Consider the following 57,671-nt stretch of genomic DNA (forward strand, 5'->3'; position numbering starts at 1 on the left):
TTTTTTAAATTTTTCTATTCGGTAATGTATGCTTCTTTAAAATTCTATACCCTTCTTTTTTCACTAAAGCATCATCCTTCATATTCCATAAAGTATCACTTGCTCTTTTTCTAGTGGTATCTATATCAACTATTGGAAAAGGATAATCTTCTCCTAATACAAAATTGTTAAACTGTTGTTCCATAGGGGGCATTTTATACGGCTCATGAATATAAGCTATGGGAACATTCTTTAATTCTGGAACCCATTTTTTTATAAAAACCCCATCCGGGTCATGCTCTACACTATTTTTGACTGGATTATATATTCTAAGTGTATTAATTCCTGTTTCACCAGCTTGCATCTGCAATTGAGGAAAATGAATACCAGGTTCAAAATCCAAGAACATACTCGATAAATGTGCACTTGCATTTTGCCATGGTTGCCAAAGATTATGTGTAAAAAAAGAAACTACCAATGCACGCATTCTAAAATTAATGTATCCAGTTTCCTTCAAGCAGCGCATACAAGCATCAACCAAGGGATATCCAGTTTTTCCCTCCTTCCAAGCTAATTGATATGCATCAGAAATTTGTTTCTTTAATTTTCGATATCCTTTGTTAATACTCTCAAACTCCATAATATCCTCCATTTCAAATTTTTGAACAAAATGTACTTGCCATTGTAATCTAGATGTAAAAGCATCAATTTGCTTTTTATCTCCTAATAATTCTCTTTGATGAACAGCATATTGCCAAATCTGCCGAATAGAAAGATTCCCCCAAGCGATATAAGGAGACAATCTACTACAACCTCTGCGTGCTAATTCTGGTTTTGAAATATGAAAGCTATAATTTTTGTATCTACCTTTAAAAAAAGAGGTTAGATATTCATACCCTTTTGTGGTTCCACCTTGTTGAAAATTATTAGCTAAGGAAGTATCTAAACTAACCACATTAAAAATCTTCTCAAGCTCTAAAATCTTTTTAATAGGAATAAAACTAGTAGATTTTGGATCAAACTCAAACGGTTGTTGATTCATATAATGTTCACAATCCTCTCTCCAATTCTCTCTGTTTTTTAATCCTCTATGTATACCATTGTTTGTGTTTTCTTTCCAATCAATTAGGTTGTTTTTACAAAACCTCGAAAATGCCTTATCTCTTTCATAGGTTAATCGGATACCGGTCTCCTGATGCGAAAATACGTGGTCTATTTTCCAGAATTGTTGTAAAGTTCCAATCGCATGAATAACTTCTGAAGATACACATAACACTTTTGTATTATAAACTAACAACTGATTATTCAAATCTTGTAATGATTGCTTTATAAAATTCCAATGTCGTTCACTGTAGTGTTTATCTTCTTTAAGTGAATTTTCAAATACATATAATAATAATGTTGGACAATTGGTATTAATGGCATTATATATCGCCTCATTATCCTGCAATCTCAAATCACGCTTAAACCAAACTATATTGATATGTTCTTTATTAGTACTCATCCGGGTTTTCTATAATATGATTAGCTCTCTCCTTAAGCTTATTTAATTTTTCTCTATCCATTTTATGTAATAAATTAAGCATCATGGACATTCGCTGATTATTTTTAAAATACGCCTGTTTTTCATCTAAAAAATTCCAATAAAGAGAATTAAAAGGACAAGCATCATTTTCATGCTTTTTAGCTACTTTATAATGACAACCTTTACAGTAATTGCTCATTTTATTAATATAACTTCCACTAGAAACATATGGTTTAGTAGCTACCAATCCTCCATCTGCAAACTGACTCATTCCACGAGTATTAGTAATTTCTACCCACTCTATTGCATCAATGTAAACTCCCAAATACCATTGATCAACCTCATCAGGATTCGTCATTGTTAATAAAGCGTAATTACCTGTAATCATTAACCGTTGAATATGGTGTGCATAAGAATCATCGAGGCTTTGTTTAATTGCAGAGCGCATACAATTCATCTTAGTTTCTCCTGTCCAATAAAAAGACGGAAGTCTATTATGGTTATCTAATTTATTTAGATTTTTATAATTTGGCATTTTTGCCCAATACATTCCGCGCATATACTCTCTCCACCCCAGAATCTGACGAACAAACCCTTCTACTTGAGATATATCTATTTCATCTTTATTAACACGCCAATAATCAATTACCGTAGTAATAACTTCCATTGGATGAAGCATCTTGCTATTCATTGCAAATGAAAGTCTGCTATGAAACAAGTACTTTTCTTCTGGATGCATTGCATCTTGATAATCTCCAAAATACATGAGTAGATTTTCACAGAAATATGCTAGAAGAGACAAACAATCTTCTCTCGATGTAGGCCAGTTGAACTCCTTGACATTAATATTACCTATAGTTTTGACATTAGATTTATAAATACAGTCTACAACGTCACTAACGTCCTTATAAAAATCTTTTTTGCCTGGAATCTGAGGGTCTCCTCTCCACTTTTTCCTATTACTTTGGTCAAAATTCCATTTCCCTCCTTCAGGATCTTTTTTAGTAACCATCAAAATATCATACTTCTTTCGCATATTACGATAAAAGTATTCCATCGTATATTGCTTTTTACCCTTAAAAAAGTCTAATAAATCTGTTCTAGAGGTTAAAAAATGTTCTGTATCAAAAACTTCTGTTTCTATCGATAATTCTTTACAAAAGTTTTTCAATTGAATATCCAATCTATACTCATCAGGAAGCTGATATTCAAATTTTGTTATATTCTTCTCAGCAATTATTTGTTTTAAATTCTCTACTAGATTTTGTTGATTATCATTATGATTCAACTCGTAATAAACAACATTGCGTTTATTACTTTTTAGCCATAATTTAAAGTTTCTCATACTCTGAAAAAAACCAACAACTTTCTGAATATGATGTATTGTATAATCTGTTTCCTGCCGCATTTCTGCCATAAAATAGCACACATCATCTTGTTCATTCTTATACCAAGAGTGATTATAGTTTAGTTGATCGCCAAGTAATAAACGTAGTTTCATAGGCTAAAATAAAGTTGGTTGCAACCAAAGATTTTGAAATTTATTTTTGGGATCATAACGCTCCGATTGTAGTTTACTATTAAATTTTCGATCCCTAGGATCATTACCTACTCCAGCAACATATTGCCAATTACCATAATTGCTATGAACATCAAAATCAATCAATAAAGACTCAAAATATGCTGCTCCAATTCTCCAATCCAATCTTAGCTCTTTTGCAAAATAAGATGCTACATTTTGCCTACCCCTATTACTCATCCATCCAGTATGATATAGTTCGATCATATTAGCATTTACAAATGGTTCTTCCGTTTCTCCGTGAATCCACCGATTAACACTTTCTTTATTTTCAGACCAAGAGTACTCTTTATGAAGAATCCCATCTATTTTAAAAAGATCATTTCCATGCTTCAGCGAAATATATTTAAAAAAATCTCTCCAAATGAGTTCAAAAACAAGCCAATATGTACTCTGATTTTTTTCTACTTGTGCCTCATAATTCATCACTTGATGATAAATAGTACGAGGAGAAATAGATCCATTTGCAAGCCAAGCAGAAAGTTTTGAACTATATTCAGTTCCTACCAAACCGTTCCTTGTTTTTTTATAAAATGATATGTTTTTACTATTCCAGAAATAGTCCTCAATTCTTTGTAAAACTTGATTCTCGCCTCCAAGAAAAGGAAACGCTGTTCTAGAATCGACTTGAAAATCTTCAAAACCTAACATCTTTAACGAAGGAATCTCAGTTGAATCTTCTAATAAATTATCTAGTAATAAAGGTGTAATCGAAACTTCTGGTCTAACCGTAATAAGTTTTTCACATTGCTTTCTAAAAACAGTAAATACTTTTGGTATTTCCTGTATATCAAAAGGAATATCATCTGGATGAAAAAGAAATTGATCATAAGATTCGATCCAATCTACTTTTGATTCATTAAGTTCAATCCTTACCGATTCCGAAACTATCACCTCTTCCCTAGTCCATTCTTTTTGGAGGTACACAGTATCTATAAAATGATCTTTAATTATTTTTGGGATAATTTGTTCTGGACGACTACGATATATAAGCAACGTAATATTAAGTTTCGCTAAATTTTCTTTTAGCTCAATTATACTTTCTAAAAGAAATTTAGTTCGATATACCTCTGTTTTTCTAAAACCATATTGATTTAAATTAAATAGTCTGGGATCAAAACAAAATACAGCTATTACCTTATCATTAGTAGATACTGCTTTGTAAAGAGAAGAATTATCACTAACTCTTAAGTCATTTCTAAACCACACAAGTCCTGTCTTCATCATATCATCTCATTTCTAAGAAAGCGTCTTTAATCGATTCCTATTATTTCTGCATTTTTTACTACAATACTGAACCTCTTCCCATACTTTTTCCCATTTCTTTCTCCAAGTAAAAGGACGTGCACATACTTTACAAACTTTAGTAGGAAGGTCAGGTTTTTTCATAATTCTATTTTGTTTAATAAATTTACAAAAAGTTTAAACAAAATTATCATAACAATTAGATTTTAACAAGATTAAAACATACCGGAAGTATAAAACCAAAAAACTACGGAAGACTAAGAAAATCTAAAAAGAGTGTAGAAAGAAAACATTAATCATTAATAACACTTGATCAGTAAACATACGTAAACAAGCTTAACAAAAAGATCATTAGCCATAAAGTAGTACGCAACCAATTCATAACAATAAGCTTATTAATAAGCTCGGTATCCACCATATTTCTTGAAATAAGTGAATGCATTGGAACAAATTGGAAAAAAGTAGATACCCATACTCCAATTACCAAAAACAAATAAACAACATTATAAATCGAAGAAGAATTCTGAAAAACCTGAACAATACCTATAACCAATTGTCCAGTCATAAGAGGCATTACTATTCCACCAATACGCTTGGTATAACTAGAATGCCATTTTATTAAATCTTTAGTCTGAAAATACCTAAAACTCGGATAAATTATTAATTGTACTATTAAGATCAACACTAATAATGAAAAATCTAAAACTAAGCGCGCTATTCCAAAATCCATATTATTTAAAATCCGGCATTTCTGAAACTCTAGCATACGGGTACTCCTCTATTTTCTCTAAAGCATAATATGTATTAAGCCCTGATATTCCAACCGTGTTTGTCTGACTCAAATCTATATCTAAATGATCCGTAATAACCGCTTCAGGAATAATTAAATGTTGTATTTCTCCAATCATAAGAATAGTTCCATTAAGAGGGATTTTTATTTCCTCTACAAACTTTAACCCAATTTTAAGTTGACTTTCTTTGACAAAAGGAGCTTTAAAGTCAGAAATAAAATCTTCCGTTAATCCACATTTCACAAACTCCGAATCATTTTTATCCAATTTAGCTGATGTATAATGAGCGTTTCTCACAAATGATTGATGAATATGGTTTATTGTATACTGCCTATTCTGTAAAATATTTTCATAGGTGTGTCTAGGCACCTCTCCTATTGGTCTCATAATAAAACCCATCAATGCAGGATCACTCCCTAAATGAATCACGGAACTAAATATTGCTACATTTGTTTTTCCAGAATCATCAATTGTACCGATTAGATTTGCTGGTTTTATTCCAGAAACTGAGTTAATAATTTTCAAACGCTTTACGCGCTCCATATCTTCAATCTGTTGTTTTGTATAATGCATATGAAACTTAAAATCTTTTAGAAAGACAATTTATATTAAACAACTAGTCGTTAAGATAGTTCTGCAATTCTGCTATTTTATCAGATGCCCTAAAAACACCTCCATAATATGAAGTAACAGTGGCAGAAGTATCGTCTTTAACACCTCTAGAAGACACACAAAGATGCTTTGCATCAATAATTACAGCGACATCCTCTGTTCTTAAAATCTCTTTTAACTCCATAGCAATTTGATTGGTCAATCGTTCTTGCACCTGAGGTCTTTTAGCAAAATATTGAACTATCCTGTTTAGCTTAGACAAACCAATCACTTTACCAGAAGAAATGTAAGCAATATGCGCTTTTCCTATTATAGGAACGAAATGGTGCTCACAATTAGAATAAAACGTAATATTTTTTTCCACGAGCATCTGCTCATATTTATATTTATTGTCAAACAATGCCACCTTAGGCTTGTTTCTAGGATCTAACCCTGAAAAAATTTCTTCTATATACATTTTAGCAACACGATCAGGAGTACCTTTTAGAGAATCATCTGTGAGATCGAGCCCCATAACATCCATGATTTCTTTAAATAAATATGCGATCTTTTCCTTTTTTTCTTCATCTGATATATTAAACGCATCTTTTTTCATAGGAGTTTCCATCCCCGTACTTATATGATCATCTCCTATTTCATCAATCGAAAACCCGTTTAAATTATATCCGTTAGACTCAATTAATGTATCTATTCCTACTTTCATCTAGTTTACTATTATATTTTAAAATTTATTACGGTTTTTAAACCAAGCATCTCACTAGTATTCTTAGTCTAAGTGAAATTTTACAATACCAAAGCTACAAAATTGTTTAACTATTTAAACCATTAGTTAAACAAAAATTAACATATGTTTCAATTTTAGATAAGAATTACAACAATCAACCTACTGTTTTGACATAACATCTAATTTCCTTAGGTAATATTTGTCCAATTAAGAGTTTGTTGTATTTTTGAATTCTGTTTTAATCTAAACCGCGGTTTAAATTTATTTCGGAGCCCCATAAATATTTCGAACTTCCCTAATTGCTGTCGGTAATAAATTATTTTTATTTTTGCCGCTAATAAAAGCACGAATCTTTTAACCAAAAACCTTTTTAATGAAATCTTTTCGATTTTTTCTTTCTATTTTATTTCTATTTGTTATTCAACTAGGATATACTCAAGTGCGAAATGAATACCAAATTTCTTTTGAAAATGCTATGCATCATGAAGCTAAAATCAATGCGGTATTTACCAATTTAGAGAGTGGTACAATTTCTCTTAGAATGAGTAGAACTTCTCCAGGTAGATATGCATTGCACGAATTTGCAAAAAATGTGTATGATGTTAAGATTACAGACAGTAAAGGAAAAGATGTTACAGTAACAAGGCCAAACCCATATCAATGGGATGTTTCTGGTCATGATGGAACCTTAAATGTTTCTTATATTCTATTTGCTGATAGAGGTGATGGCACCTATTCACAAATTGACGAAACTCACGCTCACTTAAATATGCCAGCAACTTTTATGTATGTACCTACTTTAAAAGATCGTCCGGTACAAGTTACATATCAAGTAAGAGAAGATCTTAATTGGAAAGTTGCAACTCAATTGATTCCACTAGGAGGTAATGCTTTTTTAGCACCAAATCTTCAGTATTTCATGGATAGTCCGGCTCAAATCAGTAATCATACGGTAAAAGAATTTAAAGTAGCATCTGGAGGAACGGAATATACTATAAAATTAGCGCTTCTGCATCAAGGAACAGAAGAAGAAGCTGATCAGTATTTCGAACAAATAAAAAAGATTGTAGAGCAAGAAAAAGCAGTTTTTGGAGATTATCCAAATTTCGATTACGGAGAATATACATTCCTAGCTAGCTATATGCCTCAGGTTTCTGGTGACGGAATGGAGCATCGTAATTCTACTGTTCTAACAAGTACACTAAGCTTAGCTGATGGAGGAATGAAAAAAAATATCGGTACAGTTGCTCACGAATTTTTTCATGCTTGGAATGTAGAACGTATACGCCCAATATCCTTAGAACCTTTTGATTTCGAAAATGCAAATATGTCTGGTGAGTTGTGGTTTGCTGAAGGATTTACAAGCTACTATACAAATTTAATTTTATGTAGAGCAGGAATAATTACGCAAGATCAATACATAGCAGGATTAAGTAAAACATACAATTATGTTTGGAACTCTCCTGCCTTACAATATTTCAACCCGATTGAAATGAGCTACCAAGCTCCTTTTGTTGATGCAGCTAGCTCCATAGATCCGACTAATCGAGACAATACATTTATATCTTACTATTCTTATGGAAGTATGCTAGGACTTGCCTTAGATCTATCGTTAAGGGATAAAGACGATCTAAATTTAGATGATTATCTTAAGTTAGTATGGACAAAATATGGGAAAACAGAAATACCTTATACCATAGAAAACTTATTCTTTACCTTAAGAGAATATGCTGGCGAATCTTTTGCGGATGACTTTTTTGAAAAATACATTTTTGATAGTCAAACTCCGGATTTCAAAAAATTACTTGGTTCTGTTGCAATATACCCTAAAACAAACAGTAAAAAGGCATATTTAGGCGCAGATATCACATTTAACGATGATGACAATGCTGTTGTGTCTAAATATGTGAAAAAAGGAACTCCAGCCTATACTATTGGTTTAGCAAAAGGAGATGTAATTGTTGCTATTGATAATAAATCGTTTTCAGATATTGATCAGTTCAATGATGTTATCAGCAAATACAAGCCTGGTAAAAAAGCTACTTTAATATACAGAAGACTTGGAGTTGAGAAAAAAGCTTTAGTAAGGTTTGGTGTAGACCCAACAGTTGTTATCACACAGTTTTCTAAACCGAGTAAAAAAGCCTTACTAAAAAGAGAAAACTGGTTAAAGGCTAAATAATTTGTTTTTGACAAGTCAAAAAAAAGTCGACAATTAAATTGTCGACTTTTTTTTTATTTGATAACTAAAGAGCAGCTCTACAGCGATCAAGATCGCTTCTAGCTCTATCTAACTGTTCTCTAGCTTTCTCTAGAGCTGCTTTATATTCATCAAACTCTTGAAATTCCTTTTTCTGCTTAGCAAGCTGAGCTTTCAACTCTTTTATCTGCCTGTAAGAACTCACAACATTTACATACATCCTATATCGATATGTTGTATCATTAGGATCGATAGCTTCAGTAAGATCTCCAATTTCAGACTCCAGAGATCTATTTATATAATACAGATCTTCTTCTTTATCTGGCCTATCTAACGAATCAATTAGTTTTTCTATTTTAAACATTCCTTTAGAAAAATCTTTCTGAAATTTTGCGTCTTTTTCTACAATTGCTGTACGTTCTCGTAAGACTTCATTTTCTTTAAAAGGTATTCTATCAAAATCAAAAAAGAATGCAGTAACAATTAATGCGGCTGTAAATAAAAATAGTAAGGCAAATTTTAAAACACTATTTCTTCTTTCTTTACTGTTTTTTGGTTTCATTTTCCGAAAATTATATTTAATTACACATTAATCTAATAAGAAGCTTCGTCTATTCTTAACATCAGGTTTAGCGATTACCTCTTCTTTCACAAATATATTAGAATCTGATTTTTTTCCAATATAATCTAGCTCATTTAATTTCTTAAACAAAGAAAGCATCAATTTTGTAAAACTAGAGACATTATGTAAAGCCTTATTAATATCTGTATGCTGATATTCTAAATCCATCATTTCTATCAATACATTCTCAAAAGCTCCTTGATTTAAATCACACCAATCCGATAGATAATTTAGTAGTTCTTCTTTACCTGTTCCTACATACACATCCATATTATTTTTGATCACCCTTGCTAAAGACATTAGTTTAGTAATCATAGTAACCGGGGGCAAATGCCTATCATACAACCTAAATTCTGGCAACATTCCACCTAAATACTGTAATGTATTCTGAGTCAATGTTAAAACCATTGTAGCCAACTCATTAGACTGTTTCTTTTGATAGATCTTTTGTATAATGTTCATAGAATACTTTTCTATAGCATTAAAAAAAGTATGTATTTCAGTATAGATATAACGTAGATCTTGATGGCTCTGTATAGACACACAAGGCGGTATAAAATCCTCTGCTAAAGAAGCAACACCATCATTAAATTCGATTCGTCCTATAGTAATATGATGTCTACCGAACTCTTCTTCATTAGCCTCTGATAAATTGATTACATTAAGACTATATTCAGGTAATACAAAAGGATGCCTCGGAGGCTCTTCCTCTGGATCAGCATCTCCAACAGGAACTCTTCCATAAGGATCCACACTAAGTACTATATAACACTCTTCTTCTGCGCTATTAATCTTATATTCTGTATTAATGATACTCCCCTTTTGTTCTAATGCAGAAGATATTTCTGGTGTGATATTAATAATATAGCCTCCTTTGGTAATCGCCTTACATTTATTAAGCTGTACCTTTATAGTGTCTTGGCCATCCATAGAAAAAACCATATCCACTGCATCATCACCTGCTAAATCAGGTAACAAACCATAATTAATAGCATTAATATCCTTAGAACCTATTAATTGGGAGAAATTAGTAAATGCATTATCAGCCTCAATAAAATGATTCTTATTAATCTTCATTCCGTCAATCCAATTGACACGATGATGATTTTTATTTTTTAATTCCATCTTTTTAAAATATACTCGTTTTCCTGTAATCAATTACAATGTTCTTTATACAGTTATTATCTTCATGAGTTAAATCTAAGTCCTTTATAACGATACTCTTTCCTTTTATTTTTTCACAAAATTCAATAAAAGTAGTTCGCTTTTTCTTTACGATAATAGGAAGGTCTAAATTCCCACATAAATAATCCTTAAAATCTTTAGCCGTCAATTTTTTGGTTGATACTAAAATCAATTTAGACTTAAATGATTTTTCATTAATAAAAGGAGCTTTAAATTCATCCTTAGGATCATCTGCTATTGGATCATCTCCAATAGGATCATCTGGTATAACGGATACATCTCTTACCACTATATCATCTTTACGGATTTTTTCTTTTTTCTTTGGCAATACCTCTATAGTTTGTTTAGTAGAGTACTTAAGTTCTCCGTTAACAATTAAGGTAATCGTTTTCTTTCCTTCTGTAGTATATACATATTCAGGGCTTTCCTCTCTAGATGTTCCTCCTAAAGCATTCTCAAAGTTCCACTCCCAAGTTTCTGCGTTTAAGGTATTATCCTCAACTTTTAACTTTTCTCCAACTCTAATTCTAGGAGTTAAAATTTTAAACTTAGCTTTCTTAAGTGGGTCTAAAATTTCTTTTTTCTCTAAAACAGTAACCTTCCTAATTTTAGGGCATTTACCATTAACAATTAACGAAACATTATATTCACCAGGTTTTTTAAAAGTATGGTATGGTTTTCTTCTAGTATCTATAGCCGTACTATCACCAAAGTCCCATTTCCATTCTAATGCTCCTATTGTTTTATCTTCAAACTCAATAGATTCATCAACTCTTATTTCAGTTTCCTTAAAAGAAAATTCGATAATCTCACAAGGAACATAATTCACATACTTAAAGGCAAACACTGTTGCCGTTACTAATATTGTTATTAAAAAAAACAATATCACACTTTTATCCAAATGATAATTTGTTGTTTTATTTGATGTTTTCATTAGTATCTCTTTTCAATATATAATTAACTTACCACTGTTATTTTGTAAGGAAAAACGTTTAAAGATTGTTGCTCTAAAATCAATAAAATATTACTTTTTAAAGAATCCCATTCTACCGAAGAAGTATTCTCTTTCTTATTTTCCAAAAGTTTTACTTCAATACAAGGAATAAGACCTTTAGAAACATGAATATCTGTTTTAAAACCTTTTGACACCTTTACTTCCACTACCTTATTACTACACAATTCATAACAAAGCGCTTTTACATCTTCTCTAGTTACAATTCTGTTTCTAGAAAGCAATGCCCTTCTATAAGCATTTAGTCTTTCTTCCATCCCTAGGTTATTTTTACCTTGGAATGTAGAAGTAAGAAACATACTTCCTTTTTGCTTAAGATCACTACCTTGATAAATACTAAGACTATTACCTGACTTAATCTGATTCGCATCTTCTCCACTAGTCGTCCAATACTCTACAAGAAGTGTATCCTTCTTTTTGTAAGGTTTTACAGAAATATAATTAGTCTCCTCAGAAGACTTTTTCATATCAGAAACCTTTTTCTCTAAAAGAGAAATGTTTTGATTTAATTCATTAATATTAGATTGCAAAAAATCATTTCCAAAAAACGAAAAAGAAGCACTTTCATCTTTTAATAGTTCAATTAAGTGAATCAAATACTCTCTCGCTTTCCTATAATCTAATTTACTTACGTTATCTCTTCTAATAACATAAGTTCCTTTATCATCCGAAGCCGAATCATTTTCTCGCAATCTATAATCCTTCCCAGAGGTGTTAGAAATAGATTTTACATCCAAAAACAATTCTTGCGTACTTATTGGTACAATATCAATATAGTCCTTTAATTGATACGAAATACTCTCCCATTTTCTATTTAATGCCGGAAAAGCATTTACAGTACAGAAAACACTTTCCAAAATCGAGTTATCTACAATTCTAGGAAACTCTATCTTAATCCAATTAAAATCAGCCAAATCATCATGATCCTTCTGATCTATAAATTTAGAAAATTCTTCTGGTATATCCACCTTTGAACTCAACGAAATATCTGATTTTATAGAAATAAAATGTTTTCGATATAACTTCTTTACTTGCTCCTCTATATTACGTGTTTTATTAGGCTTATAATTAAATATGGACTCTAAATTAATTCGCCTAGAGACATCACTATTATAATAACCCGGAAAGGTTTTAAACTCTTGATCTACAAAACTAAAATTCGCGTTTTTAAGATGATGATAAAAAAGCTCATTTTCTTGCACATCTAATAGTTCAAAATAAAAAGAAACATCTTTTAATGAAATTTTATCCTGTTCAGTTTTTATACCTAAATACAAAGTTGATGGTGGCAAAGATCCACCGGACTTTAAAGACAAATCACTAGTTGTTTTTCTTTTTCCTTCTAGTTCAAAAATTTTATTCCCGCAAATCATACGACTAACAGTAGCATCTATCAATTGATTCTGTTGAATTGGAGAGAAATATATATTCTTTAATTCCGTACTCGCATTCTTAGTCTTTATCTTCTTTTTATAATACAATAAATGCTCAGGAGTTATTGTCGTCTTTTTTTCGATTGGTTCCGCATATACAATACCGTGGGCAGGCCGAGATCCATATAACGTTTCTGGCGTCATTAATTGAATCAACCGCTCCGTAATTCGTGTTTGCGAATTATCAATCTCTCCAGAAATTTTTTCTATCTCAGAAGCACAGGCACCAATTAGAAGAGATACCACAGGATCAAAAGAGCTCTCTATCTCATTGGGGGAAACTCCCCAAAGAGAAGCCGCCTTTTTGATCATTCTATTTTTAATCTGAACTTTATTTTCTGTACTCATAAACCCTATTAAAATGAAAGTGGAGCAATATAAAATCTTTCTAAACAAGCAAATTGTTCATTTGTTCTACTCACAACCCCATTTACTTTTATCTCTACTAGTTTCTTAATCCTATTTAAACTTCCTCTGTTTTTAAATTCTTCTTGTTGAATCGTTACATCGACCGTGACTTTCTTAAGTCTTCTTTCTTGAGAAACTATACTCTCCACTAAAGATTCGGAAATAGTGTTACGCAACTTATTTGTACTAGTAAGATTATCAAAATCCACATTCCAAATGGAACACCCAAAAGATTCATCAAAAGTACATTCTCCAAAATACGATGTAGTAATTAAATGAATATACCCAACAATAGATTGATTAAGATCACAACTCTCAATCTCTTTGTTTTTAACAATTCTAAACGTATCTAAAGGCAACTTATAATAAGAAGTATTCATACAGGATAATTTGTGTGCTTTAATTTACTTACAAAGCAAATGCAATTTAATAAAGATTTTATTTATCTACACTTCATAATTCAATAAACTAACTAAAAAAACAACAATCCAAGATTTTATGATTTTATTTTATTGTTATCAGTGGACTAAGAGTAGAAAATAAGCATAAGTTTTTTATATTTGTGTAAATTTTATTTTTCAAATGAATACACTTTTTAAAACACTATTTTTATTTATCATTATTGTTGGGGCAATGAGTTGTGGTGGATCTAAAAAAGCAGAACAAGAAGCTTTAGCCCAAGCAAGAAGAGATTCTATTGCACTAGCGAAACAAAATGCCATCCTTCCGATCCAGAAAAAATATGGAGCAATATTGGGGGTTCCTCCAAAGAAAATAGATAACGTACCTTTATTTGAGTTTATTGATGATTGGATGAACGCACCGTACAAATTAGGGGGAAATACCAAACAAGGAATTGATTGTTCTTATTTTACTCAATACATTTATCATGATATTTATGGTAATTTAATTGAACGCACAGCACAAAAACAATTTGATGCACCAGACACAAATAAGTTTAAGGGTTTACATAACCTAAAACAGGGAGATTTAATCTTTTTTAATAATAAAGGATCTGAATTTCGAGAAATCAGCCATGTTGGATTCTATCTTGGAAACAACAAATTTGTTCATTCTACTTCAAGAAGAGGAAATTCTGGAGGAAATGGAGTTCAAATTAGTGACCTATCAAAACAACCTTGGAAACGAATGTTTGTCGCTGCTGGAAAAAAACCTAAATTTAATAATAACACCAACACTGTAGAAAACTAGAGAAGAAGCTCGCATTCTTTACACCAACTAAACGAATGAAGAACAAAGAGATACAGGACATCTATCAAGAATTAACCACTACCTATCAAAATCTAAAAGCAGAAATTTTTGTTACTGAAATTTTAGAAAACTCTAGTGTTAATCTAACTGATATTGATGTTTTTAATAATAGTACTTTTTCTAGATCCTATAGAAGAGATGTAATTAATTTTAAATTAGACTCCTATTCTGGGAACACAGATAAGTTGCAATTTAATATTGCTAGAAATGGTCTTTATGACACTTTACCTGAAGGACTATTTCATGAACCTGTAAAAGCAAAAAGTAATATTTCTTTTACAGAATTACATCAAAAGCAGAAGAAACAAGAAAAAGATGCTCGATCTTTTTTCTCCCCTTTAGAAAACGAATTTTTCACTCAAAGAGTCAATATTGAAAAAAACGAACGTAAACTAATTAATGAGTTTGCGAACCTAAAGACAGATTTTCTTTTAAAATTTTGGAATTTAGACCCTGAGATTCCTTCTGATTATAGCATTAAACTTTTGCAATTATTACCTTATGTACACAAAATATCGGGTGAAATTGAACTAACTGCTTTAAGTTTAGAAAAAATTATAGGAGAAAAAGTAACTATTGAAAAAAAGTATAAAACTTTAGATGACAATATAAATGACACTTCTAAAGAACACCAACTAGGAGTTGATTTGGTTTTAGAACTAAAAGAAACTGTAATCTCCTATCCTTGTTGGGAAATAACCATAGGACCTGTTGACCAAAAAAATATTGATAAATATATAGTAAGTGGTGCTACTAAAAAATTTATTACTATCTTTTGTGACTATTTTATCCCTATGGAAATAGACACAAAAATTAACGTAACATATTCGAGTAAAGAAGAAACATTTGTATTAAATGAGACTAACGGTCCCAGGATGGGTCTAACAACTATGATATGAATTTGATATTACAATCTGCAGCATTAAGTGCTGATTTTTTTAAGGTAGGAATCTTACTATTGGCCGTTAGTGCTATTTTAATGGGAGTCGTTGCCGGGTTGAAGAAACTTTTTGTTAAAAACAAAAAGAAGTTTTTACTATACATGCTAGTAGTACTTTTATTATTTGCTGCGACAGCCCTATTAAGTAATGAAAAAGTACTTAATGACATACCTTTAAACAGCTTTATAGGTTTCCAAATAATATTTTTATGCTTGGGATCTTTACACGTGTTTGCCATGCGTAAATTTTTCCCAAACCTATCAGAAGAAGGTCCAACAAAATTCTGGCCAGAATTTTTATATACTATAGTAACAGTATTTGTTGGATTAATTACGTTTCTGTTCGTTGTTGGGATTTACAAACCTGACTACAAATATATTTTCACAGCATCATCAATTTGCTTTCTTATCCCTATAATGATTGTAAAACTTTATGAATTTGCAGTCTCCGTTCCTGTACCTATATATAAGAAATGGTTCTACCCTATTGATAAAAAGATGAAAGATCCCAAAGATGACGAATTGATTAACCCGTTGGTTATTTCTTTTGAATTTAATAAGGGGGAAAATATTGATGAGCTGAGCAACTTTAGATTAAAAGCACCAGAAAAAATGGAGTTTGGTAAGTTATTCTACTTTTTCATAAATGATTATAATGATAGACATCCTGAAGGTGAAATAGAGTTTTTAGATGATAAAAACAACCCTTACGGATGGATTTTCTATACAAAACCAAATTGGATGGGCATGCAAACACATGTTGATTTCACTCGAACAATAGAGGGAAATAATATCAAGGAAAATGATGTAATCATCTGCAAAAGAGCATAAAAATTTATTGTTAAAATTTTGTTAAAAAAAGATCTCGATTTACTCGTTGAGATCTTTTTTTTGTGGGATAAACTTCACGATAAAGTGCAAATTCCCTGAAAACCGTGTAGTCTTTTTCTTTCTTAATCCATTAATCCCTTTACACTTAACGACATAGTAACAACTTAAGTATGATATATTTTACTATCTTTACACCGTACAAGTTACGTTTATTATTTATTATTAATTATTATTATTAACTTAAAAATTATTTATTATGTCTTTTAAAGCAAAATTAAAAGTTGGTGGAAAAGAGTACAATGTATTAAACTGTAATTATGGTTTAGCTCAAGAAACTGACGCAACAGGACGTCCATCATCTGTAACTAGAGGTGGAATGATTACAATCGAAGTAGAGTCTACTTCAGACACTAGTCTTTCTGATTGGATGTTTAACAATTTCGAAATGAGAAGTGGATCAATCGTTTTCTTAAAGAGAGATACAGAAGCAACTTCTAAAGAATTAAATTTCGCTGACGCATACGCTGTTAAGTATATGGAGAATTTTGATGCTACAGGAAAAAATCCTATGGTAGAAAAAATTACTATTTCTGCAAGAGAAATTTCTATCGGAAACGGTGAGCACGTAAATGAGTGGGTATAATCCTCTGCATTTTATATAAGATTTAAATTAAGGGAGTGGTTTTTTCACTCCCTTTCTTATCTTACATCATCATTTCCTCTATATTACATTTTCTTGTAAACAATAATGGAACTGATAAAGTAGTTATTCACATTAAAATTATTACTTATGTCATTTTTAGCAAAATTAGATCTTGATGGGGAAGAGATAAACATTTTGGATTGCTCTTTCACCTTCAGACAAGATACCGATTACACAGGGAGACCTTGTGCAAAACCACAAGGAGGACAAGTTAGTTTATTAATAGAATCTACATCTAAAACTGATTTCTTGGACTGGACCATCTCTCCTACTATTACCAAAAGTTGTAAAATTACTTTTTTCAGAAGAGATAATATGTCTAGTCTAAAAAATGTAGATGTTAAGGACGCTTATTGTATCGAATACACGGAGCATTTTAATGCAGAAAGCACTAAGCCGCTACAGATACATTTAGTTTTATCCGCAAAAGAAATTTCAATTAAAGGAACTACGTTTACCAATAATTGGCCTTCTAAAGTATAATTCTTTTTTTATTATCAGTTGTGATTTTGAATATTTTCATAATTGAATAGAATATCAAAGAATTTTTATTCTAAGATAACAGTATTTCTGAAATTAAATAAACTTACTAAAAACTAATGATACCTATAAAGTGGTCGCTTTAATATTTATCATAAAGTTTTTAGTGTTTTAGAGGAATATTATTGGATAAAACCGTCTAAAAAGTGTCTCTTCTTAATTCTTGGTGTTTATTTGAGAAAGAACGGGAAAAGCTAAAAATGATTTTTGAAAACAAAAATCTCTTATCTTAGAATATATAATATAGATATGAGTTATCCTTATTATACCAGATAATACATAGTATTGTTTAAAAACATACTATTTGTTAATCTAAAAATGGTAACTTTATAAAAACCTGTGAAAACTATATTGACAACTTATCGGTTGTTAAATCACTAAAAAACAAAAGACATGGCGTTGCAATCTAACACTCAAATATTTATTGGAGGAACAGCAATAAATGCTTATAAACGATTAATGCTGCATCAAGAAATCGATGCGCATCATGTACTAGAATTAGTTTGTAGAATGGATGTTCTAGAAAATATAACTGGAGATATTGCTTCTCAAACCAAGGATTATCTAGGGCAAATAATTACGATACAAATTTCATCTATAGGAACCTTTACAGGGTATAAAGAATTTGAGTTTAAAGGGGTAGTAACCTCTGTCAATAGCACCAAGGGGTTCCATCAACAAAATGGAGATCTAGTGACTATAAAAGCTCATAGTTGTAGTATTATAGCTGATGATGGACCACATTACAATTCTTTTAATGACGTCGATCTTACCACCATTTTAGATGAAACATTTAAAGGTTATGATCAGTCAAAATTAAAAACTATCTTCAACCCATCTGGATCGGATAACATTCATTACAGTGTACAAAATAAAGAAAGCGCTTTTCAATATTCAAGTCGATTAGCTGCACAATATAGCCAATGGTTTTACTACGATGGAAGTGCTCTTATATTCGGTAGACCAGAAGACCAAGAGGAAGTTACTTTAACTTATGGACACGATCTTCAGGAATTTTCTTTGGATTTAAAACCTACATCCAATAGTTACAAATATTTTACTAACGACTACCTTACAGATGGACAGCATGAAAAAGCAACAAATGAAGTTAGTTCTGGTGTAAATGGATATAATGGTTTTACTAGTAATAAAGGAGATGAAATCTTTCCTAATGAAACTAATATTTATTTAAATTCTTACAACGATCCATCTCTAAAACAAAGATTAGATACACATGTAGAACAGCAGAAAAAAGCTGAAGAAATAAAGCAGGTGATTTTTAAAGGATCTAGCGACAATCCTGGAGTAAAAATTGGACAAGTAGTTACTATCAAAGGAGAAGGTGCTGACTATGGTAGTTTTAGAATTACTAAAGTAACTCACACGAATACAGAAAACGGAAGATATCAAAATAAATTCGAAGGAGTAACTGCTGATTTGGACGTATATCCAAATACGAACCTAATGGCGTTTCCTAAGAGTGAATCTCAGGTTGCAATTGTAAAAGAAAATAGTGATCCCGACGGAATAGGAAGAATACGAGTACAATTTCCTTGGCAAAGGGAAACAGGAGAATTAACTCCTTGGTTACGTATTGTCACTCCGCACGCTGGAGGAGAAAAAGGTTTTCATTTCATACCCGAGCTTGACGAAGAAGTATTGATTGGTTTTGAAGGGGGTAATGCAGAAAGACCTTATGTATTGGGAACTTTATATACAGGAGGAGCTAATCCTGCAAGTTGGAATACCCAAAGCAATGATGTAAAAGCGTTGCGCACGAGAAGTGGTCATACTGTAGAATTAAATGATGCCGATGGCGCAGAATTTATTACTATTACCGATAAGAATCAAAATATTATAAATATTGATACTGCCAATAATGATATCACCATTTCAGCTGGAGAAAATATGACATTGAATGCTAAAAACATGCAGATAAATGTAGATGAAAATTTAGATATTTCTGTTGGAAAAAATAAAAGTGAGACAATTACTGAAGATTATTTTATCAGTGCGACTAATGAAGATCGCCAGATAGGAGAAACAATCAAAGTAATTAGTAGTGAATATAAGCAGGAAGCTCAGGAAATAACTACCGATGCCAGTGGTGAAATAAAAACCAACGCAGGTGGTAAAATTACTATTGCTAGTGCCGAAACAGTGGAATATGGAGAATAATTCATTGTTTATAATCTGTAAAATCACACTTGAATAATTAAACATTATGGGAAGTATTGGATTAACAGCTACTTCATCAGGAGCACAAGAAACTACTAAGAATGTACTAAGCGGAGTTAATGTACAAACCGCGCCAGTACATGTAGGGAATGCAGAGTATGAAGAGTTAACACCAGATGATTCTGCTGATATAATAGTCGGTATTTTTTTTGATGGAACTTTAAATAATCGAGCCAATACTAGAGCAAGGCTTGAATATACTAATAAAACTAACCGTCAACCATATGATAAAAATTCTGCTGACGGATATACGAACTGGATTGGTATTAAAAGAACTGGAAGTTATGATAATGATTATTCGAATGTATCCAGAATGGAACCAGCTTATGAAAAAATAAATGAAGAAAAAAAACATCAACTTTCCATCTATATAGAAGGCATCGGAACAGAAGATCATGAAGGAGATAGTACCTGGGGAAAAAGCATGGGGAAAGGTGCGACAGGAGTAAAAGGTAAAGTAAAAAAAGGATGTGAGGAAATTGCTAAACTCATTAATGAGTTAGGAGTTGAGAAAATAAATAGTATCCAGATTGACGCTTATGGTTTTAGTCGAGGAGCTGCCGCCGCGAGAAATTTTGTTTTTGAAATTAATCAAAAAAAAGGAGATCAAAAAGAAATTTTAATGGATGGATTGTATCAATATACAGGACAACTATACCAAGAAGATGGAGGCGTGTTAGGAGAAAAACTAAAAGAACTTGGCCTTGAGATAAAGCTAAAACCCCAAGCTAGATTTGTAGGATTATATGATACTGTAGCTTCTTTTGGTGTATATCACCAAAATGATGTAGAGCAACTTAATTTGGATGCTATAAAAAAAGCACGTTTCACATTTCAATTAGCAGCAAATGATGAACATAGAAGTAATTTCATGTTAACTAAAATTGGAAGTGCAAGAGGAAAAGAAAAATACCTCCCAGGAGTACATTCAGATATCGGAGGGGGCTATACTGATAATTGTAATGAAGAAGTTACACTAGACTATGGAGGATATTTACCTAAACTAGAAGAAGAACGCACTAGACTTATTGAACAAGGATGGTATTTGGATAATACTAGTCAAATTTGGGTAGATGATTTTTGGGGAACTCTCAAAGCCAAACGAACAGGAATCTCTAACAAATACAGCTATATTCCCTTACATATCATGGTAGAATACTCCATAAAGAAAAAACTAGAATATGACATAAACTTAATCATCGAAGATTATCCCATTGTTGATGATTCTGAAAAAAGAGTAAAACTAACCGAAGTAAAAACACGTTTGGATGAATATGTAAACGATCAAAATGAAGAGCTTGCCTTTATGAATCCGGCGGATGAAGAAATGTTAAAAGCATTACGTAACGAATATTTCCACTTCTCTGCGCACTATAATGATCGTGTACTAGGAGTACTACCTCCTATGAAACCTAATAGAGAAAATGGTGTAAGAACAAGAGGGACACTTGAAGGAAATTTAAATGACTAAAAGATATTTTATACTTTTAATACTAATGATGATCTATCTGAATTCTTGTAAAAATTCAGAAAAAAATAATATATCAGAAACTGGATCTATAATGACAACTAATCAAAAAGATAAGAAATATGAATGGCTACCTACAGAATGTGCACCAGAAATATATCCTATTAGAATAAAAGAAGGATATTTCATTACGAAAGATGGAACCTCTATTGAGATACCTAGTGGAGGAAGAACTGTACATAATGGATGGGGACAAATAGGATCAACTTACATAGTTGGAGATGACCTCAAACCGATACCTCAAAAATTAAAAATCACTTGGATTTCTTATGCTGAAAACAAGTTTTATAGTGGTGATTTTGATTTACCATCAGAAAAAATTCAGCAATTCTTTGAAAAAGGTTTTCTAGATCGAAGAAATAAACAAGAAAACTATTCTAAGATCATAGTAGGTATGGCTCCTGGAGGAATTGTATCTATTTGGTTATTGGGAGCAGGTTCAACTGTGGAAATAGGTCAATATATAGCCCAAGAAATTGATATGGAAATTAAGGATTTATCACCAAACACAACTTTGGATAGAGCGACCTATGTTTCCAATAGAGTAAATAGTTTAAAAGAAGATAAGCTCAAAAAATTAAACGAAGTTGGTATTAGAACTGATATCTGGAAAACATACAGAAAACGTTTCTCTTGGAAACCAGTTTACACTTTTAATAACGAAGCAGAAGCTACAAAGACCCTTATTGACTTTTTTAATGGAGAAAGCATACATACTATTAGCAAAAATCCGTTATTAACATCTTTTCAAGATTTTGCGATTCCTAAATACACAAGATTCTATTGGGTAGATAAAAACAAAAATGAATTTGGAACCAAAATATATTTTGATGAACTTGAAATATTTGAAGCTTTCGATAAAATTTTTGCAAACCCAAAAACCAAACAAGCTATCATAAATTTTGAAATAGATAAATACAACAGTAACATAACGGTATTTATTGAAAGTGAAATCGAACGCATCGAAATGAAAAAATTAACAATTAAGATATATGAAGCTTCAAAATAATAGAATTTTATAAGAAATAATGCCACGAACCCTGCCCCATACAAATCAGATTATCAAACTCAACGGAGAACGGATTACACGAACCTATACTTCTGAAGTTGTAAATCGTATAGAACAAGGTAAAAATAAATCTTCTGCCGCTGTGGCAATTGAATTTGATCTAACTTTTTATGGGATCGATCAAGAAGGACTCCTAAATTATAGAATGGAAGTTAAAAAGAGATTCCTATTAAATGAAAAATTTAGTATTGTTCGTAAAGTAGATAAAGCACAAAAAATTGCACTAAAAGTTGCTTCAGTTAATGATATTTTAGAACTAAAAGTTGACAAGAGTTTTAAATTAAACAAAGTAAATAACACCAAAGAAATAAGGCAAAAATGGAAAGAAGTAAAAATTGATCTTTTAGAAGAATATCCAGATTTGCTTAAAATGACAAGTGATTTTGATTGGCAATTGCAAGAAGATAACATTCAACAGGTATATTTAGAAGATAATTTTTATCAATTCTTTTTTACTAATATTTTTTATCAAGAATTTGAAGATAAAAAGTTAGCACAACAAGCTAAAGTATCCGCCAATGCCCTTGGTAATATAAACATCCCAATTTTAGAACAAAAAAAGATTTCTAAACAAGATATCGGGTTCACGAAGGTTACTATTACTTCAGAAGCCGAAATGGATATCGATCATAAGAAATTCCCATTGGCTAAACTAAATGGTTTTTTAGGTAAATTACCAACATCTCCAGGCGAAAAACACACGTTAGATTTTGAGTATAAAGGTACTTATAAAGTAAAACCCCAATTTGGACTGGTAACCAAAGGAAAACTAAATTACTCCTTCGAAGTAAAGGATTTATATAAAAAAACAACTACCATAACCTTTAATTTAGAAAAAGATGAGTAGTAAAATATATGTATTAGATGGCGCATTACTAGAATGCAATCAGGGCTTTGTGCCCGCTAAGCTTTTAGTAACGCAAAATCAAAAAGTAAAAATCCAAGGCAAGTTTAAAGCTACGGATATGGATGTGCAGGTACCCGCTACTTTCGGACAATGTAAACTAAAACCAACTAGTGGTGGATATTTACCTTGTATGCCAGCATTGCAAAAATGGACTAAGACTACTAAAACCTCAACATTAGGAGGAAGTAAAAAGTTCTTATACGAAGATTCTGAATGTATGTGTGGTACTGGCGGTAAAGTTACCATTATGCAACCTATGCAAATCAATACTGGTGGTAATGCTAGTGAAAAATTCAAGGAAATTGCAATGACTATTCCTGGTGCGATGATGGGTAACGACAAAGCTCCCAAAGTGGTAGAAAGTTATTGGATGGACGCTGCTGGTAAAGAAAAGATTGATAAAATCAATTATGGAGAAAAAGCAACCATGTTTGTACAAACGGAAAACATGGAAGTTGGCGAAAAAGTAGAAGTACGAGTAAAAGCAAAAAACGGTAAGGAGATAAAAGAAGGAAAAAATGAGTTAATCTACTCAGGAAATGTAAAAGCCGATGGCACAGTAGCATTAGATCTAGTATGTATTGATGAACCTGAAAAAGAAGAAACAACTACTTCTAACTCTAACACCTCGTCAACGACTGCCGCAAATAATGAAACATCAAATGAAAACACTTCCGAAAAAGTAATTTTAGAAACTGGAGTTGTTAATAAGGGAAATCGTATTAACGAAAATGGAAAGATCATTATTGTTAATTCTAAGGGTAAGCGCGCATATGATTGGATCTATGCGGATGCTCCTAGTGAAAGTTTAATGAAAAAAAATGGAATGTCTGGATATGATGTTACAAACATTAATCTTACTAAGTCCTACCCTACTGCGATGCTTAAAACAGAAATGAAAGCAGTTTTATGGAGCTTCTCGGATATCGAAGATGGGTTTGGTAAAAACGGAAGGGATTTGGCCAATCACTTTTTTGATGGACATGGGAGTAACTTTATTTTTGACAACGAATCAAACCCAGTTAGAGAAATCAAAGATTCCAGCCAGTTCAAGGATGAGTTTATACCTAAACTTGAACAAGAATTGGTAGATCAATATAAGAAAAACAACTACGTAACCAAAAATCCACAAAAAGTATATAATTTTAGAACTAGCCTGCCCTACTACAGCGCTTTACAGGGAATGAATCCTAATGTAAACGAAATTGCAACTTTTGTTGGAGGTATTCAAGGTTGCTTAGCTAATTACGAAATTTATGATCAAAATGGTGAAATTGGTGCCACGATTACCAACCTTTCATTTTTTGACACTTTCGGAGCTGGATGGGAAGATGGAGGAGCTGATGGAATGGCTAAACAATGGATCCCTGGATTAGTATCTATGTTTTGTCTTCAACATTTTAAAAACGTAGAAGATAAAAATAAGTTTCAACCATTTGCAATTATGCTAAACATAGAATTATGATAAGATATAGTTATATATCCATATTGATTTGTACACTCCTGTTTTCTTGTAAATCACAAAAACAAGAAATGGAAATTCGTTATACATCCCTTAATGATTATGACGCTAATTATGTCTTTAATTTAAAAAACAACACTACTGGACTAAAAAAAACACATCAATTTACACTAGCAGAAATAGAGGCTCAGAAGCATTTTGTAGACTCTCTAAAAAACTCTAGTTATATGGATAGTTTACCACAAACCTATAAAGATCATCAATATGGCACTTCGTTATCGTTAACTGCCAGTGATGTATATTTATATACTCCTCCAAATGAATTTTCTTTTGATCAAGTAAGTGATGAAGATTTGGTTATGGTATATGAATTGAATGAGGAACAATTCACAATTAAAAATATAGTTATTGGCGAAAGATATAAAGAAAACACCATCTCTATAAAAGAGAAAATGAACACTAATTTTTGTGAATTAAAAGTAGATGATAATAATTTTAGATTAGAAACATTATATCAGGTATTTGAAAAAATACAAAAATTACAATATCATCTTCAAAAAGACCTCTTCACCTATCAAGTTTTTGATAGTAAAAATAACCATGTGCTGGATATTACTTACAAAGATAAAGGCACATCACTTTTGCTAAACTATATATAAAGGATGCTATGAGTAATAAGGAATTAGAAATAGTTATTGATACCATAACAGCGGCTGACCGGCGATTCACTTATAATGAAACGTTGACCTTAGAAAATGTCTTGGAACCTGAAGTTATTAGCGCTTATTTTGCAGAAAAAACAGTAAAAAAAGAATCCTTAAAAGATGGCACCTATCAATATACGTTTGATAAAGAAACGAGTACCGATAGCAAAACAAAACGATCCAATGTAGCCAAAGCTATCCATAAAAGTATAAATGATGAATTATCATCGCAACATAAGGAAGTAAAGCTAAAAGACATTACAAAAGTTATTAATGAAAAGGAAACAGGTAAAAAATGGCCTTTACAAAGTCACGCAAAAGATAGTACTTTAACCTTTGACCAATATAAAAACGAAACCAAGATATATTATAAAAAGATTCCTTCTGCGCCAATGGGATATCAAGTATACCTTATTACAGAGACCAAAAATCTTAAAGATAAAAAGGTAAAGATCAAGATTCACGAAAAGGAGGAAAAAGATAAAGATGACAAAAACAAAAGTGTTTTTAAAATCTTAAAAACCAAAGATGATACTTTACCAGTAAAGGTTTTTGCTAAAAAAGAAGACACTAGTACCGATACAGAAGTTAGTGATTGGATAGAGATAGAAGTTAAAGAAGAAAATGGAAACAAAGATGGGGATCATTTATTTTTGTATAAGGAAGAAAACGAAAATAAAATAGAAGTAGGTATCAAAAAAATACAGTTGCGCCCTAAAGAAGACAAAATCAAAACTGAAGGAGAAGACGCACATAAAAGTTTTGAGGGTTGGCAAGAAGCTTTATATATCCGAGAAGATGAAACTGAAGAAGGCAAAAAAGCTATAGAAGATGCTAAAGCTCGTAAAACAGCCAGAGATGCCGAAGGTGAAAATGCAACTATCATGGCATTTGACAAAGAAGCTGTAAAGAGAATTTATCCTTCTGGAAAAATTAATGCTCCTAAAACAGCAGTTATTGGGCAAGAAATAGAGTATATTCTAGATATAAAAAATACAGATACAGCTAAAGAAGAAGATAAAAATAATATTCGTTGGTCTTTTTATGTAAAAGGCGAATCAAAAACTGACAAAAAAAGTACGTATATCACATCAAAAAGTAAATCAGGGTTATATACATATGCCAAGACAGAAGTTGTAGATGGGAAAAATAAACTTACTATTGTTTTTGACGAAGCATTAAAAGGGAAAAAAGTGCAAATAGAGCCTTTTAGAGGAAGCCCAGAGCTTAGTAATTCTAAGTCTTTTGTAAGAACTACTACAGTTGAGGAAGCTCCTGAACCCAAAATTTCAAAGCGAGAAACAACTTCTCTTTGGCTTACCACACAATGTGAAAGCGTAAAAAGTCCTGGGACAATGATTGGTAAGGATTTTGAAAATTATCTTAAACTAGAAACTCCAGGATTGTTATTTCCTTTTAGAAGTGTTCCTCAAAATTATCCTGGACATTATAAAACTAAGCATTATAAAAAATACGATTACACTTTACACGAAAAAAATGCCGCTACCTTTGGGTTTCCAAGAGGAAGTGATAGAATTCACGCTGCTAGAGATTTATATTCCAAAGTTAATGAACATGTATATGCAATTGCCGATGGCGTTGTTAAAGCAAGTGAGAACTTTTATATGAATACAGATGTAATTGTGATCGAACACGATTATGAACACATTAAAGGACATAATATGATTGTCAGATATGGTGAAGTTGATAAGAGTACTATAGAAGTAAAAATTGGGGACAAAGTAAAACGAGGACAAAAAATTGCAGAAGTTGGACAATTAATTAGAGACGATGGAACAAATTTCCAGCAACCAACAGGAGAGAATAGAGGGATGTTACACATTGAATTTTATACTGGTGAAGAAAAAGGAAAGACTTTCAAACCAGGAAAGGTAAATACAAGTGAAATGTTACACGCTAAATCGGATAGTTTTTCTAGTGGAAGATCTTTTAAAAGAAGACGTGATTTATTTGATCCTTTAAAGATTTTAGATAAAATGCTTAAAAACTCACAAAAAGAGAATTTAATAAAATAAACTCATGAGAATAATACTTCCTTTATTACTATTTCTTTTAATTTCCTGTAAAGAAGTTTCGAAAAAAGCTCAATCTGAGGACTTATTGGATAACAAGTATTCTACAACTACTCAAAAAACTAACAATCCTAGTAGTATTTCCAATAATAAATTAGTTAAAAATAATGCGGACAGCATTTTTAATAATTTACTTAACAAAGAATTAATTGGTATATCTATAAAAAGTAAAGAGGAGAATGACATCTATAAAAAATATTGGATAGATTTCCACAGTAAATGCATGTGTGATTCTCCTTCAATATTCTTAGATCAAAAAAATAAGAAAATATACATATATAACTATTGTAGAAATTCTGTTCCTCCTAATGACAAAGAACCATTTTTTGAATATGATTTGATAAAAACATTGTTTTTAAAGCATAAAGCAGAAGTTTTCGGTAAGAATAACAAACAAGAAGAAATAATTTTGAAGTTTAACAAAATTGAAGATGATATTTATAAAATGAGCGTTGATGGTAAATTACCTTCTGATTTCGTTGGAGGTAGAGTAAATAACTTATTTACGTCAAACCCTCAAAGTTTCGAAAAAGAAGACTGTGGTGATTTTGATGGATAAAATAAATACTTTTTTTGAAACTTCCGTGAACTATTAAATGAAAACTATATTTCCCTTAGTAATACTCATTTTATCAATAAGTTCTTGTAAAGAAAGTAACAAAAAGTATTTAACATCTGAAAATATAGAGACTGTAGAAACAAATGCAGATACGATCTCAACACAAAAAACAGAAGTAAAAGAACAAAGTGAAATCTCTCACCCAATTGATTTTGTGAAAATCCAACCAGATTCTATAAAAACAAATTATAAAAAAGATTCTATCCAAGTAAATCAATCATTATGGTATAATAACATTCAATTAATTACAGGTACAATTGAAAATAACAAAAATGGATTTCATTTAATTGTTAAAGATAGTAAAGGAAAAATCTTATATAAATCAGAAGGTCAAATAGATAGTTGGAGGTATAACCCTACATTATTTAAATCTGAGCAAAGCAAGAGAATTATTATTGTCAATGAAATTGGTGCAGAAGAAAGTTGGGGTATCTATATACATGAATATAATAACAATGTTTACAGAGAAATTGGAGGATTGGATATTGTTGCTTTAAATGAGTATCAAGAAAGTCTAAATGTGGTTCCATTTATTAAAATACACGAAATAAAAGATTCCGTTTTACAATTTTCCTTTGATCAAAAATCTAAAATATTTGATTTAGAAGCAGAAAGTACTATTGATGGAAATAAATTATTATATCAATATAAGAATAATACATTAAAAAGAATAAAACCAATTAGATGATTTTTTTTGTATTTACATCCAAAATTGCTGAACGTGAAACAACATCCGTTTGGCTAACATAGCAATGTGAAAGCGTAAAAAATCCTGGAACAATGGTTGGTAAGGATTTTGAAAATTATTTTAAACTAAAATATAGTACCACTATATATATTTACCCTGATGGTAAAATCAGTAAAACTTATTTAAAGAATGGAGATAAAATGCGATATGTTTATGTTGAAGACAGTCGAGAAGAGTACGATTTAGGTTCTTTCAAATTAATTGAAGCTCAAAGATGGTTGGACGCAACAAGACATTATTCTAAAACTCAAAAAGGTGGTGAATGGAAAAAAGTTATTTCAGGTGGAAAAACAAGGTATTATAAAAAGGATGGAACTACAAAGACACTCTTGATGACTCCTTTTTCTGGTTCACCCAACAAAGTATTTAAATATAAAAAAGGAACATTAGATTTTGCTATTTACGAATCAACAGATAGAGAACACTTTAATCCGGAAGCTTTTGCTACGGTTATAGGTGCATTGGCTGAAGTTAACTATAAAGATATTGTTTCAAATGGTTCTGTGGATACAGATGGAACTGGTGCATATAGCGTGACCCATTTTAATGGCTTTAACATGGATTTCAAATTTTTAAGAAAGGATAAGAAAAAAGCTAAAATTGATAAGTACTCAAATGGGAATCTCGTAGAAGTCATTTTAAGTAATAATTCCAAATTAGATATTACTAGGCAGAATAAGTTTTTAGATGCGTTGTACAAATTTGGCTGGGGTAAAACGGAAAAAAACTATGCAAATATAACTTCAGAAAACAAAGATCTAAATCACTGCAAACCCGATGACCACCATTGGAATCATTTACACTTACAAGGTTTCAAAATAGACTACAAATAAATATGAAAACACTAATTTATATACTAGTTATACTATTAAGCTTAGGTTGTATTTCGAGAAATGAAAATTCTAACAAACTTACTGTTTTAAACAATGATTTAAAATTAAATAAACCAGAAAGTGTACAATTTACTGAATCAAAAGTAAGTCAAAATGAAATAGATTTATTTATAAAAAAACTGAAGACTCAACCAATACAATCCCTTCCTTTTGAAATGGATTCTTATTTACTTGAAAGTAATAATTTCAAAGGGGATTATTTTAATTGGTTAGAAAATTTAACAATTGAAGGTAGAATTAATAAGTTTCCTGACTTAAATAATGCAGCATTGACATTTAATAAAAGTATTGAAACAGATTATATAAATAAGATCACAGCACCTTACTTTGATTCTTATTACTATTTATTGATTAATGAATCAAATATTTCATCATTTCATTTTGATAGAAGATTAAAACCTATAAATGATAATATTGAAGTTTTTCTTAACAAAAGTATCATAACAAAAAGTGAGAATGAGGTTCGAGGTATGATTCTTAAATTAAATGTATTTGATATTAAAAAGAAAAAAATTCTAACTTCTTATATTTTAAGGATTTCAGGAATAGGATTGAACGATGAAAGTTATATTGAAGGCTTCTTAATTGATGAACATTATAATATCAATATAAAAAGTTATACAAGTGTTGAGGGGGAAGCAACTGAAATAGTAAAGAAAATTAAAGTTATCTCAAACGGTAATTTGAGTACAGAAACAATAAATGGTAAAATAACTTCTAAAGAGAAAGGAGAAGTTTTTATAGAAAAATTCTCCAAAGAAATTGATCATTGAAAAATATATGATAACAATAAAAATGATTCTAAGCTTCTAATGACAGAAGAATACTCTGATAAAGGGGTTCTACTTAAAAGAAAAATTATTGGAAATAAATGAAAAACATAATTATAATTTTACTTTTATTATTTCTTTCCTGTAAAAACAATACAAAAAATATTGACCTAAGTAAAAAGGATTCAATTGCTATTAATTACAATCTGAATAAGGCAACTCAGGATACCTTAAAGATAAAACTCCCAATAGGAAAAAAAGAGTTACTACTGAAAGATCTAGAAGGTAAAATTGCAAAAGATTCTTCTTTATTATTAGAAATTCTCAAATGTTATGATACCATCAATGGTATTGCAAGTATTCATTTTAAGACTATTGACGACGTAAATTTAAATTCTTTTTACAAACCTAATTTATCAGATTCCAAAGAGTTAAAAGATTCAGCTTTTCTAAAATCAGAAGAAGGTTATAACTTCTTTAAATTGGTTAAAAAATTATCTGTAATGAACGACAAAAAGCTATCAATTTTTGAAGGGAAATCTTCAAGTTTAGATTACGATGGTAATATGATTTTTACTAATAGAAAAGATTTAGTCATTCTTGATAATAAAAATAATATTGTAGATGCTCTTAATATTTATTATAGTTATAGTGATGGTATTTTTGCAAAGACCAAGTTGTTTTTTATTGATAAAGATTATTCCATTTCAATTAGATACTATATGGAAGATGAAGAAGGGAAAGTGAACTTTTCGGATATTGAAAAATTCAAAATAACTAATGAAGGTGAAATTTTATCCATTAAACCCTAATTAAGTATTCTTACACTTAATTTTTCTTGTTATTGACCATGCAAACTTAATATAAAATCTTGCAAATCAAAAAAACAAATTATTTACGGTATTAGGTTTTAAAAAAAAATGATTAACCTACTTTCGTTATAATATATACAAAAAACAATAAAAATATTGAAGTCCATATTTATATTGCTAATACTCTTCACTTCCCTGAATAGTTGTTATAAAAAAAATATCATAACAATAAAACAAGTGAAGTTACTTCGATTAGTAGTAATAATGCATCTAATCTCGATTCTTTTTCTATTTCTTTACCCGTAGGAAATAAACTAATACTTACTGATTTCCCAGAAGTTGTAAGTTTTGACAACAAAAAATTAAGTTCGACATTAGATTCTATATCAAATCATTTTGATAAAATCAGTTCTACAAAAGAATCAAAATGTTTAATCTCTAACATACCTATCGAATATCCATATTATGAAATAAAAGAACTATTAGAAGATTCCAAATCTGTTTCGTTTGAACATATTTTAAAACTTCCTCAAAAAAAGGGATTAGATATTTCTATTGAAAAAGTCTCTAAGAAATGTAATGATAATAGTAACTTGGAAATTCAATATTGTTTAGTGATAAAAAAACAAAACAAACTAATCAAACTTTATAATATTGGTTATACTTTATTTGGGGATTTAACAGAAACCTCTAAATATTGGTTTATCGACAATAACTATATCATTAACACAAGAACCATAAGTAGTGTCTCTGGAAATGATGAATATTATGTTCATATGTTAAATAAGTTTACCCTAAATGATGAAGGGACTTTAATCAATTATTTTGAGAAATCTGATGGATCATATGAAAACAAATATGAAAAAGGTTTAATAAAAGATCATTTAAAACATGGATCTTGGATAGAAAAAAAACCAAATTATGGTTATGTAAATTCAGAAACTTATGTTGAAGCCAAATATTCCAATGGAATTCCTGTTAAAAAATGGTATTATTATATGTTAGAAACTATTGAGGAGGTAAATGACGAAGGATACGTAATAAATACCATTACCAAAAAAACAGATAAACTTCTAATGACCGAAGAATATTCAGATAAAGGAGTTCTACTTAAAAGAGAAATTATTGGAAATAAGTAAATGAAAAACATATTACCTTTAATACTATGTATTTTATTTCTTAGTAGTTATACAACAAAGATAAGTTCTCAAGAAATTGATATAAGTATAATTAAAAAAGATAGTATTTCTTCAATTATAGAACAAGGTACTCTTTCGCATCAACAATCGGATATTGAGTATTTGTCAGAAATCATATTTATAAATAACAAATACCCATTACAAGGAGAAATAAATATTCTAAAACCTTTAATAAAAAAAGCTGATTCCATAAGGAAACAACAAGACGATTGTGGTTATGTTATAGAAGACTCCTATGAAATATGGAATTATCTAAATTGTGAAATTGAAGTATCAAAAACTGAATATACATTCAGAGAAATAGATTTAAAATCTTCTAATTTTACCATTAAACATAAGAATGTTATTTTTTCAAAAAAATATACGCTGCTAAATTTTAAAGAAGATTTCCCTGTATCTTTTAAGAAAAATAAGGATGACGAAAAAAACGGGATTACTACAATTCATATGATGACACATCCTTTATCTGATGATCTTTATATATTTACATTTCGAAACGCAAAACTAGTGGAGCTTCGTTATTTCTTTCCATGCTAATGTTTCATAACGAATCAGAAAGTATTATTCAAGGAGAAAAACGATTATATCAATTCGAAAACAATCATATAACAAGAGTTTATTGATCTTATGAAAAGACTTAAAACATTCATTTTGCTCATTTCTATCGTTAATGTAACCTTATCTTTTGGACAAGAGAAGTTTAATTATAAGTTTTTAAATGATTATTCTACAAAAGAAGTTCCACTAGAAGAAAAAACGAAATTAGATCAGAACGCACCGACGAATCACATTACATTAATTCAAAAAAAAGCACTTCATTTTGATAAAATCACAGAAGATTGGAAACAAGTAGATTGTGGAGTACTTTATAACCTCAAATTATCCGAAAACTATATTACTTGGGTCCTTTATTATTATTGGGGCGAAGAACTTCATACCACCCTTGTAAATTACGATTTAGAATATAACTTTATCGATTCAGAGCAACTTGCAATGGATGAAAACGCAGAAGGATGGACTTTATCAGAAAGTACTATTACCCGACACCGTATTCACAGAATGGATGCATTATATATCGAACCAGAACAAATAGAATACATAAATTTTATTTTTAAAGATACAGGTGAAATTGTTAGTGAAAAAGAATATTACAATGGAGACATCCCAGATACCTGTATTCATTATTTTGATCCATTAGCAGTAAAATATGTACAAGCATTAAATGGGCTTAATATCAGAGATGAAAACGGAAACAAAATTGGTAAATTACTGTATGGAGAAAAAGTAAATATTATAAAATATACCAATAAAGAATTATCTGTAAATGATAATGGAAAAATCATAAATGGCTCTATAGTAGAAATATGTAATTATGAATCTGGTTACAACAAAAGAAGATATGTTTTTGATGGATACCTTGTTGATGATACAGATTTAAAATTATATAATACTCAATTATGTTCTAATACACATATAGAGGATGATAAGGCTCCTTTTAATAGTGGAGAGAAGGTTTGTTTAGATGACACTTATTCCATTGTTTTAGATAAATCATACGATAGTATCCCAACTAGTTTTATCAATAAGAATACTGACGTAATAATAGAAAAAGGAGAAATAACTCTACCGTTAACAAATGGGAAGAAAAAAACATTCGTTAATAACACAAAATACCTAGAGAGTACGGAATCTTATGAATATATTGGATTTTTAGAATCATTCAATTACCACTTAATAGCAGGAAGTTATTTTGAAGAAGGAGATTTCTTTTTTGTTGATCAAAATAATGGAGAAATAAAAACTAGGTTCCCAAATTACCCACATATTTCGCCAGACAAAAAAACTATAATTTGTTTTTATTTTAATCCGTATAATCATCGTTCTGAGTTTTTCATTTATACAATAGACAATAAGAATCAAATTACTTTAAAACGTATAATAGAAATCGTTTATTGGGGACAAAATATGGAGAACACAGAAATTCTCTGGACTTCTAATCTCTCTTTTCTAGTAAAAGCAACTCCTATAGCCACGATGTGGAAAAGCTCAGGGAATTATAATAAATCCTATCAGAATATACATATTAGAATACATAAATAAAAAACTTAATATAACATTTTATTCCAATAATCTTAGAGGTTCTAGTCTGTCCAAAATAGAATACCCGCTTCCCTTCCATAAATTTCTATCACACACCTATAAAACATTTTCTAATGTATAGGGGTAACAATTACACTATAGATTGTATATAAAGTAGAACGTACAAAATAAAGGGGGAAAACAACCCATTTTTGTGTAAGAAAACGCAAATATAACGTTGCTAACTATAAGATTTTTAAAATTTTAAGTATTTTTATAAGAGAATAGTTAGGTACTATTTTTGATAGTTTTTACGCAATTCGAATATACATTCTTTCCCCAAATCGTTCGAACTGTTAACTATCACTATAAATCGTATACTAATAGTTGACTAAATAATGAATTTTTAGCATTAGGGCATTTTACAAAACTGGAAATAAGGAAAATCATGGCACTGCAATCAAACACACAAATTTTTATCGGAGGATCTCCTATAAAAGCCTATAAAAGACTAATGTTACATCAAGAAATTGATGCACATCATGCGTTAGAACTTTTATGTCGAATGGATGTATTAGAAACTATCGCAGGAGAAATTGCCTCGGAAAGCAAAAATTATCTTGGCGAAATTCTAACCGTAAAAGTATCCTCTTTAGATACTGTAAACGGATATAAAGAATTAGAGTTTAAAGGTATTGTTACCTCAGTAAGTAATACAAAAGGATTTCATCAACAAAGCGGTGATCTAGTTTCTATAAAAGCACATTCTTGCAGCATTATTACGGATGATGGTCCACATTATGACTCTCATAGTGATGTTGGACTTTCTGAAATATTGGATAAAACTTTTCAGGGATATGATAAGTCTAAACTTGATACTAATATTAGTCCTCAAAACTCAGAAAGTCTTCATTATAGCGTACAGCATAATGAGAGCGCTTTCAAATATGCTAGTAGATTAGCTGCCCAGTACAGCGAATGGTTTTTTTATGATGGTAGTAAACTAGTATTCGGAAAACCCGAAGATAAAGAAGCAACAGAACTAAATTACGGCCATGATTTACAAGAATTCTCTTTAAATCTCAATCCTACTCCTAATAATTTTAAATATTTTACGAATGATTACCTAACCGATGAGCAGCACGAAATGGCTACTGCCCAAATAAATTCTGGTGTCAATGGATTTAATGGTTTTACAAGTCAAAAAAGTGAGGCAATCTTTGCTAAAGAAACAAGCATCTACGTAAACTCATATTATGATCCGCAATTAAAAAAACGACTAGACAAACACGTAGAGCAACAAAAGAAAGCAACAGAAGTAAGACAAGTTGAAATACATGGAGTAAGTGATAATCCAGGTGTAAATCTTGGTCAAGTTGTAAAAATAAAAGGAGAAAACTCTGATTATGGAAGTTTTAGAATTATAAGTGTATCTCATAATTCTACGGAAAATGGAAAGTATCAAAATCGTTTTGTAGGAGTAACTGCTGATTTAGATGTCTATCCTAATACTAATATGATGGCATTTCCAAAGAGTGAATCACAAGTAGCTACCGTAATGGATAATGCCGATCCAGAAGGAATGAGTCGAATAAAAGTTCAGTTTCCTTGGCAAAAAGCAACCGGAGAAGAAACCCCATGGCTTCGTGTTTTAACTCCGCATGCAGGAGGTGGTAAAGGTTTTCAATTTACACCTGAAAAAGATGAAGAAGTTATCGTAGGTTTTGAAGGAGGTAATGCAGAAAGACCTTATGTAATGGGAGCTCTTTTTACAGGAAGTAGCAATGCAGGTGATTGGAAAACTGAAAAGAATGATATCAAAGCGATCAAAACTCGAGGTGGTCATACACTATCCTTCTCTGATGAAGACGGAAAAGAAACCATTACGATAACTGACAAAAATGGAAATTCTATCATCTTAGACACTTCCAAAAAAGAAATAAACATCAGTGCTCCAGAAAAAATTAATTTTTCGTCTAAAGAAATTAATATTAATGCATCGGAGACCGTAAATATTGACGGTACAAATAATGTAAATGTTAAGTCCAAAGAAATCCTTAATGATGGTAGTGCTAAAGTTACTATCAATAGTGGAGCTAAAGTTGAAGTCGGAGCACCTAGTACTTTGGTAGAAGGAAAAGCAGAACTAAAGCTTACTAGTAAAGGAATGACGGATATTGATGGTACTGCAATGACTAATGTAAAAGGAGGTTTGTTAAATCTAAATTGTGGGTAATATATCATGAATAATGAGCATAATCCCATAGCGCAATTAATTACCACAATTCAACAAAAATGGATTGATGAGGTAAGTCCGAACAATCATATTCAATTGGTACGATGGTTAATCAAACCTGATCAAGCTAGACTATATGAAGGTTTTCTAAGATTAGAATCTACTCCAAATGGAGGACTTCCCGATGTTCCAATTGTGCTGCTTACAGCTTTCGAAACAAAAGAAACTCACAGCAGAAAATTAATAGAAGATTGGATTGAAACTTTTAAAAAAGACGAAAAATTACAACAAGAACTAAAAGTTAGGAACTTAAAATTCAATTGGAATATTACAGACTATGAGGCAAAACTAGAAAATGAGAATACTGATTCTAATATTTTATTATTGGAAATGCTCAGTACTTTTCAAAAAGCAATGCCTAACCCTCAACTACATTTAACTTTATCGCTTTATCCCTACTCTATAGAAGACACTAAGGATTATGGTAAATGGATTGACAATCTTATACAATTAGGGATACCCGATAAAGTGAGACTTATGTTTTTTGATTATGTAGAAGAAAGGCATTTTGATCAACTTATAAAAACACATCAGGATGTTTCTAAATCTTTAGCTGTGCCCATTGATTTACAAGGTGCTATTAACAAAATAGCAGCAGCGGGGGATCCAAATGATCCAGAAGTTCAATTTAGACAATGCATGATAGAAATGTCCAAAAGTGTAACTAAAAAAAATCTCCCACGACTTCATAATTGGGGTAAAAAAGGATTAATGGTTACTCAGAAATCTGGAAGTAAATCTGCCTTTGCTACTGCTCATGTCATATATGCTGGAATGCTTTTCAATTTCAAGGAATATCAAATTATAGAAGAATTACTACAAAAAGGTATGGCTATTGCAAAACAAGGATTATCAGTAGGTGATGATACTTGTAAGCCAATTATTGTACAAAATTATGGGTATCAAGCAAGTTGTAAGCAATTACAAAAACAAAAAGACACAGCAGCAGATTTATTTTGTAAACAAGCAGAAATGTCTATTGAATATGGTTTTGGTCCACAAGCATTGACAGCATGGTGGTTGGGATATAATGTAATAAAAAAAAGAGACAAGAAACGCTATACAACTATTATTACTGAGGCATACCAATATGGAGTAACATTGCCAATAGAACTAATAAAATCGACGTGTATGGCATATATCGCAGCGGATTATTATAACAATTGCGAAAAAAACAGAAATACTGAAGAATGTGAATCTATTGATCTCTTCATGAGAGAAATTGAAGGAGAAGAATGGAGAGAACAAGTAGAAACACATCGTAAAGAAATGGAGAAAAAAAGTCTTTCAATTTTAAACTGGTTCTAGATATGTTATTAGCAAGTAAACACTTTACTCCTGTCATCGGAATTGATATACATATCATAATCGTTCCGCCTGGAGTTCCTATACCAATTCCTCATCCATACATAGGTATGGTTATTGATCCTATGGATTATGTTCCTATTATTGGATCTACCGTAAATGTAAACTGTGTTCCCAAAGGAAATAGTGGAACAGCAGGAATGATCGGAACAGTAGTTCATATACCTATGGGAGGTCCGTTTGCAATGGCTCCGATGATTGGTCACGATTCTATGAACTTTTTTGGAAGCACAAAAGTAAGCGTAGAAGATGCCTATTTTACTCCTGCAGGATATATGACAATGACATGTAATGACATCGGGATGCCGTTGTCATTGACTCCTGGAAAAAAGATGAAACCAATTCCTAGTTTGTATCTACCATCGTCAATGAGTGTTCCTTTACCAATGGGAAAACCTGTTAATGTTGGAGGACCCTACGCTCCAGATTTGATGGGAATGCTAATGGCTTTAGTGATGTCATACGGTTTTGGTGCTCTTATGAAAGGAGCTGGAAAAGGATTAACCAAATTAAATCATAAAGTATTAAAGAAATTTCCTGCCACACAAGGTCTTAGTAAAAAAATGTGTAAAATGGGATTCGAACCGGTTGACCTAATTACAGGTCGTATGGTATATGAAGGAGAAGATTTTAGCATTGCTGGACCAATACCTATTCGTTGGGAACGAAATTGGTATTCAGATTCTGGATATGAAGGAATGATGGGACATGGAATGCATTGCAATTATGATCTCTCATTACACGTTGATTTTGATGAGGATTCCATCGTAATGCGATTACCAGATGGAAGAATAACTTCTTTCCCAATGTTGCTTACAGAAAATGAAACTTCTTATAACAGAACGGAAAAACTAACACTTACCTTTATTGATGGTAGCACCTATGAAGTTATTGACAATGAATCACAACAAACATATACATTTAAGAAATATACGAATACATTATACAAACCGACAAATTTAAAAAATCCTGAAGGTTTTGAAATTCAATTCATTTATAACGCTGTTTATAAATTAGAACAAATCATCGATACTGCTGGCAGAAGAATTGATTTAGATCTAAATGAAGAAAACAAAATAACTAAAGTTTCCGCTACGCATCAGGGAGAAACCAGAACGCTAGTAAAATATTCTTATAATGAAGAAGGAGATTTAATTGAAATTATTGACGCATTAGATCAAAAAACGGTGATGGAATATGAAAATCACCTAATGATAAAGAAAACTGATCGTAATGGTCAGGCATTCTATTGGGAATATGACGGAAAAAAAACTGGTGCTAAATGTATTAGAACCTGGGGAGATGGAGGCATATTATCAGGAACAATTGAATATAACAAAGGGTATAATGTAATTACCAATTCACTAGATCAAGAGAGTATCTATTACTTTAACAATCAAAATCTTTGTACACAAGTTACCGATCCAATGGGAGATCATATTTTCCATGAATATACGCCATATATGGAACCGTATCGCGATATTGATGAAGAAGGAAATATAACAGGATATAGTTATGATGATAGAGGAAATTTAATTGGTTTACATCAACCTGATGGTTCCGTTATTGGATTTGTTTACGACGAAAAAGATAGATTGGTTCTTACTAAAGACCCAGCTGGAGGATCTGTAGTAAAAACTTTTGAAAATGACCGTCTACACGCTGTAATTGGATTAGATGGAGGCGTTACCTCTTTTGAATACAATAACCAAGGGTTAATTCAGGAAGTAAGAGATAATGCAGGGAATAGAACTTTTCTAAATTATGATGAAGATCATAACCTAAATAAATTAACACTACCTAATAATGCAGAATCTACTTGGGAATATGACCCTTGGGGAAGATGTTTACATACCAAAAATTCTGAAGACCATCAACAACAATTCTTTTATGATGAATTAGACCGTATTTATCAAATACGACAAGCAGATAATAATCTTATTAAATTAAAGTATAATGCCTATGATGAGATAATCCAGACCATAGATCAAAAGAAACGAGAAGTTAATTTTGACTACACTCCTATGGGAAGTCTCAAAATGAGAGAGGAAAATAGTAGAAAAGTTTACTTTAAATATGATACAGAAGAACAACTGAATACCATTACCAACGAGCACAATGAATATTATCGTTTTTCTAGAAATGAAAAAGGAGAAATTATTAGAGAAATTGGTTTTGATGGACTTACCCGAAAATATAATCGCGACCGAGCAGGAAAAGTATTAAAAGTAAATAGACCCGATGATAAATATACGGAGTACGAATATGATTTTAACGGTAGAATCACTAGAGCAGAACACAGCGATGGTACATGGGAAACCTATAGCTATGATCTTAACGGTAACCTGATTGAAGCTGTAAATGAAAATAGTCGTGTGCAACTCATACGAGATACTGCAGGACGCATAATCGCTGAAAATCAAGACGGACACCTGGTAGAAAGTGAATACGACTCTTTAAGCAATCGAACTAACATTACAAGTAGTCTTGGAGCCAATATTGCGTTGACAAGAAACAAACTTGGATTGGTAGAAAAAATAAATGCTAGCAATCTATCTCAAACTGAAGAATCAACGAAAGCTTGGAATGCACAATTTGCACACAATAGCTTAGGAATGGAAGTAGAAAGAATGCTTCCTGGTGGTATCATTAATCATATCGAATATGATCAAGCGGGCAGACCTATACAACACAAAGTAACGGCTGGCAATAGAGAAATGCGTCATCGTACCTATACCTGGAATGTAAATGACCGATTGACCAAAATGGTAGATCAATTAACCAATGGAACTGTAGCCTATGGTTATGACGAGTTCAATAATTTGGCAGGAGCACGATATGAAAACAAACAGTTTGACTATAAACTACCAGACGAAGTAGGTAATTTATACAGAACCGAGGGTAAAGGAGATCGAAAATATGGAACTGGAGGACAATTACTGGAAGCCAATAGAAATAAGTTTAAGTACGATGCCGAAGGAAATCTAATCACCAAAATCAGTGCCACTGGCACATTTGAATATTCTTGGTACGGCAACGGAATGCTACGATCCGTAACCGACCCTAAAAATAACACTACCCAGTTCGAATACGACGCATTAGGTCGTAGAACTGTAAAAATAAAACACACCAAAGGCTTCTCTCCTTCTCAAGGAGAGATGTCTACCACAGGTAGACAGAGAGGTTCCATCACACGCTTTGTCTGGGACGGCAACGTCCCTCTCCACGAATGGAGCTATGATCTCAAAGACAGACCCGAACTAGTAGTAGACGAGTTTGGAATGCTGGCAGAAAGTAAACCCGAACCTATAGAAAATCTGATTACTTGGGTATTTGATGAAGGTACATTTAAACCTGCTGCTAAAATTACACCAGAAGACTCCTACTCTATCATTACAGATTATCTGGGAACTCCCGTAGAAATGTACAATAGCAAAGGCGAAAAAACCTGGCAGGTAGAGTATGATATTTATGGAAAAGTACGTAAACTTGTAAAGGGTTCATTGAATGATTGTCCATTTAGATATCAAGGCCAGTATGAAGATGTAGAAACTGGATTGTATTACAACAGATTTAGATATTATACTCCTGATGAAGGAGTGTATATAACTAAGGATCCAATAGGTCTTGCAGGAAATAATCCTAATCTATACGCTTACGTATCCAATACAACAAAATATGTTGATATTTTTGGTTGTAATATGTTTAATCCTATAACTTGGACTGCTCCTAGTGCTTCGCAAGGAGGAACAGGTTATACTTATAAAATATTTCAACAAGATATTGATTGGGACTTGCCTGTAAATACTAGAAATGGTACTAAGACAAATTTAGAACTTGCTGAAATGGGTAGAAGTCCTTTTGTTGTGAAAGATGGTAAATATGAAATTATAAATTTACATCATTCTAACCAAAATGCTAAAGGTCCATTATTTGAGTTGTCAGCAGCTACTCACCAGCAAAATTATGGGACTAATGCTCTTCACCCGCATTTACCTGAAAAGCATCCGCATAATCCAACGGATCATAAAAAATTTGGTGTTGATAGAGAAGCGTATTGGAAAGAAAGGGCTTCAAAAGAAAGAGCTAATAGAGCTAAAACTAAAGTTAAATGTAACTAGACAATATATGTTATCTGAAAAAGTAATTGATCATTTAAAAAGTAATAACTGGTGGTATGATGACCCATCACAAGAATATGCTGATGCTTTCATGGATATGAATATTCCTTTAGAAAGTGATTTTTCAAAATTTTATCTTCATGCGGAAGATTCCCCTAATTTTAGTAATGAAAATTTAGAATTATATCAAGTTGGATGGTTTATTTTAAATTCAAGTTATTTAGATCAGACTAAAAACATACAAAAATCTCTCAATATTACTGAAAATTATATCCCTTTAAATTCTTTCGAAGCAAATCAGGGATACTTATACAATAAGAACGACGATTCAGTTATATATATTGAAGCAGGACAAAAGTTAAAGAATTTTCATGATGGAATAATTGATACAAAATGGAATAGCTTTAATGAATTTCTTGAATGGTATTTTGGACTTAATTGAAATTAATTAAACAAAAAATCGCTCCAGAAGAGGAGCGATTTTTTGTTTAATTCCATTCATTTTTAATAATCTTTCAAAATATAAATTCTTTTATCTTTTAAACTTACTGCTAACAATTTCATTTACGGAAGCATGTTCTGAAAACACTAATTAGTTCAAAAATAATTTTATTAGCAATTCTATATATTTAAATTATTTGTAGTAGCCAACCAGAAGAATATAATGAAAACAAAACTCCTCCTTTTTGTATTACTTATCTCGCAAATAGGCCTATCGCAGACTCTATCGGATTTAGAAAAAATGAAAGATAGTCTAGAATTAAAAAGAAGTAATTTAACCAGAGAAGCTACTGACATTATAAAAGTAATAGATTCTGTAGAAAGACTAATTTTATTTGCTAGAATACGCAATAAATCAGTAAAATCCATAGCTAAAAAAGATGCTTCTGTGTTTAAAGAACTTTATAACACTAAAGAAGTGATAGGTAAGATTAAACGCAAGGATACTATCTATGTTATAGAATACAAATCTTACTTCAATAGCTTCGAGATTCTTTATAACAATCAACTAGGATATATTAAAAAAAATAAAATTCGACTTAATAATAAGTTAGAAAAATTGATCTCAAATAAAAAAAGTAGTAGTAGTAGTAGTAGTAGTAGTAGTAGTAGTAGTAGTAGTAGTAGTAGTAGTAGTAGTAGTAGTAGTAGTAGTAGTAGTTACAGTTCTTTTTTAATCAATTCTAACAAAAGCAAAAAAACATATTCTAGAAAGAAAAATATATCAAGAAGTTATATTAGAGGTCCAAGAGGAGGATGCTATTATATAAACTCAAATGGGAATAAAACATACGTGTCGAGGAATTTATGCAATTAAACAACTTCTAAATATATCATTACAGATTATCTGGGAACTCTGTAGAAATGTACAATAGCAAAGGCGAAAAAACCTGGCAGGTAGAGTATGATATTTATGAGGACAGAGCGTAAAGAAAAGGTCTGGTAGACCTTTTTAGCGATCGCGCCAGACTGCCGCGCCGGATTTTTTCGTAAACTTGTAAAAGATTCATTGAATGATTGTCCATTTAGATATCAAGGACAGTATGAAGATGTAGAAACTGGTTTGTATTATAATCGAATGCGTTATTATGATTGTAATACTGGAACTTACATTAGCCAAGATCCTATTGGATTAGATGGGGGAATTTCAAATTTCTATAATTATTCCCTTAATAGTAATAATGGAGTTGATATATTTGGATTAAGTTCTAATTCAGCTTTATTAGGTAGAAATTTAGGTCCTTCTCCAGGAGCTAATCACGATGCCCACCATATTGTGATGACAGGAACTAAAGATCCCAAAATGAATTCATTAGTTGATCAAATGAAGGCACACGGTATTGACCCAGATGGTAAACAAAATGGAATTTGGTTAGCTAGAACAGATTCTGATAAAATCCCCGGAATTTCTCCTGTCACTTCACACAAAGAAGATGGATTACACGGTAAAGCATACAAAGAAGAATTGTTTGATAGATTAGATGGTAAGAATAAAAAAGAGTTCAAAAAAGAATTAAGTAAAATAAAGAAAGAACTAAAAGCAGGTAGAACTTGGGATACCCTTAAACCTAAAAAACTTGGAAAAGTCTGTAGATAATGAAAAATGAACATCAAAAAATTACTGATATTTTTGAGAAAAACTCAAAATCTTTTGTTAGTAGAAAAGAAAAAATGAACACTGTTTCATTTTCAAAAATAAATTGGAGTGATTCTTATTTAGATTTTATTCCATATAGTTCAGCAATAGATCAATTGGAACAACCTAAGGTTTATAATGAAGAAAAAACAGCTTCAATACAAAATCATTTTTTAGATGACAAACTAGTATACAGTTTCCGTAATGAAAATGAAAATTGGGGTACTATATTTATTGATTATGAAAATGATAATACGATTAAATGGTTTTTATTTTCTGAAAATTATGATGATGAAATGGTATTGCAACAACTTAAAATAGCTTATTATAATAATGATAGAGTAGAAAAAGTTTTATCATATTTGATGGATGAGGATGAAGATGAGGAAACATTTATGCTGGATTGCTACAATTACAGTGAAGAAGGTAAACTTGAAAATATAATCAGAAATGGTTTTTACGAGATGGAATCCAATATTTTACCTGAAAGAAAGTTATCTTTTGAATATAATGAAGAGAGAACAGTAAAAATTCATTCAGAACAAAAAACTGCTGGTGGGATCAAAAAAAATCTAATATATAGTGGTAAAACATTAGATTAAATATACTTGTTATTATGATGTAGAGTTAAGAGCATATTAGAATAGTAAAGCCATAGCAGAAATGTTGTGGTTTTCACTTATACGCTTGTTGTGTTTTATAATACCTAAGATAAGTACTGGCTATCTAGGAACTCCCGTAGAAATGTACAATAGCAAAGGCGAAAAAACCTGGCAAGTAGAGTATGATATTTATGAGGGCAAAGCGTAAAGAAAAGGTCTGGTAGACCTTTTTAGCGATCGCGCCAGACTGCCGCGCTGGATTTTTTCGTAAACTTGTAAAAGATTCATTGAATGATTGTCCGTTTAGATATCAAGGGCAGTATGAGGATAGTGAAACAAGGTTGTACTATAATAGGTTTAGATATTATTCGACTGATGAAGGAGTGTATTTAAGTCAAGATCCGATGGGTCTGAAAGGAGGCAATAAAAATCATTATTCATACGTAAGAGACACTAATTCTTGGATTGATATTTTTGGTTTGGCCGAGCAAGGTAGAGATGCTCAAGGAAAATTTTCACCAAAGAATCCTGGAGATTCTGTACCTGGTAGTGATGCAGCTGCTGATGTTGTAAAAGATTTTGAATCTGATCCAAAATATGATGTTCTTGGAGAAGAAATATCTTTCAAAGATCAAGATACAGGACAGCGCATAAGATATGATATCGTAGTTCAAGATGTAGATACTGGAGAAATAATTGGTGTTGAAGTCAAAAATTCGCAAACGGCATCATATGGAAAAGCTCAAAAAACTTTTGACGGAAAAGTTAATAGCGGGAATCACAATATAGTTCCAACTGGTAATAAAACAAAAGTAGCCGGAGTAGATGGAATCGATAAAGTAACAGTAATAAGATGTAATTAAGCATGAATGAACTTTTAGAAGCCGTAAAAGATAAAGTAGGCCTTTTTTTAATGGATAAAGGATATACAAAAAGAGGTAAAAACGATTTTATTAAGAAAGAAAAACTTCATAAAAGAGAAGAAGTGATTTCTTTTTCTTCCAGAAAAGGAAGAACTCCGCATACAGATCAAACATATATAGGTGTCACATCGGGTATTTATTATATGGAAGTGAATTCTTTAGACAAAAAGATAATTCAGGATTTTCTAAATTCGTATCCTATAATTACTGGATCTATCGGTCACTTTAAAGATACGGATAACAACTTTATTTCAATCCCTATTAATAATTCGGATCAAGTAGAAAGTGTTGCCAATGAAATTATTGAAAATATTAAAGATGGTGGTTTTAATTTATTCAACAAGTTTCCAACACTAGAAAGTATTTTAAAAGAAATTGACAACAAACATGAATGGCTTAATGATTACCATAAGTTTAAAAAAATAAGACGCCAAGTACGAATTTCTGCAATGCATCTTCTTGTTACTGATAAAAGTACTGCTATACAATGGTTTAAAGAAAACTCGTTAGATACTGAAAAATCAAAACCAGAAATCATAAAAAAAATGGAAGCTAGTTGGTAGTTTAAGACATGATAACCTACAAGAAAATTGAAAAAAAATATTTTCAGCTACAGCTAAAGGCAACAACATAAAAATTATACAAGATTAATAGTTTTTTTGAGATAAATATTCAGAAATAAAATATGCCAAAGCAAAAAAAATAAAATTAGAAAACGGTGATATTTTAAGTATTGATTTAGGTAATAATGAATATGCATTTGCAAGAGTATTATCTAAACTAAGCATAGGTCATTGCATAGAGATCTTTAATCATATTGGTGATAACCCGAATGAATATTTAAATATAAATTATGATTCTAGACTTCTTCAACCTCAAATTATTGATTCCCATTCTCTGTTTTGGCTTGGTAAAGAGGGCAATTGGGATGTAAAAGATAAAAATAAGAACTTCATACCTCCTGAAAATGAAACGACTAAATTTGAATATGGAGATCAAAGTAATCCTACTTTAATAGATATCTTTGGTAATAAAGAAGAAAAAGATAGTACCGATGATAATAGATATCCACCCTACATTCCAAAAGGTGATATTCAGATCAAAAAAATAATTAAGTTTTGAAGAGCAAAGAAAAGTTGATATCACTAGAACTATTATTTAGATTATATTTTTAATTTATTTAAATAAAAAAGACGTTTTACAAGTATCATTTCTTAATCCAATATCGATGTAGTATATTTAGAATTCTAATTGACCAACAATGAAAAATTTAAAAATCTATTACATCCATATTTTTTTTATTTGCTCTTCTTTTTCACTAATAGCTCAAGGTACTACTACAGAATATATTGAAACCGAGGCGGTAATCCAGGAAATTAATTTCAAAGTTAGATCTAGAAGATCTTCTGCAACTGCCAAAGTTGCTTATAAAACTTTAGAAGGTGATAGTCTCACAAGTACCGTAAAACTAATGCATATCCCGTTTATAGGTCCATTAGACAATGAAGGAGATACAATTAAAATTTTATATAATAAAGAAACACCACTCCTACTCACTACCAAAAGTAATTCCTTTTGGCAATCTTATGGATTATACATACTTATACTGATCGGAGTAATTATTCTAATTTATAGATTTATAAAAAGACCTAAATAAGTACCTCTTTATATATCAATACTCCCATATTAATTATAAAAAAAACAATAATTAAAAACCTACAAAAAAATTGTAATTCGATATAAAGAAGCCTAAAGCTTCTTTATATAAATCATTTTTGTAACTTTAAAAAGCTAATCACCTACATTATTTATGGCATTTACGGGACAAGAATTTGTTACTTTGACAGAAAAAACAATGCTTTATCTTATTATTATGGATAAAGAAGGAAACGTACATTATGCCAATAAACGCTGTGAAGCATTGTTTCAGTTACCTAATGATCAAATAATAGGGTCATCGATTAGAGATTATATTATCGATGAAGAAGAAAGTAAATTTGAAGAAATTATATCTAAATGCTGTAACCTTAAATCTCCGCAGAACTATACATTTAGATTTTCCCCTAAGTCAAATACAGGAATACTTACTCTTAAATTTGATTTCATTCTCTATGAAGATCTTATTTATGCTTCTGGAATTGATATTACTGAGGAGAATAAAGAACACTATTCGCTTATTTCATTATCAAAATTAACTAAAACTGGTGCTTGGTATTATAACCCCATTAGTGAAGAAATGTTTTTTTCTAAAGAATGTTACAACTTACATGACTTAGAACCGGGGACTCCTATTACAATGGAAAAAGCAATAAGTTATTATCGCCCAGAATCAAGACCAAAAATTTGGAAGTTTCTTGAAGATCTAATCAACAAAAAACCAACAGATTACACAGAAAAAATAATTACCGAAAAAGGTACAGAAAAATGGATTAGAGTATTAGGAGAACCTATTATTCATAATGATAAAGTAGTTTTTATTAATGGAAGTTTTGCAGATATAACAGAACGACAGAATTATCTAGAAAAATTAAAATATAACGAAGAAACTAAACGTCTAGCATTAAAAGGTATACGTTCTGGTTTATTTGATCATCACTTTGATATAAATGCTACATATTATAGTACGGATTTTAAAAAAATGTTAGGTTTACCACTAGATAAAGATTTTATATCAACTGATTTATTACAAAAATTAATTCATCCAGATGATATAGAAGATTCTATTGAGCGACATATAGAGGGCTTAAAAAAAACGGGGAATCATTATTTTAATCATTATAGAATAAAAAATAAAAAGGGAGATTATAGATATTACGAAATCCACGGATACCGGAAAAAGGATAAAAACAACAAAACGACCAGAATGATAGGTAACCTTATCGATGTTCATCAAAGAAAACTAAACGAGCATACGATAACAGAAAATCATAGTAGATTATTAGCTATGATCAATAATGGTTTTGCTTATACCATTTTATTAAATACTTCTGGGGAAATATTAATGGCAGATCAAGATTCTTTAAAAATTATAAAAAGAGATTTTAACGTAGATCCAACAAAAGAACCTACTCTTTTTATAGAAGTAATGCCTGTAAATTTTAAAACTACATTTTTTCACGAATTTAATGAAGCTTTAAAAGGCAATATTGTAAAAAAAGAAATAGAAAGAACCACATATAAAGGGGCGTCTCAATGGCTAGAATCCAAATACACTCCTATTAAAGATGGAGAAAATAAAGTAAATTCTATCTTAGTTAGTTTTCACGATATAACGGAGCAAAAAACAGCAGAGATTGCTAGAAAAGAAGCTCATATAAAAGAACAGGAATTAAGTAATCTAAAATCTAACATTCTATCCAATTTTAGTCACGAAATAAGAACACCACTTAATGGAATTGTTACGATAAGTAATATCTTACTATCAGGAGAAGAAAACCCTGAAGAGCGAAAAAAGTTAAGTGCATATCTTGATGAAAGTAAAGAAAGGCTTCTTGCAACAATAAACAATTTATCGCATTTTAGTGAAATAGAAACAATTCAGAAAAATCTAAATTACGTAGAAGTCGACATGAATTATACCATAGAGACTTCTTATAGAGAATATCGACATTTTGCCAACTCTAAAAATCTAAATTACGTTTTAAAACTTGATGAAAATTGTCCATCTGCTTCTATAGATGAAGATATTTTTCGAACTGCTATAAACAATATCATTCATAACGCTATTAAATATACGGATAAGGGAAAGGTATTAGTTAAAGTACAAGGAGAAGAAGAAAAAATAAAAATTACAATAAAGGATTCTGGAATTGGTATCGGAAAAGATAGTTTGAAAAAGATATTCGATCCTTTTATACAGGAAAGTATTGGTCTAAGCAGAAAGTACGAAGGAACCGGAATTGGTTTAAGTTTATCAAAAAGATATATTGAAATCCTTGGAGGAAAAATAAAAGTTATAAGTAAATTGAATCAGGGAACAAAATTCATTATTACAATCCCAAAAAATATATGAATATACTTTACGTAGAAGACAATAAAATTAATGCAATGGTTATGAATCGGATGTTATCTAAAAACTCATCCAATGTAATTATTGCAGAAAATGGTCCGATAGCTTTAAAGATGGTTAATGAATCTACCCTCGATCTAATTCTAGTAGATATAAACCTTGGTCTAAACCAAATGGATGGATGCGAACTATTAAAACGTTTTAAAAAGTTAGATGTACTAGAGAATATCCCTATATACGCAGTCACTGCATACGCCATGCCAGGTGATGCTCAAAAATTCATCAAAATAGGCTTTGATAAATACTTCTCTAAACCTGTTAATTTCGATAAACTTTTATCTGCTATTTCAAAAGTAAAATCAAAAATTAAATAAAAAAAGAGCACTAACAATTATTAGTGCTCTTTTTTTATTTAATTATAGTTATAACTATTGTTGTTCATAATCAGAATCCCAATCGGTACCATCATCACCTTTCTGTCCATCCATTTTTATCATAAAGTTTTTAGCTGGGAAATAAGGTTTCATGTGTATATCTAAATATACTCTATCCTTTTGGTTCGGATCTTGTTCGAAACGCTTAATCGAAAAATCTTCAATTAATTGATCTGGACCTGTAATTCCATCTAAGAATTTAACGATCTGTCCCATCAACTCCTTACGCGTTCTTGCATTAAAGTTTTCGAAAGCTCTTCTATTTAAGAAGTCCATTAATACTTTAGTCACATAATCAAATACCCTAACAACAGAATATGTCTGTAATCCTAAATTATCTCCGTTAAATAACGTTTTAGCAGAAAACGCCATTACTTTTCCATACTCATTAACCATAGGAACTAATCCCAATTTCTCTAACTGAGCAATCTCACTTTTCTTTAGGTCAAATCGAACACCATCTACCTCATTAATCCCACCATGTTTCTTACCTGCAGCAACCTGAGACATCAATGTTCTATATACCTGTCCTGCTAATGCACTAGAAGGTGGTACAAAAAGATCGTCTTCTTCTCCTACTTCATCATGTTTTCCTCTTCCTACTAACCAGTTACAAGCCATCATAACATTAGACCTGTATTTATCTCCACCAGTAAGATTAGCAGCTTCAAACATTTCCATAACATCATCTGGCTCATCAAGATGTTCGAAATCAGTAATCATCATTACCTTGTTCTCATGAGCAATCTTAGCCCATTTTTCTACTACTTTGTTAGATCCTAAGTAACCAGGTATTACTAAAATACCATAATTATCTCTTAAATCAAGACGGTCATACCCTTGAACTAATTCTTCTTGGATTGCATCAATAAATCTAGTATTATCTAGATCTTTTAACTGCTCCAATTCAGCATTCATGATATTAATATTCTTAACTTTTTGAGATTCTGTATTCTTAAAGAATAAAGCCACAGATCTATATGATTGTTCAAGTTCTCTAGTCTGCTCTAATGCTGCACCTAAGTTTTTCTCCAAAGATTTTCCAGCAATTTCAGAACGTTTTTCTGATTCTTCAACCATTTCAGAGATATCATCTGATGATGATAAAACATCTCTCCAAATTTCTAACGTTTTTTGAAGTTTAGCTCTTTCTAACTTTTTGGTTGATTCTGTAAGAAAAATCTTTTTACGGGCCTTACGATCGGGGTTCATATTCTGAACATCATCGATACACGCTTCTAAAAGATCAAAACCGCCATATCTAGCTAACTTTTCTTCGTTTATTTTTAATTCCTTTGCTGGATTTTCTATTTTAACACTCTCTTGAGCTTGTTTTCCTGCTGCCATGTGATTTATGTGTCTTTATCTTTTAACCTTGCTGTAATTCTGCTAATAATGATTCGATTGATCTTATCAACGCTTGTTTTGCATCTGGATCTGCTAAAGCAGTTTTTAAGATCTTATTGGATTTAAGTTGTTTCACCACCTTCAAATACTGATCCTTTTCAGTATCTAAATCATTTAAAAATTTACTCTGATCTATAATTCCTTTTTTTCCGAAATTACCTAAATGGCTAAATTTCAAAGTTTCTTTGCTTTCTACTCCATCCGCATCTTCAAACTCTACCTCTACTTCGGGCTTATAATTTTCAAATACATGATCAATAGATGTCAAACCGTTTACAATCTGCGGCTTAATAGGCTGATCTTGAGTTAATTTCTGAACAAGAAGTGTTTTATTTTGTCCGATTTCCAATATAGCTTCACTAGCATCGGTTTTTACCTCTGTTCCTCCTAATCCATATGTGTTATTGCTCATATTTTCTCTAAATAATGATTGTGAATTATAAATATACTAATTTTATTGCAGGATATGGTTCTTTATTCGTAGGACCATTCCATTTTTTCATCTTTTATATCAAGACTGACTTTACTCCCTTTACCTATCTTACCCGTAATCAGCATTTTAGACAAAGGACCTCTTAAATCAGTTCTAATAACTCCTCTTAAAGGTCTCGCCCCATATTTGGGGGTAAATCCCTTATAAGCTAAATATTCTTGTGCAGCCTCTGTAAGCTCTAATGTTACTTCTTGCTTATTAAGGGCTTTGTGTAAATCTTTTAATTGAATATTAAAAATCTTTACTACATTCTCTTTTGTAATCGGTGCAAAAGGAACAATTTCTGTTAACCTTCCTAAAAACTCTGGTCTAAAATGTCTAGACATCAATTCTAATAGATCTGATGATTTAGGAATTTCTCCATCTGTAAATGATTTTACAACATGCTCACTCCCAATATTAGAAGTAAACAAGATAACAGCATTTGAAAAATCTCCTGTTTTACCTAATCGATCATTCAACTTTCCTTCATCTAAAATCTGAAGGAAAATATCAAAAACTGATGGATGTGCTTTTTCTATTTCATCAAAAAGTACGATAGAATATGGTTTTTGCCTTATTTTATTTACTAACAACCCTCCTTCTTCATATCCTACATATCCTGGAGGAGCTCCATATAATAGCGCCGCAGAGTGTTCCTCTTTAAATTCTGACATATCAAACCTAATAATAGCATCTTCAGTCTGAAAAAGAAACTCAGCAAGAGATTTTGCTAATTCCGTTTTACCTGTACCTGTAGGACCTGTAAAGAAAAAAGAACCTGTCGGCAGTCCTGGTTTACTCAAGCCCGATCTCGATTCCAGTACAGCTTCAGAAATTGTTTTGATTGCATGATCTTGTCCAATCACTCTTTTCTTTAGGTGATCTTCCATATTAAGTAACCTTTCTTTTTCATCAGCCTGAAGTTTTCCTACCGGAATTCCAGTTTTATTTGCAATTGTGGCAGAAACATCATTCTTATCTATAAAGGTTTTCTCTTCTGAAGCTTTCTTAAAAAATTGATCCAAAATGGAAACAATCTTTGTTTTATAATTATCAAATGTCTCTTCTCCAAGGACCATTTCATCCTCTCCAAGTTCATTAAACAAAAGATAACTAAACTTACTTTTTAGATTATTGTAGATCCAACTTACTGCATTTATTTTATCAGTTTCTTCGGATTTCTGCTCTCCTATTTCTTTTACATCTTTTAGTAACGCTTCTACATTATTTGCTGTTGTTTCTATCATATATCTAGAAGCAGACATTGTTCTATCGATAAGATCTATAGCAGCATCGGGTAGACTTCTATCTTTATTAAATCGTTTAGAAAGTCTAATAGCTTCTGCAATAGTTTCGTCAATAATATCCAAACTATGATGCTCTTTATACTTATTAATAGTATTCGAAATCATGGTAAGCGCATCTTGTTCTGAAGGTTCATTTAAAGCAACAACTTCAAATCTCCTTGTGAGCCCTTCGTCAGTTTCTATATGTTTTCTGAAGGCATCATTAGTAGCCGTGGCTATGAACGTAACTTCTCCTTTTGCTAGTTCAGATTTTAAAATATTTACCAACCCTTGGTTCCCACTATTTTTATCTGTTAAATTATTAATCTCATCAATTAACAAAATAGGTTTGTCAAATTCTTTTAAGGCAACTAATATCTTTTTAAAACGATCCTCTACTTCACTTTTATAACTTGCTCCCGAAACAAGGTTTATAAAATCTAATTCATAAATTTGAGCATCCTGTAATCCATCAGGTACATTACCATTTACTACTGCTTCAGAAAAACCATCTAAAAGTACAGTTTTACCAACACCAGGTTCGCCTGTTATCAATACATTTGGTTTAGAATGTCTTCCTAAGATCTCAGTAATCATTTTCACCTCTGCATCTCTTCCAAAAACATCATCCAATTGTTTATTTTTTGCAGCAAAAGTTTTATCAAAACAATATTCATCTAGTATTCCTGAATCACCTTTTTGCACTTGAGAAGTTGTTGATCCACCATTAGTAGAAACTGCTTTTCCACCACCAGTCTTCCCTTGGGTTGCTGCTATTAAAATTTCATCAGCCTTAAGCGGTAGTGTCTTTAATTGTTCATAAGAAAATCCTACACCTGGAGTACATAAAGCAATTAAAACTGCATGAGGAGTTATTTCATCCTTACCCAATTTAAGTTTTAGGGTATCCGCTTCATTAAAAACTGCTTCTATAGATTTATCTCCTTGAACAGCATCCGGAATATTTACAACTCTTGGTAATGCCTCAATTCTAACTTCTGACCATTCTTCATAATAATATATATCGCCATCAATCTGATTAAAAAAATCTTTTAATCCTACATCTTTGTGTAAAAGAGCTTTCAATAAATGTGCAGCATTGTATTCATCATTATGATACTCTTTTGCAATTGATTGTGCTATGTGAATCGCATTATCAACCTTTGATGATAATGTATAATCTAGTATTTGCATGAAGTTGGTTTTTCGTAAAGTAAATAAATAACCCAATAATTAGCAAAAAATTATCAAATTGCTGAAAATAAAATTCGATTTTTATGCATTATGAGTGATTTTTTCCTCAAAAAGTAAAAAATACTTTAGCTTAACCAAAAATATGATTAAATATCGATTATACCTACCTAGTATTTGGGTAAAAGACCCCCCTGTTTTCAGGTAAAAAATTAAAAATCTTTAACGGATCTGAGAAAATCTAATTCCAAGATTTTTTTCTAAATCTCTAATCACTTTTAATTCTTGCTTTACTATAAGCGCTAATGATAACCCCGTTTTTCCTGCCCTAGCAGTTCTGCCACTTCTATGCGTATAATATTCTATTTGATCTGGCAACTGATAATGCACTACAAATGCTAAATCTGCTACATCAATTCCTCTAGCAGCTACATCAGTAGATACCAATAATTCTAAAGTAGCTTTCTTAAATGCACGCATTACTTTATCCCTATCTTTTTGAGTCATATCACCTTCTAGTAAGCCGACTTCATAATTTTTTGCTATCAGCTGTTTAGATAACTTACGAGCCGCGGCTTTCGTTTTAGTAAAAATTATTCCTCTTTGATTCTTATGAGATTTAAGAAAATAAGTAAGTGTATCTAATTTATTTACTTCTTCTCCAACTACAAAATGATGATCAATACCTTTATTAACAGCGTCATTTTTATCAATTGACACTCTTACAGCATCCTTGTCAACATAAGAATTAATAATTTCATTTAATCCTGATGGCATTGTAGCAGAAAAAAGCCATACATTTCTATATCCCTTAGTTTTACTCAAAATAGTAGTAAGATCCTTTTTGAATCCCATACTCAACATCTCATCAGCTTCGTCTAATACGATCGTTTTGATTTTGGAAATATCAACTGCTTTCCTTTCAATTAAATCAATTAATCTACCAGGAGTTGCAACCACAATATGGGTTGGTCTTTTTAATCTCGATAATTGAATTTCTATTTTTTCTCCACCATATACAGATTCTGTAAAAATTTTATCTGTATACTTAGTGAATTTAAAAAGCTGTTTTGCAATTTGTTGACCTAGTTCTCTTGTAGGTGCTAAGATTAATGCTTGAACTTCTTTTTTCTGGGAGTCTATAGTAGTTAATAAAGGAATACCAAAGGCGGCTGTTTTACCAGTTCCAGTCTGAGCTTTACCAATAAAGTCTACTTTATTATTGATAAGTACAGGTATTGATTGCTCTTGAATTTTTGTAGGTACTATTATTCCCATTTCTTTAAGACCTTTATTTAGATCTTTGGGAACACCTAATTCTGAAAATTTCATCCTCTATCTTTTATAGTGCAAAAATAGATGAATAAATTCATTGCCCAACTAAAACAATCAATAGATAAAATTAATTAGATGATTAGCAAGATATTTTCATGAAGTAATCGAATAATTGTCTTCTTAAAGTTAATCCTTTTTTATGAAAGTGCGATTCGTGCATACAAAAACCACCGGAACAATTAACGTCTGCACCTTCATCCGGAGATATAATATCCATAAGAGAAATACTTTCGGAATGGAATTCATTATGATCATTATGAGTCAAGTGATCATGATTACAATTTTCGTAAGAAAAAACTTTCTCACTCTGTTCGATTATATTTTTTTGATGAATTGAAAAATCAAAAGTAGTTATACTGCCACTAAACTGGCCTATAGTTTCTTTTAAAACATCCTCCTGTGCCTGAATAATAAAAGAAAACAATACAAAAACAAATAATAAAGCGGGGCGTAATAGTTTAGTCATATGTATATTTTTTGGCTTATTAATACAAGTTCAAATTTAATTCTACATTAAAAATAAGTAGCGTATTTCTGAGCAGTATTATTTAAAAACATCGGCAAAATACACATAAACAAGATTAAATGCAATTTTTTTTACACATTTAACACTATTTACGAGTGATTAAGACTACAATAAGAAAGTTAAAACCGTAATTCAACCCTTTTTTAATTAGAATAAGGTAGTTCCATCAGAAGAATGGTTCGGTAAATTAAGCTTTGTATTTAATCTATTATTTATTAGTTCTATAAAAAATTTAGAAAGCAGAGGTGACTCTTTTTCTATGTTTTGATGAACAAAAAAATGAATATCTTCAATCCCTTGATCTTTCCATGTTTTCAGTCTAGCCACCCACTCCTCCAGCCTAGTGTAATCTGTTTCATGATTTGCTCCTACGTATCTAATAAAAGCTTCCTTATTAGTTAATCTCATATGCAATAAATCTCTCCTTCCTGCTGAGTCTGTAATTATATTCGATACATCAGAACTCTCTAACAAATCATACAATTCGCTTGCGACCACCTCATCATTAAACCAATCTCTATGTCTAAACTCTATAGCTAATGATAATTCCTTTGGCCATTTTTCGACAAAACGTATAACTCTTTCAAAATACTTAGGAGCAAAATTACTATGCATTTGCAAAAAGATTGTCCCTAGTTTTTCTTTTAAATGAACCGCATTTGCTACATATTGATCTACATAAGGCTGGACATCTTCATTAAGTCTCTTAAGATGCGATATATTTTGTACAAGTTTTGGAAAAAACTTAAACCCTTCAGGTGTTTTATCATACCACTTCTTAAATTGATCTTCAGAAAAGATTCTATAAAAAGTAGCATTTAATTCAATACAATTAAATTGTC

General features: G+C 31.0%; 53 protein-coding genes (1 of these 53 cut by a window edge). 34 read left to right on the top strand and 19 right to left on the bottom strand.

The features are described 5' to 3' along the window. Nucleotides 1-4: 4 nt before the first annotated feature. From H526_RS0109995 to folE, 7 genes are all read right to left on the bottom strand, one after another. Nucleotides 5-1,483: a cryptochrome/deoxyribodipyrimidine photo-lyase family protein gene (locus tag H526_RS0109995; protein ID WP_027392871.1), complete on the bottom strand. Its 1,479-nt coding sequence runs from the start codon at nucleotides 1,481-1,483 to the stop codon at nucleotides 5-7. Beyond that, entirely contained in the window at nucleotides 1,473-3,005 is a 1,533-nt protein-coding gene (locus tag H526_RS0110000) for a cryptochrome/photolyase family protein (RefSeq protein WP_027392872.1), read from the bottom strand. Before H526_RS0110000 ends, H526_RS0109995 begins: the two co-directional genes overlap by 11 nt. Before the next feature lie 3 nt (nucleotides 3,006-3,008). Further along, nucleotides 3,009-4,307 carry a DASH family cryptochrome gene (locus H526_RS0110005; RefSeq protein ID WP_155839657.1) on the bottom strand — a complete coding sequence of 433 codons (1,299 nt, stop codon included), beginning with the start codon at nucleotides 4,305-4,307 and terminating at the stop codon, nucleotides 3,009-3,011. 15 nt (nucleotides 4,308-4,322) lie between these two features. Continuing rightward, the gene (locus tag H526_RS31460; protein WP_081415588.1) at nucleotides 4,323-4,472 is read right to left on the bottom strand and encodes a DUF2256 domain-containing protein; all 150 of its coding nucleotides are present in this window, start codon (nucleotides 4,470-4,472) and stop codon (nucleotides 4,323-4,325) included. A 169-nt stretch (nucleotides 4,473-4,641) separates the two neighbouring features. After that, a complete protein-coding gene (locus H526_RS0110015) occupies nucleotides 4,642-5,058 on the bottom strand; it encodes a hypothetical protein (RefSeq protein WP_027392874.1) in 417 nt (138 codons plus the stop codon). Between the two features lies 1 nt (nucleotide 5,059). Continuing rightward, nucleotides 5,060-5,692 carry a flavin reductase family protein gene (locus tag H526_RS0110020; RefSeq protein ID WP_027392875.1) on the bottom strand — a complete coding sequence of 211 codons (633 nt, stop codon included), beginning with the start codon at nucleotides 5,690-5,692 and terminating at the stop codon, nucleotides 5,060-5,062. Between the two features lie 43 nt (nucleotides 5,693-5,735). Beyond that, nucleotides 5,736-6,434, bottom strand: coding sequence for a GTP cyclohydrolase I FolE (folE, locus tag H526_RS0110025; RefSeq protein ID WP_027392876.1), 699 nt, complete (start codon nucleotides 6,432-6,434; stop codon nucleotides 5,736-5,738). A 394-nt stretch (nucleotides 6,435-6,828) separates the two neighbouring features. Between folE and H526_RS0110030 the strand changes: the two genes are divergently transcribed. Continuing rightward, nucleotides 6,829-8,637: a M61 family metallopeptidase gene (locus H526_RS0110030; RefSeq protein ID WP_027392877.1), complete on the top strand. Its 1,809-nt coding sequence runs from the start codon at nucleotides 6,829-6,831 to the stop codon at nucleotides 8,635-8,637. A 64-nt stretch (nucleotides 8,638-8,701) separates the two neighbouring features. On the opposite strand, the gene tssO is transcribed toward H526_RS0110030, so the two are convergent. From tssO to H526_RS0110055, 5 genes are read right to left on the bottom strand one after another with little or no spacing between them, the layout of a single operon-like run. Continuing rightward, nucleotides 8,702-9,217, bottom strand: coding sequence for a type VI secretion system TssO (gene tssO, locus H526_RS0110035; protein WP_027392878.1), 516 nt, complete (start codon nucleotides 9,215-9,217; stop codon nucleotides 8,702-8,704). Nucleotides 9,218-9,244: 27 nt separating this feature from the next. Then, entirely contained in the window at nucleotides 9,245-10,402 is a 1,158-nt protein-coding gene (locus H526_RS0110040) for a hypothetical protein (RefSeq protein WP_027392879.1), read from the bottom strand. Between the two features lie 4 nt (nucleotides 10,403-10,406). Continuing rightward, nucleotides 10,407-11,396: a PKD domain-containing protein gene (locus H526_RS0110045; protein ID WP_027392880.1), complete on the bottom strand. Its 990-nt coding sequence runs from the start codon at nucleotides 11,394-11,396 to the stop codon at nucleotides 10,407-10,409. Nucleotides 11,397-11,419: 23 nt separating this feature from the next. Continuing rightward, entirely contained in the window at nucleotides 11,420-13,255 is a 1,836-nt protein-coding gene (locus H526_RS0110050) for a type VI secretion system baseplate subunit TssF (RefSeq protein WP_027392881.1), read from the bottom strand. 8 nt (nucleotides 13,256-13,263) lie between these two features. Beyond that, nucleotides 13,264-13,695: a GPW/gp25 family protein gene (locus tag H526_RS0110055; protein ID WP_027392882.1), complete on the bottom strand. Its 432-nt coding sequence runs from the start codon at nucleotides 13,693-13,695 to the stop codon at nucleotides 13,264-13,266. Between the two features lie 202 nt (nucleotides 13,696-13,897). Between H526_RS0110055 and H526_RS28825 the strand changes: the two genes are divergently transcribed. From H526_RS28825 to H526_RS0110140, 17 genes are all read left to right on the top strand, one after another. Further along, nucleotides 13,898-14,527, top strand: a complete 630-nt coding sequence (locus H526_RS28825) for a C40 family peptidase (protein ID WP_081415589.1) — start codon at nucleotides 13,898-13,900, stop codon at nucleotides 14,525-14,527. A gap of 35 nt (nucleotides 14,528-14,562) precedes the next feature. Next, a complete protein-coding gene (locus H526_RS0110065) occupies nucleotides 14,563-15,486 on the top strand; it encodes a hypothetical protein (RefSeq protein WP_027392883.1) in 924 nt (307 codons plus the stop codon). Beyond that, nucleotides 15,483-16,358: a TssN family type VI secretion system protein gene (locus H526_RS0110070; protein ID WP_027392884.1), complete on the top strand. Its 876-nt coding sequence runs from the start codon at nucleotides 15,483-15,485 to the stop codon at nucleotides 16,356-16,358. Before H526_RS0110065 ends, H526_RS0110070 begins: the two co-directional genes overlap by 4 nt. A gap of 256 nt (nucleotides 16,359-16,614) precedes the next feature. Next, nucleotides 16,615-17,001 (top strand): type VI secretion system tube protein TssD, encoded by a 387-nt coding sequence (tssD, locus tag H526_RS0110075; RefSeq protein ID WP_027392885.1) that lies wholly within the window; start codon nucleotides 16,615-16,617, stop codon nucleotides 16,999-17,001. 147 nt (nucleotides 17,002-17,148) lie between these two features. Then, nucleotides 17,149-17,544 (top strand): type VI secretion system tube protein TssD, encoded by a 396-nt coding sequence (tssD, locus tag H526_RS0110080; protein ID WP_027392886.1) that lies wholly within the window; start codon nucleotides 17,149-17,151, stop codon nucleotides 17,542-17,544. A 450-nt stretch (nucleotides 17,545-17,994) separates the two neighbouring features. Next, nucleotides 17,995-19,779: a type VI secretion system Vgr family protein gene (locus H526_RS0110085; protein ID WP_027392887.1), complete on the top strand. Its 1,785-nt coding sequence runs from the start codon at nucleotides 17,995-17,997 to the stop codon at nucleotides 19,777-19,779. A gap of 46 nt (nucleotides 19,780-19,825) precedes the next feature. Continuing rightward, on the top strand, nucleotides 19,826-21,310 hold the full coding sequence (locus H526_RS0110090) for a T6SS phospholipase effector Tle1-like catalytic domain-containing protein (RefSeq protein WP_027392888.1): 1,485 nt from the start codon (nucleotides 19,826-19,828) through the stop codon (nucleotides 21,308-21,310). After that, the gene (locus H526_RS0110095) at nucleotides 21,303-22,376 is read left to right on the top strand and encodes a DUF2931 family protein (RefSeq protein WP_027392889.1); all 1,074 of its coding nucleotides are present in this window, start codon (nucleotides 21,303-21,305) and stop codon (nucleotides 22,374-22,376) included. Before H526_RS0110090 ends, H526_RS0110095 begins: the two co-directional genes overlap by 8 nt. 19 nt (nucleotides 22,377-22,395) lie before the next feature. Further along, nucleotides 22,396-23,283 carry a hypothetical protein gene (locus H526_RS0110100; RefSeq protein WP_027392890.1) on the top strand — a complete coding sequence of 296 codons (888 nt, stop codon included), beginning with the start codon at nucleotides 22,396-22,398 and terminating at the stop codon, nucleotides 23,281-23,283. After that, the gene (locus H526_RS31465; protein ID WP_081415590.1) at nucleotides 23,276-24,808 is read left to right on the top strand and encodes a PAAR-like protein; all 1,533 of its coding nucleotides are present in this window, start codon (nucleotides 23,276-23,278) and stop codon (nucleotides 24,806-24,808) included. Before H526_RS0110100 ends, H526_RS31465 begins: the two co-directional genes overlap by 8 nt. Beyond that, nucleotides 24,805-25,464 carry a hypothetical protein gene (locus tag H526_RS0110110; protein WP_155839653.1) on the top strand — a complete coding sequence of 220 codons (660 nt, stop codon included), beginning with the start codon at nucleotides 24,805-24,807 and terminating at the stop codon, nucleotides 25,462-25,464. Before H526_RS31465 ends, H526_RS0110110 begins: the two co-directional genes overlap by 4 nt. An 8-nt stretch (nucleotides 25,465-25,472) precedes the next feature. After that, complete coding sequence (locus H526_RS0110115; RefSeq protein WP_027392892.1) at nucleotides 25,473-27,545, top strand: M23 family metallopeptidase; 2,073 nt, start codon at nucleotides 25,473-25,475, stop codon at nucleotides 27,543-27,545. A gap of 4 nt (nucleotides 27,546-27,549) precedes the next feature. After that, nucleotides 27,550-28,161 carry a hypothetical protein gene (locus H526_RS0110120; RefSeq protein ID WP_027392893.1) on the top strand — a complete coding sequence of 204 codons (612 nt, stop codon included), beginning with the start codon at nucleotides 27,550-27,552 and terminating at the stop codon, nucleotides 28,159-28,161. 37 nt (nucleotides 28,162-28,198) lie between these two features. Next, nucleotides 28,199-28,909 carry a hypothetical protein gene (locus tag H526_RS0110125; protein WP_027392894.1) on the top strand — a complete coding sequence of 237 codons (711 nt, stop codon included), beginning with the start codon at nucleotides 28,199-28,201 and terminating at the stop codon, nucleotides 28,907-28,909. Between the two features lie 92 nt (nucleotides 28,910-29,001). Continuing rightward, the gene (locus H526_RS0110130) at nucleotides 29,002-29,802 is read left to right on the top strand and encodes a hypothetical protein (RefSeq protein WP_027392895.1); all 801 of its coding nucleotides are present in this window, start codon (nucleotides 29,002-29,004) and stop codon (nucleotides 29,800-29,802) included. Nucleotides 29,803-29,804: 2 nt separating this feature from the next. Then, a complete protein-coding gene (locus H526_RS0110135) occupies nucleotides 29,805-30,635 on the top strand; it encodes a hypothetical protein (RefSeq protein WP_027392896.1) in 831 nt (276 codons plus the stop codon). A gap of 98 nt (nucleotides 30,636-30,733) precedes the next feature. Beyond that, nucleotides 30,734-31,444 (top strand): hypothetical protein, encoded by a 711-nt coding sequence (locus tag H526_RS0110140; RefSeq protein ID WP_027392897.1) that lies wholly within the window; start codon nucleotides 30,734-30,736, stop codon nucleotides 31,442-31,444. Nucleotides 31,445-31,664: 220 nt separating this feature from the next. Here the strand turns inward: H526_RS0110140 and H526_RS32480 are convergent, their stop codons facing one another. Further along, nucleotides 31,665-31,799 carry a hypothetical protein gene (locus H526_RS32480; protein WP_281171945.1) on the bottom strand — a complete coding sequence of 45 codons (135 nt, stop codon included), beginning with the start codon at nucleotides 31,797-31,799 and terminating at the stop codon, nucleotides 31,665-31,667. Nucleotides 31,800-32,058: 259 nt separating this feature from the next. Between H526_RS32480 and H526_RS0110145 the strand changes: the two genes are divergently transcribed. From H526_RS0110145 to H526_RS0110215, 16 genes are all read left to right on the top strand, one after another. Next, on the top strand, nucleotides 32,059-32,583 hold the full coding sequence (locus H526_RS0110145; protein WP_027392898.1) for a hypothetical protein: 525 nt from the start codon (nucleotides 32,059-32,061) through the stop codon (nucleotides 32,581-32,583). Continuing rightward, nucleotides 32,584-33,180 (top strand): hypothetical protein, encoded by a 597-nt coding sequence (locus H526_RS0110150; protein ID WP_027392899.1) that lies wholly within the window; start codon nucleotides 32,584-32,586, stop codon nucleotides 33,178-33,180. 90 nt (nucleotides 33,181-33,270) lie between these two features. Further along, nucleotides 33,271-34,743 (top strand): SH3 domain-containing protein, encoded by a 1,473-nt coding sequence (locus H526_RS0110155; RefSeq protein ID WP_027392900.1) that lies wholly within the window; start codon nucleotides 33,271-33,273, stop codon nucleotides 34,741-34,743. 427 nt (nucleotides 34,744-35,170) lie between these two features. Then, complete coding sequence (locus tag H526_RS0110160; RefSeq protein ID WP_027392901.1) at nucleotides 35,171-36,958, top strand: type VI secretion system Vgr family protein; 1,788 nt, start codon at nucleotides 35,171-35,173, stop codon at nucleotides 36,956-36,958. Nucleotides 36,959-36,964: 6 nt separating this feature from the next. Beyond that, nucleotides 36,965-38,326, top strand: coding sequence for a hypothetical protein (locus H526_RS0110165; RefSeq protein WP_027392902.1), 1,362 nt, complete (start codon nucleotides 36,965-36,967; stop codon nucleotides 38,324-38,326). A gap of 2 nt (nucleotides 38,327-38,328) precedes the next feature. Then, nucleotides 38,329-42,504 carry a DUF6531 domain-containing protein gene (locus H526_RS28835; RefSeq protein ID WP_051336089.1) on the top strand — a complete coding sequence of 1,392 codons (4,176 nt, stop codon included), beginning with the start codon at nucleotides 38,329-38,331 and terminating at the stop codon, nucleotides 42,502-42,504. Nucleotides 42,505-42,511: 7 nt separating this feature from the next. After that, the gene (locus tag H526_RS0110175) at nucleotides 42,512-42,946 is read left to right on the top strand and encodes a hypothetical protein (protein WP_027392903.1); all 435 of its coding nucleotides are present in this window, start codon (nucleotides 42,512-42,514) and stop codon (nucleotides 42,944-42,946) included. A 222-nt stretch (nucleotides 42,947-43,168) separates the two neighbouring features. Beyond that, nucleotides 43,169-43,822 (top strand): hypothetical protein, encoded by a 654-nt coding sequence (locus H526_RS32080; RefSeq protein ID WP_027392904.1) that lies wholly within the window; start codon nucleotides 43,169-43,171, stop codon nucleotides 43,820-43,822. A gap of 192 nt (nucleotides 43,823-44,014) precedes the next feature. Continuing rightward, nucleotides 44,015-44,602 carry an RHS repeat-associated core domain-containing protein gene (locus H526_RS32340; protein WP_027392905.1) on the top strand — a complete coding sequence of 196 codons (588 nt, stop codon included), beginning with the start codon at nucleotides 44,015-44,017 and terminating at the stop codon, nucleotides 44,600-44,602. Beyond that, nucleotides 44,602-45,243, top strand: a complete 642-nt coding sequence (locus tag H526_RS0110190; RefSeq protein ID WP_027392906.1) for a hypothetical protein — start codon at nucleotides 44,602-44,604, stop codon at nucleotides 45,241-45,243. Before H526_RS32340 ends, H526_RS0110190 begins: the two co-directional genes overlap by 1 nt. A gap of 287 nt (nucleotides 45,244-45,530) precedes the next feature. Beyond that, nucleotides 45,531-46,106 carry an RHS repeat-associated core domain-containing protein gene (locus H526_RS0110195; protein WP_027392907.1) on the top strand — a complete coding sequence of 192 codons (576 nt, stop codon included), beginning with the start codon at nucleotides 45,531-45,533 and terminating at the stop codon, nucleotides 46,104-46,106. A gap of 2 nt (nucleotides 46,107-46,108) precedes the next feature. Further along, a complete protein-coding gene (locus tag H526_RS0110200; protein WP_027392908.1) occupies nucleotides 46,109-46,729 on the top strand; it encodes a hypothetical protein in 621 nt (206 codons plus the stop codon). Between the two features lie 160 nt (nucleotides 46,730-46,889). After that, nucleotides 46,890-47,288: an Imm26 family immunity protein gene (locus H526_RS32635; RefSeq protein ID WP_425387472.1), complete on the top strand. Its 399-nt coding sequence runs from the start codon at nucleotides 46,890-46,892 to the stop codon at nucleotides 47,286-47,288. A 139-nt stretch (nucleotides 47,289-47,427) separates the two neighbouring features. Beyond that, nucleotides 47,428-47,823, top strand: coding sequence for a hypothetical protein (locus H526_RS0110205; protein WP_027392909.1), 396 nt, complete (start codon nucleotides 47,428-47,430; stop codon nucleotides 47,821-47,823). A 153-nt stretch (nucleotides 47,824-47,976) separates the two neighbouring features. After that, on the top strand, nucleotides 47,977-50,178 hold the full coding sequence (locus tag H526_RS0110210; protein ID WP_027392910.1) for a PAS domain S-box protein: 2,202 nt from the start codon (nucleotides 47,977-47,979) through the stop codon (nucleotides 50,176-50,178). Further along, the gene (locus H526_RS0110215) at nucleotides 50,175-50,549 is read left to right on the top strand and encodes a response regulator (RefSeq protein ID WP_035085140.1); all 375 of its coding nucleotides are present in this window, start codon (nucleotides 50,175-50,177) and stop codon (nucleotides 50,547-50,549) included. The genes H526_RS0110210 and H526_RS0110215 overlap by 4 nt, the downstream gene beginning before the upstream one ends. 54 nt (nucleotides 50,550-50,603) lie before the next feature. Here H526_RS0110215 and H526_RS0110220 read toward each other — a convergent pair whose 3' ends face one another. The 6 genes from H526_RS0110220 to H526_RS0110245 form a co-directional block, all read right to left on the bottom strand. Beyond that, nucleotides 50,604-51,956 (bottom strand): DUF5458 family protein, encoded by a 1,353-nt coding sequence (locus tag H526_RS0110220; protein WP_027392912.1) that lies wholly within the window; start codon nucleotides 51,954-51,956, stop codon nucleotides 50,604-50,606. Between the two features lie 22 nt (nucleotides 51,957-51,978). Further along, nucleotides 51,979-52,428, bottom strand: a complete 450-nt coding sequence (locus H526_RS0110225) for a hypothetical protein (RefSeq protein WP_027392913.1) — start codon at nucleotides 52,426-52,428, stop codon at nucleotides 51,979-51,981. A 62-nt stretch (nucleotides 52,429-52,490) separates the two neighbouring features. Beyond that, nucleotides 52,491-54,971 carry an ATP-dependent Clp protease ATP-binding subunit gene (locus H526_RS0110230; RefSeq protein ID WP_035085141.1) on the bottom strand — a complete coding sequence of 827 codons (2,481 nt, stop codon included), beginning with the start codon at nucleotides 54,969-54,971 and terminating at the stop codon, nucleotides 52,491-52,493. A gap of 219 nt (nucleotides 54,972-55,190) precedes the next feature. Further along, entirely contained in the window at nucleotides 55,191-56,300 is a 1,110-nt protein-coding gene (locus H526_RS0110235) for a DEAD/DEAH box helicase (protein ID WP_027392915.1), read from the bottom strand. Nucleotides 56,301-56,382: 82 nt separating this feature from the next. Continuing rightward, nucleotides 56,383-56,769: a hypothetical protein gene (locus H526_RS0110240; protein WP_027392916.1), complete on the bottom strand. Its 387-nt coding sequence runs from the start codon at nucleotides 56,767-56,769 to the stop codon at nucleotides 56,383-56,385. Between the two features lie 207 nt (nucleotides 56,770-56,976). Further along, nucleotides 56,977-57,671, bottom strand: the 3' portion of a protein-coding gene (locus H526_RS0110245) for a DUF72 domain-containing protein (RefSeq protein WP_027392917.1). It continues 196 nt past the right edge of the window; 695 of the gene's 891 nt are visible here — the last part of the coding sequence; its start codon lies beyond the right edge, outside the window — the gene reads right to left on this strand; its stop codon occupies nucleotides 56,977-56,979.

This window comes from Aquimarina latercula DSM 2041 (assembly GCF_000430645.1).
GTDB lineage: Bacteria > Bacteroidota > Bacteroidia > Flavobacteriales > Flavobacteriaceae > Aquimarina > Aquimarina latercula.

What these genes read in the sequence shown, in the direction of transcription:
- H526_RS0109995 (WP_027392871.1), bottom strand. Translation starts at nt 1,483, where the DNA reads ATGAGTACTAATAAAGAACATATCAATATAGTTTGGTTTAAGCGTGAT.
- H526_RS0110000 (WP_027392872.1), bottom strand. Translation starts at nt 3,005, where the DNA reads ATGAAACTACGTTTATTACTTGGCGATCAACTAAACTATAATCACTCT.
- H526_RS0110005 (WP_155839657.1), bottom strand. Translation starts at nt 4,307, where the DNA reads ATGAAGACAGGACTTGTGTGGTTTAGAAATGACTTAAGAGTTAGTGAT.
- H526_RS31460 (WP_081415588.1), bottom strand. Translation starts at nt 4,472, where the DNA reads ATGAAAAAACCTGACCTTCCTACTAAAGTTTGTAAAGTATGTGCACGT.
- H526_RS0110015 (WP_027392874.1), bottom strand. Translation starts at nt 5,058, where the DNA reads ATGGATTTTGGAATAGCGCGCTTAGTTTTAGATTTTTCATTATTAGTG.
- H526_RS0110020 (WP_027392875.1), bottom strand. Translation starts at nt 5,692, where the DNA reads ATGCATTATACAAAACAACAGATTGAAGATATGGAGCGCGTAAAGCGT.
- folE (WP_027392876.1), bottom strand. Translation starts at nt 6,434, where the DNA reads ATGAAAGTAGGAATAGATACATTAATTGAGTCTAACGGATATAATTTA.
- H526_RS0110030 (WP_027392877.1), top strand. Translation starts at nt 6,829, where the DNA reads ATGAAATCTTTTCGATTTTTTCTTTCTATTTTATTTCTATTTGTTATT.
- tssO (WP_027392878.1), bottom strand. Translation starts at nt 9,217, where the DNA reads ATGAAACCAAAAAACAGTAAAGAAAGAAGAAATAGTGTTTTAAAATTT.
- H526_RS0110040 (WP_027392879.1), bottom strand. Translation starts at nt 10,402, where the DNA reads ATGGAATTAAAAAATAAAAATCATCATCGTGTCAATTGGATTGACGGA.
- H526_RS0110045 (WP_027392880.1), bottom strand. Translation starts at nt 11,396, where the DNA reads ATGAAAACATCAAATAAAACAACAAATTATCATTTGGATAAAAGTGTG.
- H526_RS0110050 (WP_027392881.1), bottom strand. Translation starts at nt 13,255, where the DNA reads ATGAGTACAGAAAATAAAGTTCAGATTAAAAATAGAATGATCAAAAAG.
- H526_RS0110055 (WP_027392882.1), bottom strand. Translation starts at nt 13,695, where the DNA reads ATGAATACTTCTTATTATAAGTTGCCTTTAGATACGTTTAGAATTGTT.
- H526_RS28825 (WP_081415589.1), top strand. Translation starts at nt 13,898, where the DNA reads ATGAATACACTTTTTAAAACACTATTTTTATTTATCATTATTGTTGGG.
- H526_RS0110065 (WP_027392883.1), top strand. Translation starts at nt 14,563, where the DNA reads ATGAAGAACAAAGAGATACAGGACATCTATCAAGAATTAACCACTACC.
- H526_RS0110070 (WP_027392884.1), top strand. Translation starts at nt 15,483, where the DNA reads ATGAATTTGATATTACAATCTGCAGCATTAAGTGCTGATTTTTTTAAG.
- tssD (WP_027392885.1), top strand. Translation starts at nt 16,615, where the DNA reads ATGTCTTTTAAAGCAAAATTAAAAGTTGGTGGAAAAGAGTACAATGTA.
- tssD (WP_027392886.1), top strand. Translation starts at nt 17,149, where the DNA reads ATGTCATTTTTAGCAAAATTAGATCTTGATGGGGAAGAGATAAACATT.
- H526_RS0110085 (WP_027392887.1), top strand. Translation starts at nt 17,995, where the DNA reads ATGGCGTTGCAATCTAACACTCAAATATTTATTGGAGGAACAGCAATA.
- H526_RS0110090 (WP_027392888.1), top strand. Translation starts at nt 19,826, where the DNA reads ATGGGAAGTATTGGATTAACAGCTACTTCATCAGGAGCACAAGAAACT.
- H526_RS0110095 (WP_027392889.1), top strand. Translation starts at nt 21,303, where the DNA reads ATGACTAAAAGATATTTTATACTTTTAATACTAATGATGATCTATCTG.
- H526_RS0110100 (WP_027392890.1), top strand. Translation starts at nt 22,396, where the DNA reads ATGCCACGAACCCTGCCCCATACAAATCAGATTATCAAACTCAACGGA.
- H526_RS31465 (WP_081415590.1), top strand. Translation starts at nt 23,276, where the DNA reads ATGAGTAGTAAAATATATGTATTAGATGGCGCATTACTAGAATGCAAT.
- H526_RS0110110 (WP_155839653.1), top strand. Translation starts at nt 24,805, where the DNA reads ATGATAAGATATAGTTATATATCCATATTGATTTGTACACTCCTGTTT.
- H526_RS0110115 (WP_027392892.1), top strand. Translation starts at nt 25,473, where the DNA reads ATGAGTAATAAGGAATTAGAAATAGTTATTGATACCATAACAGCGGCT.
- H526_RS0110120 (WP_027392893.1), top strand. Translation starts at nt 27,550, where the DNA reads ATGAGAATAATACTTCCTTTATTACTATTTCTTTTAATTTCCTGTAAA.
- H526_RS0110125 (WP_027392894.1), top strand. Translation starts at nt 28,199, where the DNA reads ATGAAAACTATATTTCCCTTAGTAATACTCATTTTATCAATAAGTTCT.
- H526_RS0110130 (WP_027392895.1), top strand. Translation starts at nt 29,002, where the DNA reads ATGGTTGGTAAGGATTTTGAAAATTATTTTAAACTAAAATATAGTACC.
- H526_RS0110135 (WP_027392896.1), top strand. Translation starts at nt 29,805, where the DNA reads ATGAAAACACTAATTTATATACTAGTTATACTATTAAGCTTAGGTTGT.
- H526_RS0110140 (WP_027392897.1), top strand. Translation starts at nt 30,734, where the DNA reads ATGAAAAACATAATTATAATTTTACTTTTATTATTTCTTTCCTGTAAA.
- H526_RS0110150 (WP_027392899.1), top strand. Translation starts at nt 32,584, where the DNA reads ATGAAAAACATATTACCTTTAATACTATGTATTTTATTTCTTAGTAGT.
- H526_RS0110155 (WP_027392900.1), top strand. Translation starts at nt 33,271, where the DNA reads ATGAAAAGACTTAAAACATTCATTTTGCTCATTTCTATCGTTAATGTA.
- H526_RS0110160 (WP_027392901.1), top strand. Translation starts at nt 35,171, where the DNA reads ATGGCACTGCAATCAAACACACAAATTTTTATCGGAGGATCTCCTATA.
- H526_RS0110165 (WP_027392902.1), top strand. Translation starts at nt 36,965, where the DNA reads ATGAATAATGAGCATAATCCCATAGCGCAATTAATTACCACAATTCAA.
- H526_RS28835 (WP_051336089.1), top strand. Translation starts at nt 38,329, where the DNA reads ATGTTATTAGCAAGTAAACACTTTACTCCTGTCATCGGAATTGATATA.
- H526_RS0110175 (WP_027392903.1), top strand. Translation starts at nt 42,512, where the DNA reads ATGTTATCTGAAAAAGTAATTGATCATTTAAAAAGTAATAACTGGTGG.
- H526_RS32080 (WP_027392904.1), top strand. Translation starts at nt 43,169, where the DNA reads ATGAAAACAAAACTCCTCCTTTTTGTATTACTTATCTCGCAAATAGGC.
- H526_RS0110190 (WP_027392906.1), top strand. Translation starts at nt 44,602, where the DNA reads ATGAAAAATGAACATCAAAAAATTACTGATATTTTTGAGAAAAACTCA.
- H526_RS0110200 (WP_027392908.1), top strand. Translation starts at nt 46,109, where the DNA reads ATGAATGAACTTTTAGAAGCCGTAAAAGATAAAGTAGGCCTTTTTTTA.
- H526_RS0110205 (WP_027392909.1), top strand. Translation starts at nt 47,428, where the DNA reads ATGAAAAATTTAAAAATCTATTACATCCATATTTTTTTTATTTGCTCT.
- H526_RS0110210 (WP_027392910.1), top strand. Translation starts at nt 47,977, where the DNA reads ATGGCATTTACGGGACAAGAATTTGTTACTTTGACAGAAAAAACAATG.
- H526_RS0110215 (WP_035085140.1), top strand. Translation starts at nt 50,175, where the DNA reads ATGAATATACTTTACGTAGAAGACAATAAAATTAATGCAATGGTTATG.
- H526_RS0110220 (WP_027392912.1), bottom strand. Translation starts at nt 51,956, where the DNA reads ATGGCAGCAGGAAAACAAGCTCAAGAGAGTGTTAAAATAGAAAATCCA.
- H526_RS0110225 (WP_027392913.1), bottom strand. Translation starts at nt 52,428, where the DNA reads ATGAGCAATAACACATATGGATTAGGAGGAACAGAGGTAAAAACCGAT.
- H526_RS0110230 (WP_035085141.1), bottom strand. Translation starts at nt 54,971, where the DNA reads ATGCAAATACTAGATTATACATTATCATCAAAGGTTGATAATGCGATT.
- H526_RS0110235 (WP_027392915.1), bottom strand. Translation starts at nt 56,300, where the DNA reads ATGAAATTTTCAGAATTAGGTGTTCCCAAAGATCTAAATAAAGGTCTT.
- H526_RS0110240 (WP_027392916.1), bottom strand. Translation starts at nt 56,769, where the DNA reads ATGACTAAACTATTACGCCCCGCTTTATTATTTGTTTTTGTATTGTTT.